The organism is Rahnella inusitata (assembly GCF_003263515.1).
Classification (GTDB): domain Bacteria; phylum Pseudomonadota; class Gammaproteobacteria; order Enterobacterales; family Enterobacteriaceae; genus Rahnella; species Rahnella inusitata.
Genome location: NZ_JYDE01000044.1, coordinates 1 through 56255 on the forward strand (window position 1 = coordinate 1; position 56255 = coordinate 56255).

Sequence of the window (56255 nt, forward strand, 5' to 3'; positions counted from 1 at the left end):
TTTAATGACAAAATCATTGGCTGTACATACTACAACTTATTGATTTGTTTGTTATACCACACCCCGATCCTCCCCTTCGCAGGGGAGGAGATTAACGGACTTTAACGCCGCAGTTCGCCGGCTGCTTCCGGCTGAAACAATAACTCCAGCACCTCGATCCGGCTGTCTTCTCCGTTCGGCATCTTCCATGTGATACTTCCACCCACGCGCAAGCCCAGCAACGCTGCCCCAAGCGGTGCCATCACTGATAACTGCTCGTTACTGTCTTTGAGCGCCGCCGGATACACCAGCGTGCGGATATGTTCTTCGCCCTCTTTACCTTCTGTAAAGCGAACCTTGCTGTTCATCGTGACCACGTCGGCGGGCATGTCTTCTGGCGGCAAAATCTCTGCGCGATCCAACTCTTCATTCAGGGCATCTGCGACCGGGCTGTTGGCATAGGCAGGCTGCGCCAGCAGGGTGTCCAGGCGTTCTGCGTCAAGTTCGCTGATGGTCAGTGTCGGTTTGCTCATAACATTCTCCAGGATTCCTTTTGCATCACCCGCTTCATGCGGATGGGTTGCCAGTAGGCAAAAAATAACACCCCCGCGGGTAAGCGCAGGGGTGTCAGTAATTTGCGGATGTTCTTTGATACTAGGCACTCTTAAGCGGAAATGAAAGGGATGTGATGGAATTATTCCGCAGTGCGAAAATTCCGATAACCAGTGAAATACGCTGCTACAGACGGTAATACTCAGTGATATGACGACTTAACTTATCGTTTTGCGAATTGGATCTGCTCAGCTCATTGTATTTCCACTTCGAACTGGAAAAAGACGGTCTACACAGCAAATCCCCTTGGGGTTAGGGTAAAGACAGACGAAATAAACGGCTGAAATTAGTGAGTCAGGCAAGGAGAGAGGTAACCGCGAGTGAATAACGCAAGCGCATCTGTGAAGGGGGCCGGGCAAATTGAATTGAAAGACGCCGCGGTGACCACAGAGCAAGTTTTAAAAGATATTCAGGCCATGCAAAGTGCAAAAAATATCTATACCACAGATGTTCAGTTGCAAATGTTAACGTCTCACGTTAAAGCCATGGTATTGCGATCTATTACCGGTGAGCCGTTACCTGAAGTCGAAAAAGAATTATTTGATGAGATCTCTGATGACTCCATGAAAATGGCAGAAGAGGTGATCGGCTGGTTCGGAAATTTACCGATCGAAGAAGCCTATTTGCTCTCGGTGCATTTCGAAGTCGCACGCGACAACGAGCCAAAATAAATTTCACATACCGTACAGCGAATTAATTGGAGAGATAAATCATGGGACAAGTATTAGTCGTGATCGGCGACCGTTTAGGTAAAGGGCAGAAAGTCGCAGCAGGCGTAGAAGCGGCAGGCGGAAAAGCCATTGTTGTCCCTGGTATGGCAGCAGATATGAAACTCGGCGACGTGATGAAAGCAGAAGGCGCGACCTTTGGTATTTCTTTCTGCGGCAGTGGCGGCGCGGGTGCGATTACCGCACAAAACAAATATGGATATAAAGCCAAATACGGGATGCGCTCAGTGGATGAAGGTGTCACCGCAATTAACGAAGGCTGTTTGGTATTAGGGTTTGGATTTATGGATAAAGAAGAACTGGGTCAGCGCCTGGTGGAAGCTTATAACAAAAAGTATGGTCAGGCGTAATGAAACAACAATCAACCACGACAGTTCGGGTTGAGGGAAAAGGCGAAAATAAGGCTGCCGCCTTTTCTTCCGCACTGAGTCAGGTTCAGCGAACCGTTCTCAAAGCTTCGGTGAATAATGTCTTGCTGCGCATTGAACCGCAGGACGTCAAGGTAATTAAAGCCGAAGAGTCCGTTAAAAGAGAAAAGTTTCTGTTCTTTTTTCTGGCCAGGGAAAAAAAGAGTTATTACGTGGCGCTAGACATTACCGTCAACCTGACTGTTATTGATACGGAACAGGTAGTTTTTGTCACGAAATAAAAACGTTAGCTATAAATGACAAGGATATACTGATGTTTTTAATTATTTTATTTAAGTCGCTTATTATCGGCGGACTGGTCGGGGTGGGCGTAGGTGCGGGTGCCGCACGTATGTTCCACGCGCCTACCGTGCAAGGAATGGGGGCTTTTCGTACTCTTGGGGAATTAAATTCCTGTGAAGGCGATCCGGCTTCGCATTTTTCATTCGGTCTGGGCTTCTTCTTTAACGCCTGGGCATCTTCTGTTGCGGCGGGGTCTTTCACTCAGGACGTCGACCACCGCATCATCCCTCACTGGGCGACCGCGGCACTGATGTTCAAAAACCGCAACGTCGCTGAAACCATGCATGATCCGCGCAAGATGGCGATTGCGGGCGGCATCATCGGCATGATTGTCGTGGCCTTCCTCAACACCACGGCCTCGGCGGTACCTGCTGCATTACAGGTCACGGCGATCAAAGTGCTGGTCCCTGCGGCAAACTTGCTGGTGAACACCGTCATGCCGGTGATTTTCTGGCTGGCTGCGATTGATGCAGGACGTCGTTCAGGTTTCTGGGCCACCATTTTTGGCGGTCTGGCGCAGATGATCATGGGCAACGCCGTACCGGGGCTGGTGCTGGGTATCCTGATCGGGAAAGGCGTCGAAGAAAGCGGCTGGAACCACGTCACCAAAGTGATGATGGCGGCGATTATCGCGCTGTTCGTTCTCAGCGGCTTCTTCCGTGGTTTCGACGTCAAACTGTTGCAGTCATTCATGCTGGACGTTCCGACATGGCTGAACGGCATCCACAACTCCATCAGCGGCAAGTAAGGGGAAATGACAATGGAAGAACAAGCCAAACGTGGTTTCTGGTACGCCGAATGGTCGTTCCCGATCTTTGTTGGATTGCTGTCCTCCGGCGTATTCGCCGGGACGCACATGTATTACCTGTATGGCATCGGGGCGTTTAACGAAGTGGCATTCGTCTCAATGTTGCGCTCAGGCATGGATACCGGCGTGTATGGCGCAGTGGCGGCCTTCGGTGCCAGCTTCCTGTTCGCCCGCATCATCGAAGGATCCCTGGTCGGGATTTTAGATATCGGCGGTGCTATCCAGACCGGTATCGGCCTTGGCGTTCCGGCGATGTTACTGGGCGCGGGGATCATCTTCCCGGTTGCGAACTTTGCAGCCTCGTTGGTGACCGGCCTGATCCTTGGTTTAGCCGTGGGTTACATCATCATTCTGGCGCGTAAATTCACCATCAATCAGAGCAACTCGACCTACGGGGCGGACGTGATGATGGGCGCGGGTAATGCCTCTGGCCGCTTCCTCGGGCCGTTGATTATCCTGTCCGCGATGGCCGCGTCGATTCCTATCGGTCTGGGCTCGTTGCTGGGCGCGTTAGGTTTTTATCTGTGGCAAAAGCCGATCACCGGCGGTGCCATTCTTGGTGCGATGGTGCTGGGCGCGATTTTCCCGGTTTCCCTATAGGAACGGCAGTAAAAAGCAGTAACCGGGCGTCGGAACGCGCTTCTGAGGCCCGGACTTACGCAGAAGAAAGACGGAGAAGAGAGAATGTATGATCTGATCATCCGACAGGCAAAAAGCACAGACGGCAGCCTGATGGACATCGCCATCCGCGACGGCAAAATCGCCGCCCTTGGCGTCCCGGCGGACGCATCTGCCCGCCACGTTCTCGATCTGCACGGCAAGGTTTACGCCAGCGCGGGCTGGATCGACTCCCACGTTCACTGTTACCCCAAATCACCGATTTATCATGATGAAGCCGATCTGATCGGTGTCGCGAGCGGCGTCACTACCGTGGCCGATGCCGGAAGTACCGGCGCGAATGATGTCGATGATTTCTATCAAATCACCCGTGCGGCGAAAACAAACGTCTACGCGTTTCTGAATATCGCCCGCACCGGCATTGTCACGCAAAACGAACTGGCCGATATGGCGCAGATCGACAAAGCGGCGGTGCGCACGGCAATCGAAAAAAATCCCGGTTTTATCATCGGTATCAAAGCCCGCATGAGCAGCAGTGTGGTCGGCCAGAACGGTATTCAGCCGCTGCTGCGCGCTAAAGAAATTCAGCAGGAAAATGATGATTTACCGCTGATGGTTCACATCGGCAATAACCCGCCGAATCTCGACGAAATCGCAGATTTACTCACCTCCGGCGACATAATCACCCACTGCTACAACGGCAAGCCGAACCGCATTCTGTCGCCGGAAGGCGTGTTGCGCGACTCGGTGAAACGCGCACTGGGCCGTGGCGTGCGGCTGGATGTCGGTCACGGCTCCGCGAGTTTCAGCTTTGAGGTGGCAGAACTGGCCATCAGGCAGGGCATTTTGCCGCACACCATCAGCTCCGATATTTACTGCCGCAACCGCATCAGCGGGCCGGTTCACAGCCTGGCGACGGTGATGTCCAAATTCTTTAGCGTCGGCATGACGTTGCCACAGGTGATTGATTGCGTCACCTCGCACGCCGCCGATGCGCTACGCCTGCCAGCCAAAGGGCGTCTCGACGTCGGTGCCGACGCCGATCTGACCCTGTTTGAGCTGCGCCATGCACCGCAGGTCTTTATCGATTCCGAAGGTCAGTCCGTGAAGGGCGAAAGTTTGCTGGTGCCTCTGGCCGCTGTGGTCGCGGGCGTCACCCTGTTAACCGAAGAAGGGAAATCTGCTCATGTCTTCTGAACACTCGTTATATGAAAAGTATCAGTTAAAACAGGTCATTAATGCTTCCGGCCGCATGACCATTCTCGGCGTGTCGACGCCGCGTGAAGAAGTGGCGGCCGTGGTGAATACCGGCCTGAATCATTTCTTCGAAATGAAAGATCTGGTGAATAAAACCGGCGCATACATCGCCAGACTGCTGAATGTCGAAAGCGCAGTCGTGGTGTCCTGTGCGTCTGCCGGGATCGCGCAGTCGGTCGCGGCGGTGATCGTCAAAGACAACGCGTGGCTGCTGGAAAATCTGCACGCTGCGCCGCTGGAGGTTCCGCACGACATCGTGCTGCCAAAAGGCCACAACGTGAATTTCGGTGCGCCGGTTGCCACCATGGTAACGATGGGCGGCGGCAAGGTTGTCGAAGCCGGATACGCAAATGAATGCTCGGCGGCACAGCTGGCGGCCTGCATCACGCCGCGCACGGCGGCCATCATGTACATCAAATCGCATCACTGTGTGCAGAAAAGCATTCTCTCCGTGGAAGAGGCGGCGGCGGTAGCGCAGGAACATAACCTGCCGCTGATCGTCGATGCGGCTGCAGAAGAAGATCTGACCTGTTACTACGAAATGGGCGCGGATCTGGTGATTTACAGCGGTGCGAAAGCCATCGAAGGGCCGACCAGTGGTCTGGTGCTGGGTAAAAAACAGTACGTCGAATGGGTGAAGCTGCAATCCGGCGGCATTGGCCGCGCGATGAAAGTCGGTAAAGAGGGCATTCTTGGCCTGACGCAGGCGATTGAAAGTTACATCACGTTGCCGAAAACCACCGGCCAGGAAATGGTCGATAAAATGACGCCATTCATTGCCAGCCTGAATGAAATCAACGGCGTCACCGGCCGTGTGGTCTGGGACAGCGCCGGGCGCGACATTGCCCGCACGGAAATTACCTTCGATGAAGCGGTGCTGGGCTGGAAAACCAAAGCCATTGTGGAGGCGATGAAAAACGGCGATATCGCCATTTATTTCCGCGGTTATCGCGCCAACGAAGGCAAGATTGAAGTGGATGTGCGCAGCGTGACGCCGCCGCAGCTCGCCATCGTCGCCAGCCGTTTCAAACATCTTTTCAGTGGAGAGAAAGCATGAAGCTGACCCCTAATTTCTACCGTGACCGCGTCTGCCTGAACGTGCTGGCAGGCTCGAAAGACAACGCCCGCGATATCTATGAGGCGGCGGAAGGTCATGTGCTGGTCGGCGTGCTCTCCAAAAATTATGCCGATGTGGCGAGCGCCGTGGCGGACATGAAGGAATATGCCGCGCTGATTGAAAACGCGTTATCCGTCGGCCTCGGTGCGGGCGATCCGCGTCAGTCTTTAATGGTCAGCCAGATTTCTGCCCAGGTGCAGCCGCAGCACGTCAATCAGGTGTTTACCGGCGTCGGCACCAGCCGTGCGCTGCTGGGCCAGAACGACAGCGTGGTCAACGGTCTGATTTCACCGACCGGCAAAGCGGGTTTTGTGAAGATCAACACCGGGCCACTGAGCTCAAAGGCCAGCGATGCGATTGTGCCGGTGGAAACGGCCATTACGCTGCTCAAAGACATGGGCGGCAGTTCGGTGAAATATTTCCCGATGGGCGGACTGAGCACCCGTGACGAATTCGCGGCGGTCGCGCGTGCCTGTGCGGAACAGGATTTCTGGCTGGAGCCGACCGGCGGTATCGATCTGGAAAACTTCGAGGCGATTATGGAAATCGCGCTGGCGGCGGGGGTGACGAAAATCATCCCGCACATTTACAGCTCAATCATCGACAGTGCGACCGGTAATACCCGTCCTGAAGATGTGAAAACCCTGCTGGCCAGCGTCAAAAAGCTGGTGGGCTGAACGTTCTGACCTTTCCTGCGCGGTAAGCCGTCTGCGCGGTTAAACCCTCTGCGTTCTCCCGGCCACGGGCGGGCGCGGAGTCTCTCGTTTGTCTGACAACCCCGTTTGAGGAAATGTATGAGAAACTGGTTTCTGATTTCAGGTTTAACCTCCGCGATGCTGGCCGTTTCAGCCATGCCGCTCTACGCAGCCGAAAAAACTATGACGCCACACTTTGCTTATGTCGGCACCTACAACCCGAACGGGGAAGGTGTTTACCGCTTTAAATTCGATCCTAAAACCGGGGCGCTGAGCGAGAAGACGCTTGCCAGCCAGCTGCCTAATCAGGCGCAGATGGTGCTCAGCCACGACGGCAAAACGCTGTTCGTCGGCAGTGAAATCGATAATTACAACGGCGGTAAACATGGCGCAATCGCCGCTTACCGTATCGCACCGGAAGACGGCAGCCTGACGCTGATTAATCAGGTGGATTCCGCAGGCGCGGGGCCGGTGTATTTGTCACTGACGCCAAAGGGTGATCATCTGCTGGTCGCCAATTACATCAGCGGCATCGTGGCGGTATTCCCGGTGGCGGCTGACGGCAAACTCAGTGACGCCAGCAACAGCCAGCAAGATTCCGGCCCGGCGGGCGCAGGCAAACCAGCGGCCGCTGCCGAAGGCAGTTTCGCGGTGAGCGATCACAACGGGCCGCACGCCCACATGATCGCCACCGATCCTTCCGGCAAATTCGTGTTCTCTACCGATCTCGGGCTGGACAGGATTTATCAGTGGAAGCTGAACGCAAAAACCGGCGTGCTGGAAGCCAACGATCCGCCGTTTATCAGCGCCTCTTCAGCAGGTGCCGGGCCGCGCCATTTTGTCTTCCATCCCAACGGGAAAGTGGTTTTCCTGATCAACGAAGAAGCTTCGACGCTGACCAGCTACCGCTTTGACGCCACTAACGGCACGCTGACCGAACTGCACAGCCTGTCTTCGTTGCCTGCCGGTTTCAAAGGCACCAACTTTGCAGCAGGTATTGTGTTGAGCAAGGACGGCAAGCATCTGTACGTGGCGAACCGTCTGCACAACAGCATCGCGCAGGTGAGCGTGACCGGCGAGGGCGCAATGAAATGGAGCGATGAAACCTGGACACGGGGTGATTACCCGCGCACGCTGACCTTGTCACCGGACGGCAAATATATTTACGCAATGAATCAACGAAGCGATAACATCACTACATTCAAGGTATCGCCGGACAGCGGTAAACTGACCTTCGTCGACCGCTACGTGGCGGTCGCCAGTCCGTCGCAGCTGGTGATCGCGCCCTGATTGATAAGATACAACGTCAGAACCAAACCCCATTCGTCCAGGCGGATGGGGTATAGCTGCAATAATATGGAACAACAATGGTGAGATTTCCCAATCAACGGCTGGCGCAACTTTTTGATGCGTTACAGACCGAAACCCTCCCTCAGGATGAGCTGGCCAGGCGTCTGGAGGTGTCAACGCGCACCGTGCGTGCGGATATCACCTCGCTCAATGAAATTATTGCCGGTTACGGCGCGACCTTTGTGCACAGCCGTGGCAGCGGTTATCAGCTGCGCATTGACGATCAGGCGCTGTTCTCGTCGTTGCAGCAATCGACACAACGTAAACCGAACCCGACGCCGCGCACCGCTGCCGAACGGGTGAAGACGTTGCTGATCCGCTTTTTGACCTCAGCTTTTTCACTGAAGCTGGAAGATCTGGCCGATGAATGGTTTGTCAGCCGGGGAACCCTGCAAAATGATATGGCTGAGGTGAGGGAGCATCTGACGCGCTACCACCTGAATATCGAAACCAAACCGCGTTACGGCATGAAGCTGTTCGGCGCAGAACTGGCGATCCGCGCCTGTCTGACCGATTTGCTGTTTCAGCTCGATGCCGAAGAGCAGGCCAATCCGCTGCTGAAAGCCGAGAGCCTGGAGCCAGAGGCGCTGGTGCCGCTGACGCGGTTCATGCATCAGCTGCTGACGCAGTCGTCTATTCAGCTGACCGATGCGGGTGAGCAGTATCTGATTCTCTACTGTGCGGTGGCGATCAAGCGCATTACCGGCGGTTATCCGCTGACGGATTTCGACGCGGAAGAGGGCGATCCGGCGGTGAAGCAGGTCTCCCTGCGGCTGGCGGAAGAGCTGAAAAGTCTGGTCGGTAAGGAAATTCCGGCGTCCGAAGAGGCGTATTTACGGGTGAACATCGCCGCGCGTCGCGTGCAGAACATTCTGCCGACCGACATTAACGCCGATGACGATGAATCGCTGGTCGATTACATTCTTTCGTATATCAACGCGCACTATAACTATGATTTGCAGGGCGACAAGCAGCTACGTGCGGATCTGCTCACGCATATCAAGACCATGATTACGCGGGTGAAATATCAGATAAACATCCCTAATCCGCTGCTGAGTAACATCAAACAGCATTATCCGATGGCGTATGACGTCACGCTGGCGGCGGTCTCCAGCTGGGGGAAATATACGCCGTATACGCTGAGCGAAAACGAAATCGGTTTTCTGGTGCTGCACATCGGCGTCGGGCTGGAGCGGCACTACGACATAGGCTATCAGCGCCATCCGCAGGTAATGATGGTGTGCGATACCGGCAATTCCACCATCCGTATGATTCAGGCGCAGATCAGCCGTAAGTATCCGCAGCTGGTGATGAAGCAAATCGTATCCTTGCGCGATTACGAGAAACTGGAGCACATTGACGAAGATTTTATTATCTCGAATGCACGCATCAGCGAGAAGAATAAGCCGGTGGTGGTGCTGTCGCCGTTCCCGACGGAATATCAGATGGAACAGCTCGGTAAGCTGGTGCTGGTGGATCGCACCCGGCCTTATATGCTGGAAAAATTCTTCGACGAAAAACACTTCATGATCATCAACGAACCGATGACGCAGGCGGAGCTGTTTCGCCATGTGTGTTCGCAGCTGGAAGAAGAAGGGTATGTCGATCAGGCATTTTACCCGTCGGTGGTAGAGCGCGAGGAAATTGTCTCTACCATGCTGGGTGAAGGCATTGCATTGCCGCATTCGCTAGGCTTGCTGGCGAAGAAAACCGTGGTGATCACCTTGCTGTCGCAGCAGGGCATCGCCTGGGGCGAAGGGGAAACGGCGCATGTGATTTTCCTGCTGGCGATCAGCAAGGCAGATTACGAAGAGGCGATGGCGATTTACGATTTGTTCGTGACGTTTGTTCGGGAGCGTTCGATGAGCCGTTTGCTGAGCAGTGAGAATTTTGAGAGCTTTAAGGCCATTGCGATCGACTGTTTAAGCCGCATTTAATACGGCTTAAACAGGGGGGTTAATTCTTAGTCTTCATCGAATCCGGAATTAATCAGATTCACTACGGCGCTCAGCGCTTCAGCTTCATCGGGGCCGGTGGCTTCGATTTCGATTTGCTGGCCTTTCGGCGAATCGAGCATCAGCAGGGCGATCACGCTGCTGGCTTCCGCCTCAATGCCTGTGCCGTTGCGCAGCATCACTTCTGATTCAAAACTCTGCACCAGTTCAAACAACTTCATCGCCGGACGGGCGTGCATCCCTAACCGGTTTTTGATTTCTACCGTTTGTTTCACCGTCATGATTTGCGTTTTTCCAGCGTGCGATGGCGGGACTGAACATTCTTCCCACGGGAACGGAAATAGTCGGCCAGTTCTTCCGCGATATACACCGAACGGTGTTTACCGCCAGTACAACCAATGGCGACGGTCAGATAGCTGCGGTTGTTGGTCTCCAGCGCGGGCAGCCATTGTTCGAGATAGCTGCGGGTCTGGTAGATAAAGTTGTGCACTTCGGTATGACGGTCGAGGAAGGCTGCGACGGGCTTATCCAGGCCGGTCATCGGGCGCAGTTTCGGATCCCAATGCGGGTTCGGCAGGAAACGCACGTCGAAGACGTAATCGGCATCAATCGGCAGGCCATGTTTGAAACCAAAGGATTCGAAGACCATCGTCAGTTCGCGTTCACGTTTGCCCAAAAGGCGGGTACGCAGCATTTCTGCCAGCTCGTGAACCGACATTTCAGAGGTGTCGATGATCAGATCGGCGGCGGAACGCAGCGGTTCGAGCAGATCGGCTTCTTCATCGATGGCACTTTCGAGGGACAGATTTTTGCTGGAAAGCGGGTGCAGACGACGGGTGTCGCTGTAACGGCGGATCAGGGTATTGCGGTCGGCGTCGAGGAACAGCAACTGCGGCGAGAAACTCTCGGGCAGTTGTGACATCGCATACTCATAAACTTCCGGTGTTTCTGGCATGTTGCGCACGTCAATGCTGACGGCGGCGGACGTATTGCGCTCGACAAGCGTCTGGGCAAGCTGCGGCAGTAACACCACCGGCAGATTGTCCACACAGTAAAATCCCATGTCTTCTAATGCCCTTAGGGCAACCGACTTCCCGGAACCGGAACGGCCGCTGACTATCATCAGCACCATGGTGTCACTCCCCTGGCATTCAGTGTTCAGAATTCACTTTCCCGGCGTGCGGCCGGGAATCTTAAAATTATTCGTTTTCTGTCATTATCTTGAACAGTTCTTCGTCGCTTTGCGCTCCGCGCAGTCGGCGACACACTGTTTTATCTGCCAATTTCTTGGCCACTAAAGACAAGGTGTGTAAGTGGGTTTTACATTGATCTGCAGGAACCAGCAAGGCAAAAAGCAGATCTACCGGCTGATTGTCGATAGCGTCAAACGCGATCGGTTGTTCGAGCTGAATGAACACGCCGACGGCGCGTAACGTATCTTCTTCCAGCTTGCCGTGCGGGATGGCGATCCCGGCACCGATCCCGGTGCTGCCCATACGCTCACGGGTCAAAATGGCGTCGAAAATCACCTGTGGCGACAAATTCAGTTGTTTGGCCGCCAGCTCGCTGATGATTTCCAGCGCACGTTTTTTGCTGGCGCAATGAACGCCGCTTTTGGTGCATTCGGCATTGAGCACCGACGTTAATTGCATTGCTATATCGTTGATCATGTCATCTTCACTTTTGCGCTGATTCACCCTTAAAGCTATATCGGCTCGTTCCCCGAAGGTCACAAGCCGATGCCTGAAGGTTTGTAGCACAGGGTTGGCTACATGAATGTCAGTGCTGTTTCAGTTTGTCTTTATGTTTGTTCAGCTGACGGGCCAGTTTATCAACCAGGCCGTCAATCGCTGCGTACATATCCTGATGTTCCGAGGTGGCATGCAACTCGCCTCCGTTCACATGCAGTGTCGCTTCCGCGACTTTTTGCACTTTTTCAACGCTTAACACCACATACACCTGATTAATCCTGTCGAAATACTGTTCTAACTTCGCCAGTTTCAACGAGATAAATTCTCTCAGGGGATCGGTGATCTCAATGTGATGTCCGGTAATGTTGAGCTGCATAATGTCTTCCTTCTCTGTTGAGGTCAAACTAACTGTTTACGCTGGTTTGAGGGCGGGATGGACAAAGACTCTCGGTATTTTGCAACGGTACGGCGTGCAACCATGATGCCCTGATCGGAAAGCAGGGTTGCTAACTTACTGTCGCTCAGCGGTTTTACAGGATTCTCCGCTGCAATTAATTTCTTCACCAGCGCCCGGATTGCGGTGGACGATGCCTCGCCGCCGCTGTCAGTACTGACATGGCTGGAGAAGAAATACTTCAGTTCGAAAATGCCGCGCGGGCTGTGCAGGAACTTCTGCGTCGTCACGCGCGAAATCGTCGATTCATGCATTTCAACGGCGCTGGCGATATCGGCCAGCACCATCGGTTTCATGTATTCATCACCCATCTCAAAGAACGCCTGCTGCTGTTCGACAATGCAGCGCGTGACCTTCAGGAGGGTATCGTTACGGCTTTCCAGACTTTTGATCAGCCACTTGGCTTCCTGCAGATTGCTGCGGATAAACTGTCCGTCGCTGTCGCTGCGGGTGGAATTGCCCATCGCGGCGTACTGCTGGTTGATCTTCAGCCGTGGAATGCTGTCTGAGTTCAGTTCGACCGACCAGACGCCGGACACTTTGCGCACCAGTACATCCGGGATCACGTATTCGGATTCGCCGGTATTGATTGACTGTCCCGGACGCGGATCAAGAGACTGGATCAGGAGCATCGCTCCTTTCAGTGTATCTTCTTTTAGACGGGTTGATCGCATAAGTGCACGGAAATCATGGTTCGCCAGCAGATCCAGATGTTCGCTAATGATAAGTCTGGCTTCTGTGATGAAAGGCGTTTCCGGGATGTACTGGGAAAGCTGAATCAGCAGGCAGTCGCGCAGGTCGCGCGCCGCCACACCCACCGGGTCAAAACGCTGAACGCGCTTTAGAACGGCTTCGACTTCATCCATGGTGACGTTTTCATCGCCGATACTTTCGAGGATGTCGTCCAGAGAAATTGTCAGGTAACCGGTGTCATCCACGGCGTCGACAATGGAGGTCGCGATAGCGGCGTCGGTGTCAGAAAACGGCGTCAGCTCGACCTGCCACATCAGGTAATCCTGCAATGTCTGGGTCGTTTCACCCTGATACACCGGCAGTTCGTCGTCGCTGTAATCATTGCCTGTCCCGGACGGCGTGCCCGCGGTGTAAATCTCATCCCAGGTGGCATCGAGCGGCAGTTCTTCGGGCATATCTTTCTGCTCGAGGGCTTCGCGGGTATCCAGACCTTCACTGTCAGGGGTTTCGACTGCATCGATTTCATCGTGCAGGTCAGTTTGTTCCAGCAGAGGGTTGCTCTCCAGCGCGAGTTGGATCTCCTGTTGGAGCTCAAGCGTGGACAATTGCAACAGACGGATCGCCTGTTGTAATTGAGGAGTCATGGCCAGTTGTTGGCTGAATCTGAGTTGCAAACCTTGCTTCATATCTTGGCTTTATATCCGTAGATGAGTTCAAACGGCAACACGTCGGTCAGAACCGGCCCGTTTCATTGTAAAGCGAAACAGGCGCGGTTCAGGCGGCGCAGATCACAGACGGAATTCTTCACCCAGATAAACACGTTTTACTTGTTCATCAGCAAGAATGTCGGTTGGCGTGCCGTGGGCGATCAGTTTGCCCTGACTGACGATATAGGCGCGTTCACACACGTCGAGCGTTTCACGAACGTTGTGGTCGGTAATCAGCACGCCGAGGCCGCTGTCACGCAAGTGCTCAATGATTTTTTTGATGTCGATAACGGAAATCGGGTCAACACCGGCGAAGGGTTCATCCAGCAGGATAAATTTAGGGTTCGCCGCCAGCGCACGGGCAATTTCCACACGACGGCGTTCACCACCGGACAGTGACTGACCGAGGTTATCGCGCAAATGGGAAATATGGAACTCTTCCATCAGCTCGTTGGCGCGATCGTTTCGCTGGTCTTTATTCAGGTCGTCACGGATCTGCAATACCGCCATCAGGTTATCAAACACGCTGAGGCGACGGAAAATGGACGCTTCCTGAGGCAGGTAACCAATGCCGCGACGTGCGCGGGTGTGCAATGGCAAAAGGCTGATGTCCTCGTCGTCGACGATAATGCGGCCCGCATCACGCTGGACGATACCGACCACCATGTAAAACGTGGTGGTTTTACCGGCACCGTTAGGGCCGAGTAATCCGACGATTTCGCCCGAATTAACGTTCAGGCTGACATCTTCAACGACCTTACGGCCTTTGTATGCCTTCGCCAGATTTTCTGCGATTAATTTTGCCATAAATTATCAGTTACTCTTTTTGGTCTGGCCGCCGGCTGCTGCCGGGGTCTTTTCCTGCAACTGCGTCGGGACCAGAACGGTCGTGACACGCTTGCCTTTATCACTGAAGGCTTCCATCTGCTGCTTCTGCACCAGATAGGTAATACGATCGCCTTTCACGTTGCTGTCGAGCTGTTCAAGGTACGCGTTGCCGGTGAGGGTCACCAGATCGGTTTCCACTTCATAACGGACTTTCTGCGCGTGGCCTTTGATAGGTTTGCCGTTGTCTTGTAACTGGTAGAAGGTCACAGGGTTACCGTAGCCTTCAACCACTTCTTTGCCGGATACGCCTTGCGGGCGGATCACGACCACTTTATCGGCTTTGACCTGAATCGAACCCTGATTCACCACCACGTTGCCGGTAAAGGTCGCCGTGTTGGTGTTCACATCCAGCGCCTGATTAGCTGAATCAATGGTGATCGGTTTCGTTGTGTCATCTTTCAGCGCGAACGCCGGAATGCTGACGGCCAGCAAGGAGCCTGTGATCAGAAGATTACGGATTTTATTTTTTACTTTGAATTTCATAAGAGGTCGTTACCTTTTCGATCAGCTCTGCTGTTTTATCACGCAGATTACCACGCATTTTCATGCCGTTAGATGTAAAACCTGTACCGTAAAGCGTCACTTCATCGTCTGAAGCAACGTCTTGTGTCGTCAGGTTAACCCGTGCATTGTCCGTTTTGATTCTTTGCAGCTGCGATGTTTCCGGCGTCAGGCTATCTGCCTGCACATGCCCATAAAGATAGAGCATTTTATCCTGAGTCATCTTGGCTTTATCAGAACGCAGCACCCAGGTTGGAACTTTATTCTTGTCATACATGGTCGCCACCGGGTTGGTAAACCAGGTTACCTGATCGGTGGTGTAGTATTTGACCTGATCGGAGACCAGTTTGTACGTCAGGCTACCCAGCGGGTCATACACCATGGTGACCGTGTGGGAGCTTTGATAGGTCGGATCCTGATCGTTAACCGCCTGCGGTGCGTCATCGGAGTTATCCGACAGCGACCAGCCAATCAGCACCAGAACAATGGCTGTCAGAACCAGAATGATCCAAAGTCTTGTTTTATTCATATCGACAGCCCTTTGGCGTCCTCCAGCTTGCCCTGCGCCAGCAGAATCAAATCACATAATTCGCGAACTGCGCCACGGCCACCGGCAATGCGGGTGACGTAATGTGCCTTTGGCAACAGGATAGGATGTGCGTCCTGAACCGCGACGGACAGACCCACTTCGGCCATCACCGGCCAGTCAATCAGGTCATCACCGATGTAAGCGACGTCCTCTGCCCGAAGCGACAGTGTATCTAACAGTTCGCGGAAGGCCAAAAGCTTATCTGATTGACCCTGATACAAGTGACGTATCCCGAGGGTTTTGGCGCGATCTTCCAATAATTTTGCATTGCGGCCTGTAATAATGGCGACCTCAATGTCAGAAGTCAGCAGGCAACGGATACCATAACCGTCGCGAACGTTGAAACTTTTCAGCTCTTCTCCCTGATTTCCCATGTAGATCAGGCCATCAGACATGACGCCGTCCACATCGCAAATCAGCAGGCGAACCGCTTTCGCCCGTTCAAGCACGTCGGTGCTGACCGGACCGTAGCAGGTATCCACCAGGGCTGTGCTAATACTCATTCAGGGCATTCCTCAATTAAACTACGCCAGCGCGCAGCATGTCGTGCATATGTAACACACCCAACAACTGGTCACCATCAGCAACCATCACACAGGTAATGTGTTTTTCCTGCATTAAATTCAGCGCATCCACTGCCAGCAGGGAAGGACGCACGCGAACGCCGCCGGTGGTCATCACATCTGCAATGGACGCCGTGTTGATATTCACGCCCATGTCGAAAATCCGGCGTAAATCGCCGTCAGTGAAGATACCCTGAATTTTCATCAGGTCGTCGCAGATGACGGTCATCCCCAGATTCTTACGGGTGATTTCAAGCAGGGCATCGCGCAAAGACGCATCGCGGCTGACGTGCGGGATTTCATCACCTGAGTGCATGATATCGCTAACGCGCAGCAGGAGCTTGCGACCCAGTGCTCCGCCGGGATGTGACAGGGCGAAATCTTCCGGCGTAAAACCGCGAGCTTCAAGCAGCGCCACGGCAAGGGCATCGCCCATCACCAATACCGCTGTGGTGCTGCTGGTTGGCGCTAACCCGAGCGGGCACGCCTCTTTCGGCACCCGCACGCAAAGATGCACGTCGGCAGCTTTCCCCATGGTACTTTCGGGATTCGCGGTCATGCAGATAAGCGTAATGGCTAAACGCTTTAACACCGGGATTAGCGAGAGAATCTCATTCGCTTCGCCGGAGTTGGAAATCAGGATCACAATGTCCTGTCTGGACACCATGCCGAGATCGCCATGGCTGGCTTCGCCCGGGTGGACAAAAAACGCCGGGGTGCCAGTACTGGCGAAGGTGGCGGCCATTTTCCGGCCAATATGTCCTGACTTGCCCATACCCATCACTACAACTTTACCGGTGCAGGCGAAAATTTTCTCACACGCACGGGTGAAATCACCGTTGATGTATTGATCTAACTGCTCAAGTCCTTCACGTTCTGTTTTCAGCACTTCACGTCCGACAGCCTGGAAATCAAAGTCGGAGGCGAGGATATCGTTAGCCATAGTCAATTCCTGACAGAGTTCAGAGGCCAATGCCGTCCGGTTGAAGGAACAGCACCGCCATATAGGCGATAAATCCACAAAGTAACAGTGCACCGGCTAAATGACCGATACGGTGTTTTCGCATCAGACAAAGCCCGGTAAGTACTATACTGACCGCCAGCATGACCCAGTAATCGCGATGAAACGCATCCGGGTTGAACGAGCCTGGTGCCACCAGCGCGGGTAATCCCAGCACCAGACAGGTATTAAAGATATTCGCGCCGATGATGTTACCCAGCGCGATGTCGTCTTCACCTTTAAGAGCACCGGCAATAAACGTCGCCAGTTCTGGCAGGCTGGTTCCGATGGCAATCACCGTCAGACCGATCACCAGTTCGCTGACGCCAAAATAACGGGCAATCACGGTACTGTTATCGACAATCATCCCTGACGCCAGCGGCATAATGATAAAGCCCAGCGCCAGCCACAAAAACGCCACGGTGTTACTGCTGTCGGAAGGCAGCTCGGACATCTGCTCATAAGTCAGCGTATCGAGCCCTTCTTTTTCGGCCGCGCGGGCGATTTTTATCACCAGCATCATAAAGACCGCGGCGCTGGCCAGCAGCAAAACGCCATCCAGACGGCTGAGTTCTCCGTCACTTAACAGAAAACCGCAGAGCCCTGTGACCAGTAACAATAGAGGGAGTTCGCGGCGTAATATATCAGAACGCACGGAAAGTGGATGAATCAGGGCTGCACCGCCCAAAATCAGAAGAATATTAATGATATTTGAACCAATTGCGTTTCCGACCGCCAAATCCATTTGATCATTGATGGCGGCAGTGGTGGAAACGACCAGCTCAGGAAGGGAGATCCCGACGCCGACGACGGTCATCCCGATAATAAGCGGAGGCATGCCCATCGAACGTGCTAATACCGCGGCTCCGTACACCAGACGATCGGCGGCATACACAAGAAGTAAGAGGCCGACAATCATCAGTACGATAGCGAGAAGCATGAAACATCCTTTCTTGGGTATAATGCGAGATTCGTTGCCCAGGCGGGCAGGCGATTCCTTCGTCAACATGGTCTGGTGCGATATTTTGTCTGAAAAGGGCGCCAGCAGGTTCCTGTATGTTAGACGATGAAGGCTTTTATCATAAAATGGTTATTCGTTGATTTTGACCGTCTGTGGCGGAAAAGTAAATCGATGGCAACTTTGGTAACGAAACTGGGGTAAGTTTTTGTAAAAATACCAAAGTTATACAACACGGCTTGCGGGCCAGACGTATTCTTAGCGAAAGTAATTTAAGCGGAAGTCGTCTTTTGCAAAGGCATTCCGAAGGGATAAACGAATGAGTCAAAGCGAGTCGAATCTGGTAGAGATCAAGGGCATGAGCTTCGTGCGCGGCGATCGTCCCATTTTCGAAGAGATAAATATGACGGTGCCGCGAGGCAAAATCACCGCCATAATGGGGCCTTCAGGGATCGGTAAAACGACGTTGCTGCGCCTTATCGGCGGTCAGCTGACGCCCGACAGCGGTGAAATCTGGTTCGACGGGGACAATATTCCGACTCTTTCGCGCCGCAAGCTGTATGAGTCCCGCAAGAAAATGAGCATGTTGTTTCAGTCCGGTGCATTGTTTACTGACCTCAATGTGTTCGAGAATGTGGCGTTTCCGCTGCGCGAACACAGTAAATTGCCGGAGGTCTTGCTGCGCAGCACGGTGACCATGAAGCTGGAAGCGGTCGGTTTGCGCGGTGCCGGTGAACTGATGCCTGCTGAATTATCCGGCGGGATGGCAAGACGCGTCGCACTGGCGCGTGCTATTGCCCTTGACCCGGAACTTATCATGTTCGATGAGCCGTTCGTCGGGCAGGACCCCATCACGATGGGCGTGCTGGTTAAACTGATTGATGAACTGAACCATGCGCTTGGCGTCACCTGCATTGTGGTTTCTCACGACGTGCCCGAAGTGCTGAGCATTGCCGATTACGCGTATATCGTTGCTGCACAACATGTCATTGCTGAAGGAACGCCTGAGGAGCTGCAAAACAATCCTGATCCGCGCGTTCGTCAGTTCCTTGACGGTATTGCCGATGGACCGGTGCCTTTCCGTTTCCCGGCCGGTGATTACAAAGCCGAGTTGCTCGGATGATGGAGTGTCCAATTTATGTTAACTAAGGCGCTAGCCTCAGTCGGGCGTCGCGGGATACAAACCTGCGTCTCTTTTGGCCGTGCGGGTCTGATGCTCTTCCGGGCACTGGTCGGCAAGCCTCAATTCGCCAAGCAGTGGCCGTTGCTCATCAAGCAACTCTACAGCGTCGGCGTACTTTCTCTGTTAATCATCCTGGTGTCCGGCCTGTTTATTGGCATGGTGCTGGGGTTACAGGGCTACCTGATTTTAACCACCTACAGTGCTGAAGCCAGTCTGGGCATGATGGTCGCGCTTTCTTTGCTGCGCGAGCTGGGCCCTGTGGTGACTGCCTTACTGTTTGCCGGTCGCGCCGGTTCTGCCTTAACCGCAGAGCTGGGCCTGATGAAAGCGACGGAGCAAATCTCCAGTCTTGAAATGATGGCGATCGATCCGCTGCGCCGCGTTGTGGCACCGCGTTTCTGGGCCGGTCTGATTTCCATGCCTTTGCTGACGGCAATATTTGTCGCGGTAGGGATTTGGGGCGGATCGCTGGTCGGCGTGGACTGGAAAGGTATCGACAGCGGTTTCTTCTGGTCAGCGATGCAAACCGCGGTAGACTGGCGGACTGACTTGCTTAACTGCCTGATTAAAAGCCTTGTTTTCGCGATCACTGTGACCTGGATTGCGCTGTTCAATGGCTATGACGCGATCCCGACGTCCGAAGGGATCAGCCGGGCAACGACACGTACTGTGGTGCATTCGTCACTGGCGGTGCTGGGATTAGATTTTGTGCTGACAGCACTGATGTTTGGAAATTAAAACCATGCAAACGAAAAAGAGTGAAATCTGGGTTGGCGCATTTATGATTATCGCATTGATTGCGGTGGTCTTCCTGTGTCTGAAAGTCGCTGATATCCGCTCCATCGGTTCGGATCCCACTTACCGTATTTCTGCGGACTTTGACAATATTGGTGGCCTTAAAAGCGGCTCACCGGTGAAAGTGGGCGGCGTAGTGATCGGTCGTGTCAGTAGCATCACGTTGGATAAAAATTATTCTCCGCGTGTCGAAATGAATATCGATCAGAAGTACAACCAGATCCCAAGCACCAGTACGCTGGCGATCCGTACTTCCGGTTTACTGGGCGAACAATTCCTGGCACTGAATATTGGTTTTGAAGATCCTGAGATGGGGACGACTATCCTTAAAGAGGGAGGCGTCATTCAGGACACCAAATCAGCGCTGGTGCTTGAAGATCTGATAGGTCAGTTCCTGTACAAGAGCGGTGATGGAAAGGCCGACCCTGATGCGGGCGAGGCACCTGCTGCAAATGCCACACCTGCACCTGATGCTAATACAGCCCCACAACCGGCTGTGCATTAAGCATTTGGCAACGTGGATTCTCCAATAAAGAGGAAGTTAGAATGTTTAAACGTTTAGTAATTGCTGCGCTGCTGGTGGTGATGGCCCCGATGGCCAATGCCGCTGTGGATAAAACCAATCCCTACAGCGTGATGAATGAAGCGGCGAACAAGACTTTCACCCGTCTTAAAAACGAACAGCCAAAAATTAAGCAGGATCCAAACTATCTGCGTCAGGTCGTGCGCGACGAGCTTCTGCCGTATGTGCAAATCAAATACGCCGGTGCGCTGGTGTTAGGCCGCTATTACCAGCAGGCTACCCCGGCACAGCGTGAAGCCTACTTCGCGGCGTTCAGCGATTACCTGCAGCAGGCTTATGGCCAGGCGCTGGCGCTGTATAACGGTCAGAGCTATCAGGTTCAGCCTGAACAGTCTTATGCCGACAAAGACATCATCGCCATCCGCGTGACCATCACCGATCCAAATGGCCGTCCTCCGGTTCGTCTGGATTTCCAGTGGCGTAAAAACAGCCGCACCGGTGAGTGGCAGGCGTATGACATGATTGCCGAAGGCGTCAGTATGATTTCCACCAAGCAAAATGAATGGGCGGATATCCTGCGTCAGAAAGGGATTGATGGTCTGACTGCACGTCTGAAACAGGCTGCGGCACAACCGATTACCCTGGATCAAAAATGAGTGATGGCCTGCGCTGGGAATGCCAGCCGCCGCTGCTGACGTTGCACGGCTGCCTGGATCGCGAAACGCTGTTGCCGGTCTGGGATGCCCGTAAATCGCTGCTGGCCGGCGTCACGCGTCTGGATGTCTCCGGGCTGGAACGCGTGGACTCTTCCGGTCTGGCGCTGCTGGTGCATTTGCGTCAGGAAGCCAGCCAGCAAGGCGTCTCTCTGACCCTTGAAGGGACTACCGACCGGCTGAGAACGCTGATCGCGCTGTATAACCTTCAGGACATTATTCCAGCCGACATCTCCGCTCCGGCGGTCAGTCAGTGAATAAAGAATAGTGAGTGGTTACGGTAAGTTAGCGAACCTGCCGTGAACTGCTAACGTAAAGACCTCAAAGCCCCTGTGCGAAACTCTTCCTCAGGGGCTTTTTCGTGGTTTAAGATTTGCCCCGATCCCTATAAGATACCGGGCTGTTATGATCCTTCAGAAGAATAGATCCCTATGGAAACGAATGAAATTAAAGAAGTGCTGATGAACGCCTTGGCACTGGATGAAGCCCACATTACTGGCGATGGCAGTCATTTTCAGGCCATTGTCGTTGGTGCGATGTTTGATGGCATGAGCCGCGTGAAAAAACAGCAGACCGTTTACGCCCCGCTGATGGAATACATCGCCGACAATCGAATTCACGCACTGTCTATCAAGGCGTATACCCCTGAAGAATGGGCGCGTGACCGTAAACTGAGTGGGTTATAAGACTGTCGGGCTTCCGGCAGCTTCCTCGTCTTTGACTCTTATTTAAACCTCATACAAGAGAGCAGTCATAATGGATAAATTCCGTGTACAGGGTGGGACGCGCTTAAACGGCGAAGTCACTATCTCTGGTGCAAAAAATGCAGCACTTCCTATTTTGTTTGCCGCACTGCTCGCAGAGGAGCCGGTTGAACTTCAGAACGTTCCCCATCTGAAAGACATTGATACCACCATCAAGTTGCTTGGTCAGTTGGGCACTAAAATTGAACGCAACGGTTCTGTGTTCGTGGATGCCAGCGGTGTGAATGAGTTTTGTGCGCCGTACGATCTGGTGAAAACCATGCGTGCTTCAATCTGGGCGCTCGGTCCACTGGTTGCTCGTTTTGGTCGTGGTCAGGTTTCTCTGCCGGGCGGTTGTGCGATTGGCGCACGTCCTGTTGACCTGCACATCTCCGGTCTGGAACAGCTGGGCGCGACGATTGTGCTGGAAGAGGGTTACGTTAAAGCCTCTGTGGATGGTCGCCTGAAAGGTGCGCACATCGTGATGGATAAAGTCAGCGTGGGCGCGACGGTCACTATCATGAGTGCTGCTACGCTTGCCGAAGGCACCACCATCATTGAAAACGCCGCGCGCGAGCCGGAAATTGTCGATACCGCCAACTTCCTCAACACGCTGGGTGCAAAAATCACCGGTGCAGGCACCGATAAAATTACCATCGAAGGCGTAGCTCGTCTGGGTGGCGGTGTATATCGTGTGGTTCCTGACCGTATCGAAACCGGGACTTTCCTGGTGGCTGCGGCTATTTCTGGCGGCAAAGTCACCTGCCGCGAAGCGCGCCCTGATACGCTGGATGCCGTTCTGGCAAAACTGCGTGAAGCGGGCGGCGACGTTGAAGTGGGAGAAGACTGGGTCAGCCTGGATATGCACGGCAAACGTGCTAAAGCGGTCACCTTCCGCACTGCGCCTCACCCTGGTTTCCCGACCGATATGCAGGCGCAGTTCAGCCTGCTGAATCTGGTGGCAGAAGGTACCGGTGTTATCACCGAAACCATCTTCGAAAACCGCTTCATGCATATCCCTGAGCTCATCCGTATGGGTGCTCATGCGGAAATCGAAGGCAGCACGCTTATCTGTCATGGCGTTGAAAAACTGTCTGGCGCACAGGTGATGGCGACCGATTTACGCGCATCGGCCAGCCTGGTTCTGGCGGGTTGTATCGCAGAAGGCGTCACCGTCGTTGATCGTATTTATCATATCGATCGTGGCTATGAGCGTATCGAAGATAAACTGCGTCAGCTGGGTGCGAAAATTGAGCGTTTTAAAGGCGAGTAATTCTTAAGCCTGACGCAATAAAAAAGCCGGAAGGGGAAACCTTTCCGGCTTTTTCGTTTATGCAGTTTAGGGTCAGTGGGCAGGATATTCCTGCACGGTGACCTGCAATGTCAGCTTGTCGCCGTTGCGCATGATTTCCACCGGAATGACGGTGCCGGGGCGCACTTCTGCGACCTGATCCATCGTTTCGATAGCGGAAACTGCCGGTTTGTTATTCACGTTAACAATGACGTCGCTGACCCGCATACCCGCATTAGCCGCCGGGCCGTTAGCGGTCACTTCGTTCACCACGATACCCTGAATGCGATCCAGCCCGCTGTTCGGTCCGTGAAGTGGCGAAACTTCGCGGCCGCTGATCCCGATATAACCACGAATAACGCGGCCGTCGCGGATCAGTTTACCCATCACTTTGGTCGCCAGCGCGGTAGGGATGGCAAAGCCGATACCTTCCGGTGTCGCGCCGTCGTTGCTCTGGTCAAAGGATAGTGTATTGATACCCACCAGCTCGCCGAGCGAATTGACCAGTGCGCCGCCGGAGTTACCCTGGTTTATCGAAGCATCGGTTTGCAGGAAGTTCTGACGGCCGGACGGGCTGAGGCCGATACGGCCTGTGGCGCTGATAATACCCTGTGTCACCGTCTGCCCGAGATTGTACGGGTTGCCGATCGCCATCACGATGTCGCCGACGTGCGGATTACGGTTGGGATTAATCGGGATGACCGGCAAATTCCCGGCGTTAATTTTCAGCACGGCCAGATCTGTCAGGCTGTCGGAGCCGACCAGCAGCGCTTCGAATACCCGGCCATCCTGCAACGCGACAATAATCTGGTCAGCATTGTTGATCACATGTTTGTTGGTGAGAATATAGCCATTGTCATTCATGATCACGCCAGAACCCAGCGTGCGGATCTGTAATTCGTTTTGCGAGCTGTTGCCCATGTTGCGGTTGTATACATTCACTACCGCCGGCGCGGCGCGGCGTACACCCGAGTTATAGCTAACCGGTTCTTCGCTGGTTTGGGTGAAATTGCGTTCGAACAACGGTTCCGTGATCTTTTTACGCAGCATAGGCACCGCCGCCAGCAAAATGCCGGCAACAATCAGACCAATAACAGCGGATCTCAATAGCTTAACAAACATGAGTGTATGGGGTGCGAGATGAAAAGTGACTGAAGAATAGCACGAGTTAATCGGACGCAGCAGCATCTGCGTCCGATTTTCAACCCTTTACGGCATCAGCAGGTACATATTTTGCCCTTTGCGCACAATGCTCAGGGCGATCAGGTCCGGTTTGGTTTCGAGGATTTTGCGGAACGCCGCCAGATTGTCGATCGGCTCACGGTTTACGCCGATGATCACATCGTCTTTCTCCAGACCCACCTGTTCAGCCGGTGTGCCTTTTTTGACGTCATCGACCTTCACGCCTTTCGCCGTTTTTGCATCAACATCACTGAGCGTGACGCCTTGCAAGGCCGGATTGATCTTCTCGATGCTCACTTCCACCGCCGGGCTTTGCGCCAGCGTGACATTAACGGTCATCGGTTTGCCTTCGCGCAGTAAACCAATCTGCATCACCACGCCTGGCCCGGCGGTGCCGACTTTGGCGCGCAACTCTGCAAAGCTGCTGAGGGTTTTGCCCTGCAACGTAATTAATACGTCGCCGGATTTGATTCCCGCTTTGGCCGCCGCCGAGTCTGGCAGCACTTCATTGACGAACGCGCCGCGCTGACTGTCCAGTTTAAACGCCTGTGCCAGTTCCGGCGTCATTTCGCTGCCGCGGATCCCGAGCAGGCCGCGTTTGACTTCGCCAAACTCAATCAGCTGGTGGCTAAGGTTTTTCGCCATGTTTACCGGGATCGCAAAACCAATCCCAATGCTGCCGCCCTGAGACGAGATGATCGCGGTGTTGATCCCGATAAGTTCGCCTTTCAGATTCAGCAGTGCGCCACCTGAGTTGCCACGGTTAATGGAAGCATCGGTCTGGATAAAGTTTTCCAGCCCTTCGAGATTCAGCCCGCTGCGTCCAAGTGCAGAAACAATCCCTGATGTGACGGTCTGCCCCAGTCCGAATGGATTCCCTACCGCGACGGCGAAATCGCCAACTTGCAAGGCATCAGAATCGGCCATCGCGATTTGCGTCAGGTTTTTCGCGTCAATCAGCTGGATCACTGCAATGTCCGACTGGTCATCTTTACCAATCAGTTTAGCTTTGTATTCGCGCCCATCGTTAAGCTGAACGGTAATTTTGTCGGCATTGTTCACCACATGGTTGTTGGTGAGGACATAGCCTTTGGCAGCATCAATGATGACGCCGGAACCCAGCCCTTCGAACGGCTGAGCGCCCTGATTAGGTTCCGGGTCTTGCTGACCAAAGAAAAATTTGAATTCAGGAGGTACGTCCGTGCTTGGCGGCTGTGTGCCAGAAACCTGAACGCCCACCACGGCGGGCAATACTTTTTCAAGCATCGGCGCCAGACTGGGCAGCGGTTGCCCTTGAACGGCCATCGGCAAAGCAGCAGTTGCCATCGGCGCAGAAGCGAAGGTTAATCCGAGGCTAACAGCTAACACACTGAGCAAAAAAGACTTTTTCTTCATCAGGATAACTCTCTCGCTTTCTGTAATGGGCGTCTTTTATCGACAATCGAACGATGATTCACAGCACGGGAAGGGTCAGGTCTGGAGACGGTGCATGCGCAGGGCATGCACCGTGGTTGTCCCGGCGTCGATGAACAGCGATGCCGGGCAATGTTGCGTTGGTTATTTGCGTACAGGACGCTCGCCGCGCAGCAGACCCGATGCACCATCAGAGTAATCGCGTGGCATCTGAACTGGTGCCTGATCGTTATCGGCTTCAGAACCTGTCAGACGGTAGTTGAACGGATTATCCTGCGCAGGCATGTCCGGCAGCAGGTTGTTAGAGCTTTTTGCCATGTGCTGATAAAGCTGACGGTAATCCGTCGCCATGTTATCGAGCAGTTCTGCGCTGCGCGCAAAGTGGCCTGTCAGTTCCTGACGATATTCGTCGAGTTCTGCTTTGCTTTTCTCCAGCTCATTTTTCATCACTTGCTGATCGCGTAATTGACGATTGCCAAAGCGCATCGCCACCGCACCAATCGCGATACCGACCACTAATCCAATGAGTGCATACTCCCAGGTCATAATGACTCCTATTTTGACTTCGTTGTCCCGCAGGGCTTTTTCACGTAACTTTTATGACTTAACTTTTTTACACAATGGTTTTAACGTTATTGTCACACGCATTCGTCATGCAATAGCTCCACTATAACCGTTAACCTTGTCTGTGTGGAATCCTGCCGTCACAATCACCGCAGTCCGGTGCCTTTTTCGCGCACAGACTGAGGGGAAAAGCAGCGAACCGACGGCAAAAAAGCGGCTAAACGACGTGAAAAACATTAAAATTTTTTCTCAGGGACGTTAACTAACATGCAACCCAAATCACCACTTATCCTTTATCAGAACGCTGTTGATGCCGGAGAGTTCCAGCCGGACGCCGTTCAGAAGCAGGCTGTGGCCCAGCTTGATGCCATTTATCAGGCACTCAGTGCCCTCGGTGCACCTGCCGCTCAGCCTGCCAGCCGTGGTGGCCTGTTGGGGCGCCTGTTCGGCAAAGCCCCGGTAAAGACTGCGCAACGTCCGGTTCAGGGTTTATATATGTGGGGCGGAGTAGGGCGAGGCAAGACCTGGCTGATGGATTTGTTTTTCCATAGTCTGCCGGGTGAGCGCAAATTGCGCCTGCACTTCCACCGTTTCATGCTGCGCGTTCATGAAGAACTGACGCAGTTGCAGGGGCAGGAGGATCCGCTCGAAGTGATCGCCGATCGCTTTAAGGCTGAAACCGACGTGCTGTGTTTTGACGAGTTCTTTGTCTCGGATATCACCGATGCCATGCTGCTGGCTACGCTGTTACAGGCGTTGTTTGCCCGTGGTATCACCCTTATCGCCACGTCTAACATTCCGCCGGATCTGCTGTACCGCAACGGGCTGCAACGCGCGCGCTTCCTGCCGGCAATCGATCTGATTAAAGAATACTGCGATGTGCTGAATGTCGATGCAGGCATTGATTACCGTCTGCGTACGCTGACGCAGGCGAATCTTTGGCTATCACCGGCCGGGGAAGAGACCACTGACGCGATGCATTCAATGCTGGGCAAGCTGACCGGCAATCACAGCGGCTCAGCCGAGACAAAACCGGTGCTGGAAGTGAATCACCGCCCGATGCAGGCGATCGCCGCTGTCGACGGCGTGCTGGCGGTAGAGTTTCATACTTTGTGCGAGGAAGCGCGCAGCCAGCTCGACTACATCGCTCTTTCAAAAATCTATCACAGCGTATTACTGCACAATGTGCCGGTGATGGGCGCGGACAGCGAGAATGCAGCGCGACGTTTTCTGGCGCTGGTGGATGAGTTCTATGAACGTCATGTGAAGCTGGTTATCTCTGCTGCGGTGCCGATGTTTGAAATTTATCAGGGCGAGCGGCTGAAGTTCGAATATCAGCGATGCCTTTCGCGCCTGCAGGAGATGCAGAGCGAGGAATACCTGAAACGGCCGCATCTGCCTTGATCTTGTTGACTAAAAGGCAGGCGATAAATCGTATAAAAAAGAAACAGTGCATCGTGCAAGGGTGGCCGTTACACTGACTTCAGGGATTTATGATTTTTCGTCAAAAAGGGTTCGCTCTTTGCGGGAGACTTCTCTATAATCTTGCGACCCCACGTTACTACAAAGTTTTTTTCCCGAAACTTTATAAGTGCCAGCATTGGCTATTCGAAGGGGTAGGTTTGCTGGACGATGGTCGTGTGAACCTCAAATACTTATTTTATAAACAAGTAAGCGTTCGGGTGTTCGCCAACGTGTAACTTTAATTGGGTAAGCTTTTAATGAAAACTTTTACAGCTAAACCGGAAACCGTACAACGTGACTGGTTCGTAGTTGACGCTACCGGCAAGACCTTAGGTCGCCTGGCCACTGAACTGGCCCGCCGTCTGCGTGGCAAACATAAAGCGGAATACACTCCGCACGTTGATACTGGTGATTACATCATCGTTCTGAACGCAGAAAAAGTTGCTGTAACCGGCAACAAGCGTAACGACAAGATCTATTACCATCACACCGGCCACATCGGTGGTATCAAGCAAGCGACCTTTGAAGAGATGATCGCTCGCCGTCCTGAACGCGTGATCGAGCTCGCGGTTAAAGGCATGTTGCCAAAGGGCCCGTTGGGTCGTGCAATGTACCGTAAAATGAAAGTTTACGCGGGTAACGAGCACACTCATGCGGCGCAACAACCGCAAGTTCTTGACATTTAATTCGGGATTATAGGCAATGGCTGAAAATCAATACTACGGCACTGGTCGCCGCAAAAGCTCCGCCGCTCGTGTTTTCATCAAACCGGGTAGTGGTAACATCGTAATCAACCAGCGTAGCCTGGAACAGTACTTTGGTCGTGAAACTGCCCGCATGGTAGTTCGTCAACCTCTGGAACTGGTCGACATGGTTACTAAATTTGACCTGTACATCACTGTTAAAGGTGGTGGTATCTCTGGTCAGGCTGGCGCTATCCGTCACGGTATCACCCGTGCACTGATGGAATATGACGAAAATCTGCGTGGCGAACTGCGTAAAGCAGGCTTCGTTACTCGCGATGCTCGTCAGGTTGAACGTAAGAAAGTCGGTCTGCGTAAAGCACGTCGTCGTCCTCAGTTCTCCAAGCGTTAATTTTCTGCTGCTTATGCAGCACAGTGCTACGGCACGAAAATCAACGTCAAAAACCCGGTGCCACACCGGGTTTTTTTATGCCTGTCATTCCGCCAGGGCTTGCAAAAAACAGGCTGAAATGATTTTCAGATACACAATTCACCACGAATTCATCTCGCCGTCCCCACAGCACGCGTAAAATCTGGTAAACTATCACACACTTTTGTGCCTATTCGCCGAGCAGTTGACGTTGCCGCGCTTCCTGGCTGGGTTCGCCTTGCCAACGGTTGTCTATGAAACTACGGAACAAAAACTGCAGGCTGGCGATAAAATGATTGTTCAGGATAGCAGCCTGACAGTTGGCTATTCGCTGTATAATTCTAGATAACTTGGAGGTTTTCATGGCTGTCGCTGCCAACAAACGTTCGGTAATGACGCTGTTTTCCGGCCCGACCGACATTTTTAGCCATCAGGTACGTATCGTACTGGCCGAAAAAGGTGTCAGTGTCGAGATTGAGCAGGTTGAGATGGATCACCTGCCGCAGGATCTTATTGACCTCAACCCTTATCGCACCGTACCTACGCTGGTCGATCGTGAGCTGACGCTGTTCGAATCCCGCATCATCATGGAATATCTTGATGAGCGTTTCCCGCATCCACCACTGATGCCGGTCTATCCGGTAGCGCGTGGCGAGAGCCGTCTGATGATGCACCGCATCGAAAACGACTGGTACTCTCTGATGCGTCAGATTGAAAACGGCACCGCCGCCGAAGCCGACGCAGCGCGTAAGCAACTGCGCGAAGAACTGCTGGCCATCGCACCGATCTTCTCTTACATGCCTTACTTCAAGAGCGAAGAGTTCAGCCTGGTCGATTGCTATCTGGCTCCGCTGTTATGGCGTTTGCCAGAGATGGGCATTGAGTTGTCCGGCACCGGTTCTAAAGAGCTGAAAGGCTATATGACGCGCGTCTTCGAACGTGATGCATTCCTGGCCTCCCTGACCGAACCCGAGCGCGAAATGCGTTTGCACACACGGGGTTAAGGTATGGAGATGAACGACATGTCTCCGCGCCGGCCTTACCTGTTGCGGGCCTTTTATGAGTGGTTGCTCGATAACCAGCTCACCCCGCACCTGGTGGTTGATGTGACGATGCCCGGCGTCATGGTTCCGATGGAGTTTGCACGTGACGGACAAATTGTTCTGAACGTGGCACCTCGCGCTGTCGGTAACCTTGAACTGGGTAATGACGATGTACGTTTCAACGCCCGTTTTGGCGGTGTGCCGCGTAACGTATTCGTGCCGATCGCTGCCGTACTGGCGATTTACGCCCGTGAAAACGGTGCCGGTACCATGTTTGAGCCTGAGCCTGCTTACGAAGCTGAAGGTGCCTTCGCGGATAACCTGAGCAACGATGAGACCTCAGAGCCGACCATGTCAGTCATTGACGGTGATTTGCCTGATGTGTCTGAAGAAGGCCCGGATGACGAGCCGCCAACGCCGCCACGCGGTGGTCGCCCGGCATTACGCGTCGTGAAGTAATCGTTCGTCAGATTGATTCTGGTTTGCCCTCTGGCCAGACTGAAACCCCGCGTGAAAACGCGGGGTTTTTTTATTGCTCATACCCCACCGGGCTCTCCTTTCGCCAGTGCAGATTTGCTGTGTTATCATTCAAAAAGTCATTCGCAAACGTCCCATTAATAATGGTCTGATCCCGACGCTATGAGCACATTCGACGAACAACCGGCAGAATCCAGTGACACCTTCGGGCTTGCAATGCGCCGCCGTCCGCTCGCGCGCAAGAAGCTTTCAGAGATGGTGGAAGAAGAGCTGGAGCAGATGATCCGCAGGCGCGAGTTTGCTGAAGGTGAACAACTGCCGTCAGAACGTGAGCTGATGACCTTTTTCAATGTTGGCCGTCCCTCCGTGCGTGAAGCACTGGCTGCGCTTAAACGCAAAGGACTGGTGCAGATCAGCAACGGTGAACGCGCCCGCGTTTCCCGTCCTTCGGCGGAAACCATCATCAGTGAACTGTCCGGCGTGGCGACAGACTTTCTGGCGCGTCCTGAAGGTATCGCTCATTTCGAACAACTGAGGATGTTTTTCGAATCCAGCCTGGTGCGTTATGCCGCCGAGTTTGCCACCGATGAGCAGATTCAGCGTCTGGGTCAAGCGCTGGAAATGAATAGCCAGTCGCTTGATGACAACGAGCTTTTCATTCGCTCGGATATCGAGTTTCATCGCGAACTGGCTGAAATTCCGGCCAATCCGATCTTCATGGTCGTTCATGTTGCCTTGCTGGACTGGTTGATAGCGGCGCGTCCTGCCGTACCGAAGGAAGAATTGCATGCGCATAATAATGTCAGCTATCAGCAGCACATCGAAATCTTTAACGCCATCTGTTCGCGTGATCCTGATGCCGCGGATGCTGCGCTTAAAGCCCACCTTAAAAGCGTATTTGCGGCCTATTACGCGGCACCGCGTAAGCAGGGTTTGAAAAAAAAACCGGCCTGAACTGAGATCTTCCCCGCATTCTTTTTGATCATCGCTGATCAACCATAATTATTTCATATGGCAGAGATCACATCCTGAGCCTTCAGTTGTTTTGTGTTTGTTTTTTGGTCTGGTATAACAGGTATAAAGGTATATCGATATGACTGCAAACCAATAACCAAGAGGCGTTTATGAAACAGAATCTGCGGGGCGTGATGCCGGCATTGCTCACTCCTTTTAATCAGCAACAGCAAGTAGATACCGACAGCCTGCGCCGTCTGGTGCGTTTCAATATCGAACAGGGGATCGATGGCCTGTATGTCGGCGGCTCCACGGGCGAAGCTTTTCTTCAAAGCCCGCAGGAACGCGAACAGGTGCTGGAAATCGTGGCGGAAGAAGCAAAAGGGAAGGTGACACTAATCGCCCATGTCGGTGCAATCAGCACCCGTGAAAGTCAGATGCTGGCAGCTGCCGCCTGCCGTTACGGCTTTGATGCCGTCTCCGCAGTCACGCCTTTTTACTACCCTTTCAGCTTCAATGAACATTGCGATCACTACCGTGCCGTGACGGATTCTGCTGAAGGCTTGCCTATGGTGGTCTACAACATTCCCGCTCTGAGCGGCGTGAAACTGTCATTGGAACAGATTGATACGCTAATCACACTGCCCGGCGTTGGTGCGCTCAAACAAACCTCCGGTGATTTGTATGAAATGGAAAAAATCCGCCGTGCGCATCCGGATTTAGTTCTCTATAACGGTTATGACGAAATCTTTGCTTCCGGCCTGCTCGCGGGGGCGGATGGCGGAATTGGCAGCACATACAACGTGATGGGCTGGCGATACATGGCTATCAAACAAGCAGTGCAGGAAGGGGATGTGGGACGCGCAATGCATCTGCAAAGTGAGTGCAACAAGGTCATCGATCTGCTGATTAAAGCGGGTGTCTTCCGCGGGCTGAAAACGATTTTGCATTATATGGATGTCGTTGCCGAGCCGCTGTGTCGCAAACCTTTTGCGCCGGTGGATGAACAATATCTGCCAGCGCTTAAGGCACTGGCCGCGAAGCTTCAGGCAGAACGTACCGCGTTCTGATCCCTGCTCCCTGATGCCGGTTTTTCCGGAATCAACAATACTCTATCAGTCCTAACCAAAGGGCGGGTTAATACTAATCCGTCCCGGGGGTGATTTATGCGTAACAATGCCCGACAGATCTCATGGTTTCGCCTTTTGACTAAACCGCAATGGAAAGCATTTTCGGCCGCATGGATTGGCTACCTTTTGGATGGTTTTGATTTTGTCCTGATCGCATTAGTGCTGACAGAAATTAAAAGCGAGTTCGACCTGACGGGCGTACAGGCGGCGAGTCTGATTTCGGCAGCGTTTATATCCCGCTGGTTCGGTGGATTATTGCTCGGCGCAATGGGCGATCGTTACGGCAGGAAGCTGGCGATGATCACCAGTATCGTGCTGTTCTCTATCGGGACATTGGCCTGCGGATTCGCGCCTGGTTTCACGGTGATGTTTTTCGCCCGTCTGATTATCGGTATAGGCATGGCAGGCGAATACGGTTCGAGTGCCACATACGTCATTGAAAGCTGGCCGAGACATTTGCGCAACAAAGCGAGCGGGTTTCTGATATCCGGGTTCTCGGTGGGCGCTGTGATTGCCGCACAGGTATACAGCGTGGTGGTGCCCGTCTGGGGGTGGCGCGCGTTGTTCTTCATCGGCATCTTACCGATTATTTTCGCTCTCTGGCTGCGTAAAAATATACCGGAAGCAGAAGACTGGAAGGTGAAGTTCGCTCATAAGAAACCGGCCAAAACCATGGTCGATATTCTCTATCGCGGCAAGCATAGAGTCATCAACGTGGGTATGACGATCGTCGCGGCCATCGCGTTGTATTTCTGTTTCGCTGGCAACGTGGGCAGTGCGGTAGTGATTACGATACTGGGCCTCATGTGTGCGACAATTTTCGTCAGCTTTATGGTACAGGGCAGCGGCAAACGCTGGCCGACGGGCGTATCGCTGATGGTTGTCGTCTTCTTTGCCTTTCTGTACTCATGGCCGATTCAGGCGCTATTACCGACATACTTAAAAACCGAACTGGCCTATTCGCCAACGCTGGTGGCTCATGTGCTGTTCTTCAGTGGTTTTGGTGCAGCGGTAGGTTGCTGCGTGGGCGGTTTTCTCGGCGACTGGCTGGGAACGCGTAAAGCCTATGTGTACAGCCTGTTGGCCTCTCAGATATTGATCATTCCTGTATTTGCCATTGGCGGCGGAAATATATGGGTATTGGGATCCCTGTTGTTCCTGCAACAAATGCTGGGGCAGGGCATCTCGGGCATTCTGCCTAAGCTCATCGGGGGGTATTTCGATACTGAACAGCGCGCAGCAGGGCTGGGCTTTACCTATAACGTCGGCGCGCTGGGTGGCGCTCTGGCACCGGTGATTGGGGTGACAATTGCACAGCGTTTGGATCTCGGTACTGCGCTGGCATCACTGTCCTTCGGGCTGACCTTTGTGGTGATCCTGCTTATCGGGCTGGATATGCCCTCACGCATTCAGCGCTGGATCCATCCGGAAGCATTACGCACGCACGATGCGATTGATGGCCAACCTTTCAGCGGTGCAGTGAAAGTGAAGCCGGCAAATACAAAAACCGGGTTGATCAGAAACTGAATTTGCGAGGGTTCCCCCATGACAACGCTGGTGATTGATATCGGTGGCACTAAACTTGCGGCTGCGTTAGCAGACAGCGACTTGCATCTCACCCGGCGTCGGGAAATCCCCACACCCGCCAGCCGGACAGCGGATGCTTTGTATGCTGCACTGGCTGAACTGATTGCACCGCTGGTTTCACAGGCACAACGAGTCGCAGTCGCTTCTACCGGCATCATTAAGCAGGGTGTTCTGACGGCGCTGAATCCGGATAATCTCGGCGGCCTCAGCCATTTTCCGCTGGTGGAGGCGATTTCCCGTATGACCCAACTTCCCTGCATAGCGATAAATGACGCTCAGGCCGCCACCTGGGCCGAGTATCATTCACTTACAACGGATATCCGGGATATGGTTTTTCTCACTGTCTCGACCGGCGTAGGCGGCGGAATTGTCAGTAATGGAAAGTTGCTGACAGGCACCGAAGGGTTGGCGGGACATTTTGGCCATACGCTGGCCGATCCCGAGGGGCCGCGCTGTGGTTGCGGCCGGACGGGGTGCGTGGAGGTGATGGCCTCTGGGCGTGGAATTGCCAGCGCAGCACGAGGCGATTTAGCCGGTAGCACCGCAAAACAGATTTTTGCCCACGCGGCTGTGGGCAATTTGCACGCACAATCACTGATCTTGCGTTCGGCCCGAGTGCTGGCACGTCTGATTGCCGATATCAAAGTGGTGACGGATTGCCAGTGTGTAATTGTTGGCGGAAGTATTGGTCTGGCAGAAGGTTATTTAAGGCAGGTGAAAACCTGTCTTGATGAAGAGCCTGAGGTGTGTCGCGTGCCACTCTCCGGAGCGAAACATCAGCATGACGCGGGTTTGCGGGGAGCGGCTTTGCTGGCGCGGGAAATGACGTTTTAGCTTGATTACGCTTAAAAAAAGGGGCTGTCATCGCTGGCAGCCCCTTTTTTATTTATGACCTGGTAGATCAGACCTCGAGGAAATTCATAATCCCTTCAGCCGCTTTACGACCTTCGGCAATCGCCGTGACCACCAGATCAGAACCGCGAACCGCATCGCCACCGGCGAAGATTTTCGGATTGCTGGTCTGGAAAGCGTTATCGCTGCCTTCCGGTGCCAGGATGCGCCCCTGAGTATCCAGTTCGACGTCGTGTGCAGCCAGCCATTCCATTTTGTGAGGACGGAAACCGAAGGCCATGACCACGGCGTCTGCTTCCATCACATGCTCGGAACCGGCAACAATCTCAGCACGGCGACGGCCATGTGCATCCGGTGCACCCAGTTCGGTACGCGCCATGCGTACGCCGCAGACACGGCCAGAGTCATTCAGTTCAATGCTCAGAGGTTGCAGGTTGAACTTGAATTCCACGCCTTCTTCACGCGCGTTCTTCACTTCGCGGCGCGAGCCCGGCATGTTCTCTTCATCACGACGGTACGCACAGGTCACGTGAGTCGCACCCTGACGGATTGACGTACGTACGCAGTCCATCGCTGTATCACCACCGCCCAGCACCACCACGCGTTTCTTGTCCATAGTGACGTAAGGTTCTTCCTGACTGTCGTCGTAACCCATCAGCTGTTTGGTATTGGCGATGAGGAACGGCAGGGCATCATACACGCCGGGTGCATCTTCGTTCGCCAGACCGCCGCGCATGGACTGATAAGTCCCCACGCCGAGGAAGACAGAATCGTATTCCGCCAGCAGTGCATCAATGGTGATGTCTTTACCGACTTCCGTATTGAGTTGGAACTCGATACCCATCTCCGTGAAGATTTCACGACGCTTGGTCATGACCGATTTTTCCAGCTTGAAGGCCGGAATACCGAAGGTCAGCAGGCCGCCGATTTCCGGATGACGGTCATAGACCACTGCTTTGACGCCGTTACGGGTCAGTACGTCGGCACAGGCCAGGCCAGCCGGCCCTGCGCCGATGATAGCCACACGTTTACCCGTCGGATGAACGTGAGACATATCAGGACGCCAGCCCATTTCGATGGCTTTGTCGCTGATGTAGCGTTCGATGTTACCGATGGTCACCGCGCCAAACTCATCGTTCAGGGTGCAGGAACCTTCGCACAGACGATCCTGCGGGCAGACGCGCCCGCAAACTTCCGGCAGGCTGTTGGTCTGGTGCGCGAGGTCGGCGGCTTCCATGATGCGACCTTCGTTTGCCAGCTTCAGCCAGTTTGGAATGTAGTTGTGTACCGGACATTTCCATTCGCAATAAGGGTTACCACAGGACAGACAGCGGTCTGCCTGCGATGCAGCCTGAGTTGCTGAGAACGGCTCGTAAATTTCCACAAACTCAATTTTACGGATCTTCAGCGCTTTCTTAGGCGGATCAACACGCTGTAAGTCGACAAATTGATAAACGTTTTGACTCATCTTAACCTCTTACTGCGCTTGTACCCGCAGCTCAGCTGCGGAACGGCTACGGTGACCCAACAATGCTTTGACATCACTGGACTTCGGTTTAACCAGGGCAAATTTCGGTGCCCATTCAGGCCAGTTTGCCAAAATCTCTTCACCGCGGGCTGATGCGGTCAACTGTACGTGTTCAATAATCAAACCGCGCAGATGCTCTTCATGGATGGCCAGATCGGCCACTTCCAGCACTTCCACCAGTTCAGGGTTGACGCGTTTACGGAATTCACCATCTTCATCAAGCACGTAAGCGAAGCCGCCGGTCATGCCTGCGCCAAAGTTGACGCCGGTACGACCCAGTACACAGACGATACCGCCGGTCATATATTCACAGCCGTTGTCGCCGATGCCTTCAACCACGGTAATCGCTCCGGAGTTACGCACCGCGAAACGTTCGCCTGCGCGACCCGCCGCAAACATCTTGCCGCCGGTGGCACCGTACAGACAGGTGTTACCGATGATGCTGGCTTCGTGACTGCGGAACGCCGAACCGATAGGTGGGCGAATGGCGATACGGCCACCGGCCATGCCTTTACCCACGTAGTCATTCGCGTCGCCGGTCAGCATTAAGTCCACGCCGCCTGCGTTCCAGACGCCGAAGCTCTGGCCTGCGGTGCCGTTGAAGTTAATACGCACCGGATCTGCCGCCATGCCTTGATCGCCATGTTTCTCTGCAATCGCACCGGACAACATCGCGCCGACAGAACGGTCGGTGTTACGAATATCGAAGTAGAACGCTTTACTCTGCTTGGAATCGATATGCGGCGACGCCTGCTCGAGAATGTCTTTATTCAGCTGGCCTTTGTCGAAGGCCGGGTTACCTTCGGTGCAGTACACCGCTTTGCCTTCATGCGGCGTGGCGGTCGCCAGCATCGCAGAGAGATCCAGACTGTTTTGCTTCGCGGTGAAGCCGTCCAGCTCGGTAAGTAAGTCGGTACGACCGATCAGATCTACCAGCTGGCTGACGCCCAGCTCAGCCATGATTTCACGGGTTTCCTGCGTGATGAACTTGAAGTAGTTCACTACCCGCTCTGGCAGGCCGTGGTAATGGTTGCGGCGCAGTTTGTCATCCTGCGTTGCCACGCCGGTGGCGCAGTTATTCAGGTGGCAGATGCGCAGGTATTTACATCCCAGCGCGACCATCGGGCCGGTACCAAAACCGAAACTCTCTGCGCCCAGAATGGCCGCTTTGATGATGTCTAAGCCGGTTTTCAGACCGCCGTCTACTTGCAGACGAATTTTGTGACGCAGGCCGTTGGCCACCAGTGCCTGCTGTGTTTCCACCAGACCCAGTTCCCACGGACAGCCGGCGTATTTCACCGAAGACAGCGGGCTTGCGCCGGTGCCGCCGTCGTAGCCTGCGATGGTGATCAAATCGGCATAGGCTTTTGCCACACCGACCGCGATGGTGCCGACCCCCGGTTCAGAAACCAGTTTCACCGAAATCATCGCTTTCGGGTTGACCTGTTTCAGATCGAAGATCAGCTGTGCCAGATCTTCGATGGAATAGATGTCATGGTGCGGCGGTGGAGAAATCAGGGTCACGCCCGGCACGGAATAACGCAGTTTCGCAATGTATGGCGTCACTTTGTCACCCGGCAGCTGGCCGCCTTCGCCCGGTTTTGCACCCTGCGCTACTTTGATCTGAATAACGTCAGCATTCACCAGATACGCCGGTGTCACGCCGAAGCGGCCGGAAGCCACCTGCTTGATACGGGACACTTTATTGGTGCCGTAGCGCGCCGGATCTTCGCCGCCTTCGCCGGAGTTTGAACGTCCGCCGATGCTGTTCATCGCTTCGGCCAGAGACTCATGCGCTTCCGGGCTTAATGCACCGATAGACATCGCCGCGGTATCGAAACGGGTGAACAGGCCTTCCGCCGGCTCTACCTGATCCACCGGGATCGGCTGGTCTTTCGGCGTCACTTTCAGCAAGTCGCGCAGTGTGGCGACCGGACGCTCGTTAACCAGTTTGGCGTATTTTTTATAGTCGTCGTAATCACCGCTGTTTACTGCGGTTTGCAGTGTGGTGACCACATCCGGGTTGTAAGAATGATATTCACCGCCGTGGACGAATTTCAGCAATCCGCCCTGATCCAGCGTTTTACGTTTCAGCCACGCGCGTTTGGACAGGTTCAGCAGATCCTGTTCAAAATCAGTGTAACCGGCACCGCCGATACGGCTGACCACGCCGTTAAAGCAGGTGTTGCAGAGATCTTTCGCCAGACCGACGGCTTCAAACAGTTTGGAACAACGGTAAGAGGCGACGGTGGAGATGCCCATTTTGGACATGATCTTGTACAGACCTTTGTTGATGCCGTTACGGTAGTTCAGCATCACTTCACGGTATTTCTTCTCGATAACCTGCGAATCCACCAGCTTGGCCAGCGTTTCGTAGGCCAGGTATGGATAAACGGCAGTTGCACCGAAGCCGATCAGCACGGCGAAATGATGCGGATCGCGGGCGCTGGCAGTTTCAACAATAATGTTGGCGTCGCAGCGCAGGCTTTTCTCAACCAGGCGCAGCTGCAGCGCCCCGACGGCCATCGGTGCAGGCAGCGGCAGGCGGTTAGCGGAAATGTTGCGGTCCGAGAGCACCAGCAGCACCGCGCCGTTACGCACTTTCTCTTCGCCTTCGTCACAGAGTTTCTGGACGAACTGCTCCATATTTTGCTCGGTCGGATCGTAGGTCAGATCAAGCGTCTCAGCGCGATAGTGTTTACTGTCCAGCGTGGTGAGCTGTTTAAAGTCAGACCACAGCAGGATTGGCGATTTGAAGCTCAGACGGTGTGCCTGACCTTCGGCTTCGCAGAACACGTTCATCTCGCGGCCAATGCTGGTCGCCAGAGACATGACGTGCGCTTCACGCAGCGGATCGATTGGCGGGTTGGTCACCTGCGCAAACTGCTGGCGGAAGTAGTCATAAATGATACGCGGTCGGCTGGAGAGTACGGCAAACGGCGTGTCATCGCCCATCGAGCCGACGGCTTCCTGACCATTCTCACCGAGTACACGGATGATTTGATCTAATTCTTCGCTGCTGTAGCCGAACTGTTTCTGGAAGGTTTCAAGCGTAGTGTCGTCCAGCTCGCGGCTGCCGACCTGATCTTCCGGCAGATCTTCGAACGGCACCAGACGCTGAACGTTTTTCTCCATCCACTGTTTATACGGATGACGGCCTTTCAGATCGTTGTCGGTTTCCGCCGAGTGGTGGATCTTCCCGCTGCGGGTGTCGATCACCATCAGTTCGCCCGGTCCGACGCGGCCTTTTTCGACCACTTCGTCCGGCTGATAATCCCAGATCCCCACTTCAGACGCACAGGTGATCAGCTTGTCTTTGGTGATGACGTAGCGGGCAGGACGCAGGCCGTTACGGTCGAGGTTACAGGCGGCGTAGCGGCCATCTGACATCACGATACCGGCCGGGCCGTCCCACGGTTCCATGTGCATGGAGTTAAAGTCGAAGAACGCGCGCAGATCGTCGTCCATATCCGGGTTCTGCTGCCAGGCTGGTGGTACCAGCAAACGCATGGCGCGCAGCAGATCCATACCGCCCGCCAGGAACAGTTCCAGCATGTTATCGAGCGAGCTGGAGTCCGAACCGGTTTCATTGACGAAAGGTGCAGCATCTTGAAGATCGGGGATCAACGGCGTTTTGAATTTGTACGCACGGGCGCGTGCCCACTGGCGGTTACCGGTGATGGTGTTGATTTCGCCGTTGTGGGCCAGATAACGGAAAGGCTGAGCCAGCTGCCAGCGCGGTACGGTGTTGGTCGAGAAACGCTGGTGGAACAGGCAGATCGCCGATTCCAGACGCAGGTCGGCCAGGTCTAAATAGAAGCGTGGCAGATCCGCAGGCATACACAGGCCTTTATAGATAGTGACCACGTTGGAGAAACTGCACACGTAGAAGTCTTTATCCTGAACGCGTTTCTCGATGCGGCGGCGCGCCATATAAAGGCGTCGCTCCATATCACGCGGACGCCAGCCAGCAGGCGCGTTGACAAAAATTTGTTCGATGCGGGGCAGGGAGGAAAGCGCGATTTCACCGAGGACATCCGGATTGGTCGGAACGTCACGCCAGCCCACCACGGACAGCGTCTCGTTTTGCAGCTCTTCTTCAACAATGCGGCGGCTTTCAGCCGCTTCTGTTTCGTCTTTGCTGAGGAATAGCATACCGACGGCATAGTTCTTCGCCAGACGCCAGCTGCGCTCTTCGGCGATCATGCGGAAGAAACGGTCCGGCTTCTGTAAATGCAGGCCACAGCCGTCGCCGGTCTTGCCGTCAGCAAGGATCGCGCCACGGTGTTGCATACGGGCCAGTGCGTGGATTGCCGTACGCACGACCTTATGGCTAGGTTCGCCTTCAATATGGGCGATCAGGCCGAAACCACAGTTGTCCCTCTCTTGGGATTTATCGTACAACATATCGTGAACCCCCCAGGCTCTGCGAGACTCTCACACCAACCGCGAGGGCACTATAGACAGAGATTGCTCGCATTTTCGCGCACTCTTGCGGTGCGTTGAATGCCCGGGCATCTCCGTCAAAGGCCTCTCGTGATGGTGCTCACAAGTGGTGGTTGACTTGTTTTAATGAGGGAGTCTTCAATTACTGCATAAATATGACGAGTTGCTCACCCGTCGAGATTGCTTCCAGCGGACTCCCAACTTAGCGAGAAAGCACTGACAGGTCAAATGGCGAATTAAGTTATATTAAAAGTGATATAAAGAGATTTAATTATATGAAATATATAGAAATTATGGTGTTTTGATTGGCGTATTTTCGGTGGGGTCATGCCTGCAAAGTGTGAGCTGACTCACTATGGGGAAAGCTTCAGATCTCCGCACCATGCTGGCACGGGCGTAATTACCAGTATTTTATACTGCAAAAGACTGTGCTGATGCGGTTTGTCACTGTTTTTAACCGGGTCGTAATAATGTACTAATACGGCTGCGGTAATAAGAATTATTCATACAGTCATCAATGACTTTATTTGCAGTAATAATGAATAGTTATGCCTGCGCGGGCAGCACCTTCAGGGAAAGGTTTACGGGGATAAAGAAGAAAAACGTTAGCCGGAGGGCATTTGGCCGGGCTACGGGCAGAAAATGGCTGGCCGATATTAATAATATCGTGGCGAAAATTAGTCAATAACTCTGCACTTATTTCCCGCATTGCACCACAGCAAGCCCCTGCAAGGTGCAGCTCACAACTTTATGCTCAATATCCGCCCTCAGACTCACCCCGGTGAGGTTTTGCGGTATGATTCACGCGACTTCGTTTTAAGGGAACCGTTATGAAGCAAATCCGGGTTTTAGCGCAGTATTATGTCGATCTGATGGTCAAACTGGGGCTGGTGAGATTCTCACTGCTGTTGGCCTCTGCGCTGGTGGTACTGGCGATGATTGTCCAGATGGCGGTGACCATGCTTCTGCGTGGCCAGGTGGAAAGTATCGACGTGGTTCGGTCCATCTTCTTTGGTTTGCTGATCACGCCCTGGGCCGTGTATTTCCTTTCGGTGGTGGTCGAGCAGCTTGAAGAGTCACGGCAGCGGTTAACGCGTCTGGTTGATAAGCTCGAAGAGATGCGCCATCGCGATCTCGAACTGAATCAGCAACTGAAAGACAATATCACCCAACTGAATCAGGAAATCGCCGACCGTGTGAAAGCGGAAGAAGCACGTCTGGCGGTGGTCGATAAGCTAAAACTTGAAATGCATCACCGCGAGCAGGCGCAGATAGAACTGAGCCAGCAATCGGCATTATTACGCTCCTTCCTCGATGCGTCCCCGGATCTGGTGTATTACCGCAACGAAGATAAAGAATTCTCCGGCTGTAACCGTGCGATGGAATTGCTGACCGGTAAAAGCGAGAAGCAGCTGATCGGCCTGACGCCTGATGATGTATATACCCCGGACATCGCCGAGAAAGTGGTGGAGACCGATGAAAAAGTATTCCGTCACAACGTTTCGCTGACCTACGAACAATGGCTGGTGTATCCGGATGGCCGTAAAGCCTGCTTCGAACTGCGTAAAGTCCCATTTTACGATCGTATCGGTAAGCGCCATGGCCTGATGGGCTTCGGACGCGATATTACCGAGCGTAAGCGCTATCAGGACGCGCTGGAGAACGCCAGCCGTGAAAAGACCACGTTTATTTCCACCATCAGTCACGAGTTGCGTACGCCGCTGAACGGCATTGTCGGGCTTAGCCGCATTCTGCTCGATACCGAACTCGATAAAGAACAGCACAGCTACCTGAAAACCATTCACGTCAGCGCCATCACCCTTGGCAACATCTTCAACGACATTATCGAGATGGACAAAATTGAGCGCCGTAAAGTGCAGCTCGATAACCAACCGGTGGATTTCACTGAGTTCCTGTCCGATCTGGAAAACCTCTCCGGTCTGCTGGTGCAGCCGAAAGGGCTGAAGTTCATCATGGAGCCCGATTTACCCTTGCCGCGCAGCATCACCACCGACGGCACGCGTTTACGCCAGATCCTGTGGAACCTGATCGGTAACGCCGTGAAATTCACCCGCGAAGGCGAAATCGTGCTGAGCGTGCATTACGAAGCTAATGACATGCTGCGTTTCGTTGTGCGTGATTCGGGGATGGGGATTCCGCAGGACGAGCAGGACAAAATCTTCGCCATGTATTATCAGGTGAAAGATCGCAACGGGGGCAAACCGGCGACCGGCACCGGTATCGGTCTTGCCGTGTCGAAGCGTCTGGCGCAGGCGATGGGGGGCGATATCACCGTCAGCAGCGTGCCGGGGCAGGGATCAAGCTTCACCTTAACCGTACGCGCGCCGACGCTGGATGCGCCGGTCGCACAGGCTGATGACGAAGAGGATATGCCGCTGCCAGCGCTGCACGTGCTGCTGGTGGAAGATATCGAGCTGAATGTCGTTGTGGCCCGCTCGGTGCTGGAGAAACTCGGTAACAGCGTGGAAGTGGCAATGAACGGTCATGACGCGCTGGAGATGTTCGGTCCACAGGAATTCGATCTGGTGCTTCTGGATATCCAGCTGCCGGACATGACCGGGCTGGATATCGCCCGCAAACTGCGCACCGATTACGCCGGTCAGCATTTGCCGCCGTTGATCGCGCTGACCGCCAACGTACTGAAAGACAAAAAAGAGTATCTCGACGCCGGAATGGACGATGTGCTGAGCAAGCCGCTGTCCGTTTCTGCGCTGACCGCGATGATCCAGCAGTTCTGGGATCATCAGCCTGATGTTTCCCTTGTGCAGAAGGAGCCCGTAGTGATGAAAGACAGCGAAGCTTTACTCGATACCGCCATGCTGGAGCAGTACATCGATCTGGTTGGCCCGCAGTTGATCTATCAGAGCGCAGACATGTTCGAAAAAATGATGCCGGGTTATCTCGCGGTATTGGATTCCAATATGACGGCGCGCGACCAGAAAGGGATTGCGGAAGAAGGGCATAAAATTAAAGGCGCGGCGGGTTCGGTCGGTCTCAAGCATTTGCAACAACTGGCGCAGCAGATACAGACGCCGACGTTACCGGCATGGTGGGATAACGTGCAGGAATGGATTGATGAGCTGAAGGCTGAGTGGCGAAATGATATACAGGTATTGCGCGAATGGACGGCAAACGCTGAAAAAAAATAACCCCAGCCGAGGCCGGGGTGCGCGAATACTGCGCCAACACCAGGGAAAGAGGTAACCCACGATAGTTGTTAGGGTTTGGATTTCGCAGGTCTTGGAATTCAGCGTTAAGTCTAATACATCCTGTAGCAATCAACATAACAAATATAAGCTGAACTGTTACAACATTCATTAAAAACTGTGATGTAGATTAGTCTTTGTCTATACAAAACATCAAGTCTTTATCGCAGGATTTTTGAGAGATTACAAATGAAGGTTGCTGATGTCTTCACAAAGGCATGCAGTTTTACTTATGTTCATGAAAATAAAGGCACTGATTTGCTGGTTTTTCCAACAGAATTTCAGTGTCGTTAATCACTACAATGATAAACAACAGCGTGCCAAGCCACTGTAATTCATGATTTATAGGCATTCGTTGATCATATATTGATCAAAATGACCAGCAGTTTTCCGTATCCTAAGTGTAATGAAAAAATTTCACTTAGGTTGGAAAGGAAAATGCCGGGCATAAACGCAAATTCGCCCCTGAATTTTGGTTTATTTGCGTTACAGATTTGACTTAGTAGCAATAAATTTCAGAGATAAATTGATGAGAGTTCGTTCAGTTTACATAATCTAATTCATTAGATTTTCTAACCAATTTTTTTTCGATTTGTTACGAGTTACAAACAGAGATCACACGAAAAACAAATGAGGAAAAAGGCATGGGAACCGGTTCCCATGAGGCGGAACTCATTGATGATATGGATCAAAAATATTTTTATTTATTCATTTTATGGGTAAAAATCTTAACAACATAAACAGATTGTTAGCAATTTGAGTCGTTGTTTCGCTAGCCTGAACCGGCAGCTTCTTACGGAGATTGATTAGATGGTCAGATGTGTTGTGGAAAGTGCTGAATGAATAAATCTTCTAAAAGAGGTCTGTTACGTAAGCCACTGTTATGGCTGAAACGTGTGCTGATATTGATACCCTGCTTATGGATAGCAGGTATCGTTATTTTTGCGTTTTTACCGGTGCCATTTTCAGCTGTTATGGTGGAAAGGCAGGTCTCGGCGTGGCTGACCGGCGACTTTGGCTACGTCGCACATTCCGACTGGGTGTCTATGGACGAAATTGCCTCGCCGATGGCGCTGGCCGTCATGGCGGCAGAAGATCAAAAATTCCCGGAGCATTGGGGATTTGATGTGGATGCCATCCAGTCAGTGCTCGATCGTGATAAAGAGGGCGGTAAGATGCGTGGCGCATCGACTCTGTCGCAGCAAACCGCAAAAAACCTCTTCTTGTGGGACGGGCGCAACTGGATCCGTAAAGGGCTGGAAGCCGGGCTGACCGTTGGTATTGAAACAGTCTGGACCAAGCGACGCATCCTGACGGTTTACCTGAACATCGTGGAGTTTGGCGATGGCGTCTTCGGTGTCGAGCAGGCCGCTCAGCACTTCTTCCATAAACCCGCCAGTAAGCTGACCGCATCGCAGGCGGCATTACTGGCAGCAGTGCTGCCTAATCCGCATCTGTTTAAGGTCAACGCGCCGTCGGCGTATGTCATGCGCCGACAGCAGTGGATCCTGCGCCAGATGAGCCAGCTCGGCGGCGAGTCTTTCCTGCGGGAACATAAACTCAACTAGGTTTAGCGAAGTTGAACGCATAAAAAAGGACAGCATGAGTGCTGTCCTTTTTCGTTACTAAGGTTCTGACAACCGTCGGAATTACTTCACATAAGTAAATGCCGTGGTGACGTGTTTCACGCCGCTAACACCTGCTGCAATACCCGCCGCAGATTTACCTTCATCTTGTGTCACCAGACCCAGCAGGAAGACTTCGCCGTTTTCGGTGGTTACTTTCACGTTAGAAGATTTCACTGAATCACTGGTCAGCAACTGCGAGCGGACTTTGGTGGTGATCCAGGTATCTGTCGACGCGGTGCCCATGCTGACTGGCTTGCCGGTACGGATTTCGTTGTACACTTCGGTTGCACCCTCCACACCCACAGCAATCTGTTTGGCGCGTGCGGCCATGTCCGGTGTCGGCGCCTGACCGGTCAGCAGGACTTTGCCCTGATAGGCGGTCGCCACGATACGGGCTTCGTCTTTCAGCTGTTTATCTTTGCTGATGGCATTGGAAACACGGGCTTCCAGCGTGCTGTCGTCTACCTGAGTACCAACGCTACGCGGGTCAGTGGTGGTTTTGGTGGCCACGCCAGCTACGCCAACAACGGCGGCGGCAACGCAACCTTGTAAAAGAAGGGCGCTAAACACTACTGCAAAGAGGGAACTTGCCTTCATTGGATCTCCTTAATCGTCCTGGTGAGGGAACAGCGTGCTATCAATCAGGTCACAGAGGCAATTCACTGTGAGCATATGCATTTCCTGAATACGGGCGCTGCGATGGGATGGGATGCGGATCTCAACGTCATGAGGCCCCAGTAAACCCGCCAGCTCGCCGCCGTCATAACCCGTCAGTGCCACAATCGTCATATCACGGGTTACCGCTGCTTCAACGGCTTTAACAATATCACGGCTGTTGCCGCGCGTAGATATCGCCAACAGGACGTCGCCCGCTTGTCCCAGCGCCCGCACCTGTTTGGCGTAGATTTCGTCATGCAGCCGGTCATTCGCGATGGCGGTCAGCACAATGTTATCTGCACAGAGTGAGATTGCAGGAAGGCTCGGACGTTCAGTTTCAAAACGATTAATCAGACTGGCGGAAAAATGCTGAGCATTGGCCGCAGAAGTGCCGTTACCGCAGCACAGAATTTTATTGCCGTTGAGCAGCGATTGCACCAGCGTCATCGCGGCGCGGGAAATCGCGTCAGGCAAGGCTTCTGCCGCTGCAATCTGGGTTTGGATACTTTCGGTAAAGCAGACTTTGATTCTATCCAGCACGGGTTTTCGTCCAGTCAGTCGTCATAATATTTATTCCGCATTGAAGGCATCACGCAGCCATTCTATCTGGCTGCCGGTGATGGCAAAAACATCAAAACGGCAAGATGATGTGTCAAAGCTTGCGTGACGTGCGGCAAGCCAGAAAGATGCAGCGCGGAGTAAACGCTGCTGTTTTTGACGCGTTACGCTTTCCGCCGCGCCGCCAAAGTTCGCATTGCGCCGGTAGCGAACTTCAACAAACACCCAGGTCTGCTGGTCGCGCATGATCAGGTCAATCTCTCCCGTGCGGCATGCCACATTGGCCGCCACAAAGGTTAACCCTTCGCGCTCAAGATAGCGTCGTGCGAAAGCTTCATACTGATCCCCACACGATCTTGCGCGCAACTTTGACACATTTCCAAACATCAGTACGTCCTTGTACCTGTAAAATTCTGAATTCCCTTCGCGCTCGGGCTGTTTCAGTTATCTCTTAGAATCGAGTCTTAAGAGGAAACGGGCACCAGCGAGCCTTGGCGGTATTGCAGCCACGGCAGTTTACGATGGATCACGCAGTTAGGGTTGGCGCTCAGATCTCCTGTGCTGCCAGACACTTCAAAGCCTGGCAACGTGCGCATTTGGGAGAAGTGATTGGCCAGACTCCAGGCATCAATCCCCATTGCGTAGAGACGCACCAGCGAGTAATCGTTGCCGAATTTTGCGGTGGCCTGCTGCATCAGCGCCGGGTTAGAACCTGCCAGCAAGGGAATATCGCTAAACTGCACGCCTTCCATTTCCAGTCGGTAATCCGGACCTGCACCGGCCTGATAGCTGCGGGAGCTGGCATACACGGACGGACGCGAACGGCCACTACCGCTCATGTCGAGCATCGGTTTGATCAGCGTCAGTTCGTTTTGCGTGGCGACAACGTAGACAGAATCCACTGCACCGCCTGAGCTGCCCTGAACAATCTGAGCGTCAGTCGGCGGTGCCGGAATGGTGATTCCGCCGATGGTCACACCCTGCGCCTGCGCAGGTGCGGCGGCATCACTGGCCATGACCGGCGTACCGGTCAGGCGAATGCCGCTGCCGATTGAGGAGCGTAATTCACCCGCAGAACCGAGACCTTGTTTCAGGACGGTCTGACCACCCAGCTTCTGCCATTCATTAGCAAATGCCTGTGCGATTCGATCGCCAAAGTTGCCACGCGGAACCAGCAGTAACGGCATACGTTTTTGCTGCGACCACATATGGCGTGCGGCATCCTGTGCCTCGTCTTCCGGCGAGAGCGCAAAGTAACAGATATTCGGGGCGTTTTTCTCAGTTTCTGGCTGATTGAGCGCTAAAACGTTCAACGGGGTTTGATCAGAAGACAGCTCGTTCACCTGATCTTTCAGCAACGGACCGACGACAAGCGTTGCGCCATCTTGCTGAGCCTGCGTCAGCAACGCGCTGAGCGGCTGGCCATTGGTGTCGTAGATTTTGACCTGTGCATTGCTGCTGGCAACCGGTGCGGTGGCAGGAGCAGACGTTTGCGGCTGTTCTGTCGGCGTCGCTGTACTTGCGCTCGCATCCGGCGCAGAGGTGCTGACTGCGGCATCAGGATCCGTGGCGGGCTGAGCCTGCGCATTTTGGTCTACCGACGCATTTTGTGGTGCAGGTTGTGAAACCTGGCCGGTCATCGCGGCATTAAAGCCCTGCTGGATGGCATTACCGTACACCTGCGCCGGGCCACTCATCGGCAGGAATAGCGCAATTTTACCGGTGGAAGCCTGCTGGAATGTCAGCACATTATTAAGCTGCACTGGCAGGTTTTTGGCTGCCGGATTGACCGGATAACGGCGCTGCCAGTCTTTGATACCGGCTTTCAGCAGATCAGGATCCTGCTTATTGCTTTGCCAGACGCTGAGTAAATCCAGCCATCCCTGCAACGTATTTTCGTCTGCATTGATAACAATGCTGGAGGCATCCTGCGCAGAAAGCTGGGTCAGCGACATCCAGGTACGGTCGATATTGTCCTGATGCGGCTGGCCCTGCAACAGCGGCTCCTGCGCGATATAGGCACGGATCACGCCGAGGCTGGTGCGGCCCTGACTGGCGTCGATTTGCGCCTGATAGTATCGCGCCTTCTGATCGTTGGTCAGCGAGGTCGGGTCGATGGTGCTTAACGTGGTGGCTGCTGGCGCGAAATCTTTGAGGGCGAGCTGGACTTCGGCCGTCGTCAGTTTTTGTTCCAGCTGTTGCTCGGCACTCAGTTGCTGGGTCATCGCGTTCAACTGGTTATAGGCTTGCGGAGCTTTGCCTTCGCGCACAAGGGCACGCACTGCAAGCAATTGCCAGTCAGCCTTGTTATCATCACCGCTTTGCTGTGCCTGTTGCAGATAATAGTCAGAGCTGCCGGACGCTGCACCCTGGACACTTTCAGTCGGTGCCTGTGGCGACTGACCGCTACAGCTGGCGAGCAGCATCGCTACGATAATGGCAGGGAGCAAACGTCCCGAACGGGTACGAAAAGTCATTGAGGAAGGCATTCAGTTTCCAGTGATGTTTTTTTCAAGATGCTCAATATTAAATCGGCAATCCGGATGAAACAATGAATCAACACGATCAAGCAGATATTTCTGCATCAACGCTGTACATCGTACCCACGCCAATCGGCAATTTAGGGGATATAACCCAACGTGCATTGGCCGTGCTGAGCAGCGTGGATTTGATTGCGGCGGAGGATACCCGCCATACCGGATTATTGCTTCACCATTTTGGTATTAGCGCCAAAATGTATCCGCTTCATGACCACAATGAACAGCAAAAAGCCGAGCATTTATTATCGAAACTTCAGGAAGGTCAAAGCATTGCGCTGGTTTCTGATGCCGGGACGCCGCTGATTAATGACCCCGGCTACCATCTGGTACGTCGCTGTCGTGAAGCCGGTGTGCGCGTGGTGCCCTTGCCGGGTGCCTGTGCGGCGATCGCCGCGTTATCCGCCGCCGGTTTGCCTTCCGATCGCTTCTGTTATGAAGGTTTTCTGCCTGCGAAAACAAAATCGCGAAAAGATACCCTTCAGGCGCTGATTGAAGAGCCACGGACGCTTATCTTCTACGAATCCACCCATCGTCTGCTCGACAGTCTGCAGGATATGGTGGAAGTTTGGGGGCCGGATCGCTACGTGGTTCTTGCCCGTGAGCTGACCAAAACCTGGGAAAATATTCGTGGCGACGGCGTCGGTGCATTACTGGCCTGGGTGCTGGAAGATGAAACCCGCAAGCGCGGTGAAATGGTACTGATCGTCGAAGGCCATAAAGCCGATACCGAGGCGTTACCGGCAGAAGCTTTGCGCACGCTGGCGCTGCTGCAAAAAGAACTTCCGTTGAAAAAAGCCGCCGCGTTGGCCGCCGAAATCCACGGTGTGAAAAAGAATGCGTTGTATAAATACGCGCTTGATGAGCAAGAGGGTGACAAATAGGGCGTAATACCCTATCATCCGCCGCGGAGTTGACCAGACAGTCGCCGCTTCGTTGCCGTCCCTTTCGGGGGAGACAGATGGAGGGGAGGAAAGTCCGGGCTCCATAGGGCAGGGTGCCAGGTAACGCCTGGGAAGCGCGAGCTTACGACAAGTGCAACAGAGAGCAAACCGCCGATGGCCCACGCAAGTGGGATCAGGTAAGGGTGAAAGGGTGCGGTAAGAGCGCACCGCGCGGCTGGCAACAGTTCGTGGCATGGTAAACTCCACCCGGAGCAAGGCCAAATAGGGGTTCACATGGTACGGCCCGTACTGAACCCGGGTAGGCTGCTTGAGCCAGTGAGCGATTGCTGGCCTAGACGAATGACTGTCCACGACAGAACCCGGCTTAACGGTCAACTCCCTCGTCAAAAGAAAGCCCGCGTAGCGTTTGCTACGCGGGCTTTCGCCTTTTTCCCGTCATCATTATTCCAGCCGCAGATGCGTTGGCTGCATTGACTCACCCTAATCACTTACCAAAGTAAGCTCATCGGGATCCGCTCATTCATCGCCTTCCTGCACCCGAATGATGTAGGGGCTTCCAAACCGCTACACCGGCAAATCGATCAGCAATGCCCGCAGCGCGGTGCTGGCGGAGACGGTCAGGCTATTTTCCTGATGAATGAATGCTCCATCGCCGCAGGCCAGTTTTTGGCATTCGCGGCTGGCTGAGCCCTGCGCATCCACCTGTCCGTGAATTGACTGCAAATACGCACGCGGTCCGCGGATCGGAATCGAGATATGTTCGCCCGCCGCTAAATCCAGATGATGGATCCACACGCTTTGCCGCAGTTGCAGGCTGCCCGCTTCGCCATCCGGAGAAGCCAGCAGAAAACTTTTCGTATTTGGCAGCGCCATTTTTTGCGTCACCGGATTTTCATGCTCCGGGCAGGCATCAAGCCACAACTGCATGCGCGTCAGCGGCTGTTTCTCGCTGGTGTTCAGTTCGCTATAGCTGACATTGGCCTGCGTCGAGAGCAACGCGGCTTCACCGGCTTTCACCCGCACACTGTGCCCTTCGCTGTCGCGGTACTCTGCTTCACCCTGCAAGACCAGATTCAGCACGTCCACGCGCGGATAGGTTCGCGGCTGAAAACTGGCGCCTGGCGCCAGCACTTCCTGATTCAGCACACGCAGTGAGGCGTAGCCCATCAGTTTAGGATCGAAGTAGTGACCAAAGGAAAATGTGTAGCGGGCTTGCAGCCAGCCAAAATCAGCGGTGCCGCACTCTTTTGCCGTTCTGCTGGTAATCATGGCGGTCGCCTCAGTTAAAAATTTCAATGGATAAATGGTAAGCGTCTGGACGTGTGATTGTTAGCCAGTTAATCTGGTCGCTATATTCAAATTTCCTGAAAGAGAAAAGAATGGCTAAGGATCGCGCACTCACACTGGAAGCCTTAAGGGTCATGGACGCCATAGACCGGCGCGGCAGTTTTGCCGCCGCTGCCGATGAGCTGGGCCGCGTCCCGTCAGCCCTGAGCTACACCATGCAGAAGTTGGAAGAGGAGCTGGACGTAGTGCTGTTTGACCGTTCAGGTCATCGGACAAAATTCACCAATGTGGGCCGTATGCTGCTCGAACGTGGTCGCGTACTGCTGGAAGCAGCGGATAAACTGACCGTCGATGCCGAAGCGCTGGCGCGTGGCTGGGAAACGCAGATCACCATCGTCTGTGAAGCGCTGTCACCGGCGACTAAACTCTTTCCGCTGGTCGAAAAACTGGCGCTGAAAGCCAATACGCAGGTGTCGTTGATCACCGAAGTGCTGGCCGGTGCCTGGGAACGTCTTGAGCAGGGCCGCGCTGACATCGTCATCGCCCCCGATATGCACTTCCGCTCATCAACGGAAATCAACAGCCGTAAGCTGTATAAGCTGGTCAGCGTCTATGTAGCCGCACCGGATCATCCCATCCATCTGGAAGCGGAACCGCTCTCTGACGTCAGCCGCGTGAAATATCGTGGGATTGCCGTGGCCGATACCGCCCGTGAGCGTCCGGTGCTGACCGTGCAGCTGCTGGACAAACAACAACGTCTGACGGTAAGTACGCTGGAAGAAAAGCGTCAGGCTTTGCTGGCAGGCTTAGGTGTGGCGACGATGCCTTATCCGATGGTGGAAAAAGACATCGCCGAAGGGCGTTTGCGGGTGGTGAGTGCGGAATACAATCACGAAACCGACATCATTATGGCCTGGCGTCGCGACAGTATGGGGGAAGCAAAAGCCTGGTTCCTGCGCGAAATCGTCAAACTGCTGGGCACGCGAGAAGTGAAGTGATTCTTTTCACTCATTAACAAGCCCATATTCCACGCCGTCCTTCCCCTTGTGAAAGGGGAAGGAGCCGGTCAGAAGCGGGTATCGCGACCGTGATCCGATTCTAAATCCTGCGCCGGGCCGGTGGAGATAATGCCGTGGGGATTAATCGTCGCGTGGCTGCGGTAATAGTGGTTGCGGATGTGCGCGAAGTCGGTGGTGTCACGGATACCCGGCATCTGATAGATATCGCGCAGGAAGCCGTAAAGATTCGGGTAATCGCTGATGCGGCGACGGTCGCATTTGAAATGCGTAACGTACACCGGATCAAATCGCACCAGCGTGGTCCACAGACGCAGATCGGCTTCGGTCAGCTGATTGCCGGTCAGATAGCGGTGTTTACCCAGTAAATCCTCCGCGCGTTCCAGCGCAGCAAACACGCCATCCACCGCTTCATCGTAAGCATCCTGAGACGTTGCGAAACCGGCTTTATACACGCCGTTGTTGAGCTGCGGATATACCCATTCATTAATCTCATCGATCGCCGGACGTAACGACTGCGGATAATAATCGCCCGCCCGCGCACCGACGGCGTCAAACGCGCTGTTGAACATGCGGAGGATATCGGCGGATTCGTTGCTGACAATAGTCTGCTGTTTTTTGTCCCACAGGATCGGTACGGTGACGCGTCCGGTGTAGTCCTTCTGCGCGCGCAGATAGACTTCATAGGCAAAATTCAGGTGATACAGATTGTCGCCGGTAGCGGCCGGGAAATCAGTCCCGAAGGTCCAGCCATTTTCCAGCATCAGCGGATGCACGACGGAAACCGGAATAATATCCTCGAGGCCTTTTAGCGTGCGCATCAGCAGAGTCCGGTGCGCCCACGGGCAGGCGAGGGAAACATAAAGATGATAGCGGTCGCGTTCTGCCGCAAAACCGCCTACGCCATGTTCACCGGGAGTGCCGTCGGGCGTTACCCAGTTACGGAATTGCGATACGGAACGTTTGAAGTGTCCGCCGGTAGACTTGGTGTCATACCAGATGTCTTGCCAGATGCCATCTACTAATTGTCCCATGGTCTTCTACCTTGTTTTCAGATGTTTTTTTCAGAAATAAAAAAGGGCGAGGTGATAAATCACATCGCCCTGCAGGTCTTACATATTATCTAATTATTCAAGTATAGCTGGGTATTGCCGGAGCGATGTCCGGCGTTTTCCCTGGTGTCGGGCAATTACCAGTTTTTCTTGATCAGACGGTCGATGCTGAACGCACCAGGGCCTGAAGCAAACAAGACGAAGAAACCACCGGCGATGGACAGGTTTTTCATGAACATCATTTGGTTTACGCCCTGAGCGAAATCAGTGTGGAAGATAAGCGCGGTCAGGATGGTGAAGACGGCGGTAATCAACGCTGTGGTACGGGTGAAGAAACCGAACAAAATCGCCAGGCCGCCGCCAAATTCCAGCAGGATGGTCAGTGGCAGGAAGAAGCTTGGCACGCCCATGGAAGCCATGTAACCGGCGGTTGCGGAGTAGCCATTGATTTTGCCCCAACCTGCAACGATAAACAGAATTGGCATCAGAATACGGGCAACCAGCAGGGCAGTGTCTTGTAACTTAGTCATCTTATTTCTCTCCGAACGTCATGTGCTCAAATTGAGCTTTAAATGTTACCGGCCCGGTCGGAAAATGTTTCCTGCCGTTACCGCATCAGTTGATGACGAGATAATAGGGGGAATGAAGACGCTTTGTTAGCAAGTAAATCTGTCTGATAGCTTCAAAAAAATTGAACGGGCTTAAGATTGTTATTCAAAAAGAAAAGGGCCGGATGAATGTTCATCCGGCCCTCAGACGTGAAAGCATTGATGCTAAGAGCAGAGCGCTTATTTCTGAGCGAACGTTTTACGGAACAGACGTACCGTTCCCCAGATCCCGAAAGCGCGTCGTGACCAGCGGACAATCACGCTGGGATGGCGAATACCGTAGACGGCGACCAGACTGGAGCCGACCACCAGATATTTACGCATATCCACGAGTTTCACCCAGCCGCGGTCGATTTTTGCAGTGGCATCCAGCCAGTCAGCACTGGCATGAGATAACTCATTCCGCTGGCGCTGTATCTTGCGCAAAAGTCTGACTTTCTCGATAGCGCGGTCCGGGGTGCTCATTGCTCGTCATCCTTCTCAAGCAGGGCGCGATCGACGTCAAGTTGCTTACGCGTGAGGCTGAGCAGCGTGGAGCGCTTAGCTTTCGCCAGCGTCATTGCGCCCAGAATCACCGCCAGCAGCAGCAGTACGCCGGTCGTGGTGCCCATAGCCATCAGGCGATAAGCCGGATCGATTGCCCAGAAGAGAACAACCAGCAGGCTCATCAGGCCGAAGGCAGTAAAGATCAGGGTAATACCGGCCATGAGCAGCAATTGGAAAATATTGGCCTTTTCCTCTTCCAGCTCAATAACGGCCAGTCTGACGCGCGTTTCGACAATGCCGACCACCACGGTGGCGACACGTTGAATAATGTCGAAAAGCCCTTTACCCGGTCCTTGTGGTGCAGGTTTTAACGGTTCAGCCATAATTATCGGCGAGCTAACAGAACGCCGATGACTACGCCGACCGCGGCACCAATACCGACGCCCGTCCAGGGTTTTTCATGTACATAATCGTCGGCTTTGCCGGCAATTTCTTTAGTCTGATAGGCAATTTTGTCACCCGTATCGCTCAGACGTGCGCGCGTATCTTTGAGCAGGGATTCTGCTTTACCACGCAGTTTATCGAGTTCAGCTTTCGGCTTATCGGTAGAGGTCTGGAGCACTTCTTCCAGGGTATCCGCCAATGACTTTAATTCAGCCCGCAGTTGTTCTGATGTATTACTCGCCATGTGTAAGTCACTCCATACGTTAACTGATTCGAACTTTTAACATAGCGGATATTCGGGTGATCGCAAATGCGAATTGTCTGTTTCAAAAAGCAAGATCACCCAAAAATCCGCCGTGGGAAGGGGAAAAATCACCTCTGACGGAATGAAATCAGTGGCCCTGGGCCTGTTTCAGTTCCGCTTGTGCTTCCTGCAACTTCTGCTGTTTTTTAACGATTTTGTCATGATCGCCTTTTGCCTGAGCTTCTTTCAGCTCCTGCTCGCGCTCGCTGACTTTTTCACGTTTCTCTTCAACACGTTTTTCATTCTCAGCTTTCAGGCCGGCGTCGGTACAATGCGCCTTATTTTCACGCAGCGCTTTCTCCAGACCATTCACGCGGTTCTGATTTTTGTGCGCGCGGGCTTCGTCGATTTGTTTCTGAATTTCGTGTTGTTTGGTCACACAGCTTTCAGGCTGTGGTGCAGCAAAGCTGGCCGTGGTGAAGAGTAACGCAGGGGTTAAAAGCAGTGCAGATAAGGTCAGTTTCATCGTATAGCTTCCTTTTGATGGTTAAGTGAGTGTGGCACTTAATTCCTTGAATATAGAACGTCGAACAATAGATTTTATGAATAACTATCTTATAAATAATATCACCGCCAAATGGGCGGTGATATCAGACAATTTAACCAAAACAGCCAAAGTGCTTATCCAAACTTCAACCGGTCGCGGTTGAGCTTATCCAGCCAGACCCTCGT

At 53.6% G+C, this 56255-nt stretch carries 59 protein-coding genes and 1 other RNA gene (1 of these 60 running past the window's edge); 31 read left to right on the forward strand and 29 right to left on the reverse strand.

Annotation, left to right across the window (positions count from 1 at the left end):
* Positions 1 to 101: 101 nt before the first annotated feature.
* Positions 102 to 512 (reverse strand): nucleoside diphosphate kinase regulator, encoded by a 411-nt coding sequence (gene rnk / locus TU92_RS21025; protein ID WP_112169163.1) that lies wholly within the window; start codon positions 510 to 512, stop codon positions 102 to 104.
* A gap of 399 nt (positions 513 to 911) precedes the next feature.
* Between rnk and TU92_RS21030 the strand changes: the two genes are divergently transcribed.
* The 10 genes from TU92_RS21030 to TU92_RS21075 all read left to right on the forward strand — a co-directional run bounded on the left by TU92_RS21030 (position 912) and on the right by TU92_RS21075 (position 9811).
* Complete coding sequence (locus TU92_RS21030; RefSeq protein WP_112169165.1) at positions 912 to 1262, forward strand: PRD domain-containing protein; 351 nt, start codon at positions 912 to 914, stop codon at positions 1260 to 1262.
* Positions 1263 to 1303: 41 nt separating this feature from the next.
* Positions 1304 to 1669: an SFCGS family glycine-rich protein gene (locus tag TU92_RS21035; RefSeq protein WP_013577270.1), complete on the forward strand. Its 366-nt coding sequence runs from the start codon at positions 1304 to 1306 to the stop codon at positions 1667 to 1669.
* Entirely contained in the window at positions 1669 to 1968 is a 300-nt protein-coding gene (locus tag TU92_RS21040) for a DUF4312 family protein (protein WP_112169167.1), read from the forward strand. Before TU92_RS21035 ends, TU92_RS21040 begins: the two co-directional genes overlap by 1 nt.
* A 32-nt stretch (positions 1969 to 2000) precedes the next feature.
* A complete protein-coding gene (locus tag TU92_RS21045) occupies positions 2001 to 2777 on the forward strand; it encodes a DUF4311 domain-containing protein (protein ID WP_112169169.1) in 777 nt (258 codons plus the stop codon).
* Between the two features lie 12 nt (positions 2778 to 2789).
* A complete protein-coding gene (locus TU92_RS21050; RefSeq protein ID WP_112169171.1) occupies positions 2790 to 3437 on the forward strand; it encodes a DUF4310 family protein in 648 nt (215 codons plus the stop codon).
* An 84-nt stretch (positions 3438 to 3521) separates the two neighbouring features.
* The gene (locus TU92_RS21055) at positions 3522 to 4652 is read left to right on the forward strand and encodes an amidohydrolase/deacetylase family metallohydrolase (RefSeq protein ID WP_112169173.1); all 1131 of its coding nucleotides are present in this window, start codon (positions 3522 to 3524) and stop codon (positions 4650 to 4652) included.
* Positions 4642 to 5769 carry a DgaE family pyridoxal phosphate-dependent ammonia lyase gene (locus tag TU92_RS21060; RefSeq protein ID WP_112169175.1) on the forward strand — a complete coding sequence of 376 codons (1128 nt, stop codon included), beginning with the start codon at positions 4642 to 4644 and terminating at the stop codon, positions 5767 to 5769. The genes TU92_RS21055 and TU92_RS21060 overlap by 11 nt, the downstream gene beginning before the upstream one ends.
* A complete protein-coding gene (gene dagF, locus TU92_RS21065; protein WP_112169177.1) occupies positions 5766 to 6506 on the forward strand; it encodes a 2-dehydro-3-deoxy-phosphogluconate aldolase in 741 nt (246 codons plus the stop codon). The genes TU92_RS21060 and dagF overlap by 4 nt, the downstream gene beginning before the upstream one ends.
* 117 nt (positions 6507 to 6623) lie before the next feature.
* Positions 6624 to 7814: a lactonase family protein gene (locus TU92_RS21070; protein ID WP_112169179.1), complete on the forward strand. Its 1191-nt coding sequence runs from the start codon at positions 6624 to 6626 to the stop codon at positions 7812 to 7814.
* Positions 7815 to 7891: 77 nt separating this feature from the next.
* On the forward strand, positions 7892 to 9811 hold the full coding sequence (locus tag TU92_RS21075; RefSeq protein ID WP_112169181.1) for a BglG family transcription antiterminator: 1920 nt from the start codon (positions 7892 to 7894) through the stop codon (positions 9809 to 9811).
* 26 nt (positions 9812 to 9837) lie between these two features.
* Here TU92_RS21075 and npr read toward each other — a convergent pair whose 3' ends face one another.
* The 11 genes from npr to TU92_RS21130 form a co-directional block, all read right to left on the reverse strand.
* Positions 9838 to 10110 carry a PTS phosphocarrier protein NPr gene (npr, locus tag TU92_RS21080; protein WP_112169183.1) on the reverse strand — a complete coding sequence of 91 codons (273 nt, stop codon included), beginning with the start codon at positions 10108 to 10110 and terminating at the stop codon, positions 9838 to 9840.
* Positions 10107 to 10961 carry an RNase adapter RapZ gene (gene rapZ, locus TU92_RS21085; RefSeq protein ID WP_112169185.1) on the reverse strand — a complete coding sequence of 285 codons (855 nt, stop codon included), beginning with the start codon at positions 10959 to 10961 and terminating at the stop codon, positions 10107 to 10109. Before rapZ ends, npr begins: the two co-directional genes overlap by 4 nt.
* 67 nt (positions 10962 to 11028) lie before the next feature.
* On the reverse strand, positions 11029 to 11499 hold the full coding sequence (ptsN, locus tag TU92_RS21090) for a PTS IIA-like nitrogen regulatory protein PtsN (RefSeq protein WP_112169343.1): 471 nt from the start codon (positions 11497 to 11499) through the stop codon (positions 11029 to 11031).
* 109 nt (positions 11500 to 11608) lie between these two features.
* On the reverse strand, positions 11609 to 11896 hold the full coding sequence (gene hpf / locus TU92_RS21095; protein WP_112169187.1) for a ribosome hibernation promoting factor: 288 nt from the start codon (positions 11894 to 11896) through the stop codon (positions 11609 to 11611).
* 23 nt (positions 11897 to 11919) lie between these two features.
* Positions 11920 to 13353, reverse strand: coding sequence for an RNA polymerase factor sigma-54 (rpoN, locus tag TU92_RS21100; RefSeq protein WP_112169189.1), 1434 nt, complete (start codon positions 13351 to 13353; stop codon positions 11920 to 11922).
* Positions 13354 to 13455: 102 nt separating this feature from the next.
* Complete coding sequence (gene lptB / locus TU92_RS21105) at positions 13456 to 14181, reverse strand: LPS export ABC transporter ATP-binding protein (RefSeq protein WP_112169191.1); 726 nt, start codon at positions 14179 to 14181, stop codon at positions 13456 to 13458.
* A gap of 6 nt (positions 14182 to 14187) precedes the next feature.
* A complete protein-coding gene (gene lptA / locus TU92_RS21110) occupies positions 14188 to 14745 on the reverse strand; it encodes a lipopolysaccharide ABC transporter substrate-binding protein LptA (protein WP_112169193.1) in 558 nt (185 codons plus the stop codon).
* Complete coding sequence (gene lptC, locus TU92_RS21115; protein WP_112169195.1) at positions 14723 to 15292, reverse strand: LPS export ABC transporter periplasmic protein LptC; 570 nt, start codon at positions 15290 to 15292, stop codon at positions 14723 to 14725. The genes lptA and lptC overlap by 23 nt, the downstream gene beginning before the upstream one ends.
* On the reverse strand, positions 15289 to 15855 hold the full coding sequence (kdsC, locus tag TU92_RS21120) for a 3-deoxy-manno-octulosonate-8-phosphatase KdsC (protein ID WP_112169197.1): 567 nt from the start codon (positions 15853 to 15855) through the stop codon (positions 15289 to 15291). The genes lptC and kdsC overlap by 4 nt, the downstream gene beginning before the upstream one ends.
* A gap of 16 nt (positions 15856 to 15871) precedes the next feature.
* Complete coding sequence (gene kdsD / locus TU92_RS21125) at positions 15872 to 16858, reverse strand: arabinose-5-phosphate isomerase KdsD (protein WP_112169199.1); 987 nt, start codon at positions 16856 to 16858, stop codon at positions 15872 to 15874.
* Between the two features lie 19 nt (positions 16859 to 16877).
* Positions 16878 to 17855, reverse strand: a complete 978-nt coding sequence (locus TU92_RS21130) for a calcium/sodium antiporter (RefSeq protein ID WP_112169201.1) — start codon at positions 17853 to 17855, stop codon at positions 16878 to 16880.
* Positions 17856 to 18192: 337 nt separating this feature from the next.
* Between TU92_RS21130 and mlaF the strand changes: the two genes are divergently transcribed.
* The 7 genes from mlaF (at position 18193) to murA (ending at position 23103) form a co-directional block, all read left to right on the forward strand.
* A complete protein-coding gene (gene mlaF, locus TU92_RS21135) occupies positions 18193 to 18996 on the forward strand; it encodes a phospholipid ABC transporter ATP-binding protein MlaF (protein WP_112169203.1) in 804 nt (267 codons plus the stop codon).
* A gap of 15 nt (positions 18997 to 19011) precedes the next feature.
* On the forward strand, positions 19012 to 19794 hold the full coding sequence (mlaE, locus tag TU92_RS21140; protein WP_112169205.1) for a lipid asymmetry maintenance ABC transporter permease subunit MlaE: 783 nt from the start codon (positions 19012 to 19014) through the stop codon (positions 19792 to 19794).
* A gap of 4 nt (positions 19795 to 19798) precedes the next feature.
* Positions 19799 to 20356 (forward strand): outer membrane lipid asymmetry maintenance protein MlaD, encoded by a 558-nt coding sequence (gene mlaD, locus TU92_RS21145; protein ID WP_112169345.1) that lies wholly within the window; start codon positions 19799 to 19801, stop codon positions 20354 to 20356.
* A gap of 41 nt (positions 20357 to 20397) precedes the next feature.
* Positions 20398 to 21030, forward strand: coding sequence for a phospholipid-binding protein MlaC (mlaC, locus tag TU92_RS21150; RefSeq protein WP_112169207.1), 633 nt, complete (start codon positions 20398 to 20400; stop codon positions 21028 to 21030).
* The gene (gene mlaB / locus TU92_RS21155; protein ID WP_112169209.1) at positions 21027 to 21344 is read left to right on the forward strand and encodes a lipid asymmetry maintenance protein MlaB; all 318 of its coding nucleotides are present in this window, start codon (positions 21027 to 21029) and stop codon (positions 21342 to 21344) included. The genes mlaC and mlaB overlap by 4 nt, the downstream gene beginning before the upstream one ends.
* Positions 21345 to 21518: 174 nt before the next feature.
* Positions 21519 to 21773: a BolA family iron metabolism protein IbaG gene (gene ibaG, locus TU92_RS21160; protein ID WP_112169210.1), complete on the forward strand. Its 255-nt coding sequence runs from the start codon at positions 21519 to 21521 to the stop codon at positions 21771 to 21773.
* A 70-nt stretch (positions 21774 to 21843) separates the two neighbouring features.
* On the forward strand, positions 21844 to 23103 hold the full coding sequence (murA, locus tag TU92_RS21165; RefSeq protein ID WP_112169212.1) for a UDP-N-acetylglucosamine 1-carboxyvinyltransferase: 1260 nt from the start codon (positions 21844 to 21846) through the stop codon (positions 23101 to 23103).
* Positions 23104 to 23175: 72 nt separating this feature from the next.
* Here the strand turns inward: murA and degS are convergent, their stop codons facing one another.
* From degS to zapG, 3 genes are all read right to left on the reverse strand, one after another.
* Positions 23176 to 24243: an outer membrane-stress sensor serine endopeptidase DegS gene (degS, locus tag TU92_RS21170; RefSeq protein WP_112169346.1), complete on the reverse strand. Its 1068-nt coding sequence runs from the start codon at positions 24241 to 24243 to the stop codon at positions 23176 to 23178.
* Positions 24244 to 24330: 87 nt separating this feature from the next.
* On the reverse strand, positions 24331 to 25698 hold the full coding sequence (gene degQ / locus TU92_RS21175) for a serine endoprotease DegQ (protein WP_112169214.1): 1368 nt from the start codon (positions 25696 to 25698) through the stop codon (positions 24331 to 24333).
* 162 nt (positions 25699 to 25860) lie between these two features.
* Positions 25861 to 26262 (reverse strand): Z-ring associated protein ZapG, encoded by a 402-nt coding sequence (gene zapG / locus TU92_RS21180; protein WP_112169216.1) that lies wholly within the window; start codon positions 26260 to 26262, stop codon positions 25861 to 25863.
* A gap of 285 nt (positions 26263 to 26547) precedes the next feature.
* Between zapG and zapE the strand changes: the two genes are divergently transcribed.
* The 9 genes from zapE to nanK all read left to right on the forward strand — a co-directional run bounded on the left by zapE (position 26548) and on the right by nanK (position 34882).
* On the forward strand, positions 26548 to 27684 hold the full coding sequence (gene zapE / locus TU92_RS21185; protein WP_112169218.1) for a cell division protein ZapE: 1137 nt from the start codon (positions 26548 to 26550) through the stop codon (positions 27682 to 27684).
* A gap of 317 nt (positions 27685 to 28001) precedes the next feature.
* A complete protein-coding gene (rplM, locus tag TU92_RS21195; RefSeq protein ID WP_013577239.1) occupies positions 28002 to 28430 on the forward strand; it encodes a 50S ribosomal protein L13 in 429 nt (142 codons plus the stop codon).
* A gap of 16 nt (positions 28431 to 28446) precedes the next feature.
* Entirely contained in the window at positions 28447 to 28839 is a 393-nt protein-coding gene (gene rpsI / locus TU92_RS21200; protein ID WP_056776311.1) for a 30S ribosomal protein S9, read from the forward strand.
* A 380-nt stretch (positions 28840 to 29219) separates the two neighbouring features.
* Positions 29220 to 29861 carry a stringent starvation protein SspA gene (gene sspA / locus TU92_RS21205; RefSeq protein ID WP_112169222.1) on the forward strand — a complete coding sequence of 214 codons (642 nt, stop codon included), beginning with the start codon at positions 29220 to 29222 and terminating at the stop codon, positions 29859 to 29861.
* Positions 29862 to 29864: 3 nt separating this feature from the next.
* Positions 29865 to 30359 (forward strand): ClpXP protease specificity-enhancing factor, encoded by a 495-nt coding sequence (sspB, locus tag TU92_RS21210; RefSeq protein WP_112169224.1) that lies wholly within the window; start codon positions 29865 to 29867, stop codon positions 30357 to 30359.
* 180 nt (positions 30360 to 30539) lie between these two features.
* The gene (locus TU92_RS21215) at positions 30540 to 31331 is read left to right on the forward strand and encodes a transcriptional regulator NanR (protein ID WP_112169226.1); all 792 of its coding nucleotides are present in this window, start codon (positions 30540 to 30542) and stop codon (positions 31329 to 31331) included.
* Between the two features lie 170 nt (positions 31332 to 31501).
* Positions 31502 to 32401, forward strand: a complete 900-nt coding sequence (gene nanA, locus TU92_RS21220; RefSeq protein WP_112169228.1) for an N-acetylneuraminate lyase — start codon at positions 31502 to 31504, stop codon at positions 32399 to 32401.
* 96 nt (positions 32402 to 32497) lie between these two features.
* Positions 32498 to 33988 carry an MFS transporter gene (locus TU92_RS21225; protein WP_112169230.1) on the forward strand — a complete coding sequence of 497 codons (1491 nt, stop codon included), beginning with the start codon at positions 32498 to 32500 and terminating at the stop codon, positions 33986 to 33988.
* Positions 33989 to 34006: 18 nt separating this feature from the next.
* Positions 34007 to 34882 carry an N-acetylmannosamine kinase gene (gene nanK, locus TU92_RS21230; RefSeq protein WP_112169232.1) on the forward strand — a complete coding sequence of 292 codons (876 nt, stop codon included), beginning with the start codon at positions 34007 to 34009 and terminating at the stop codon, positions 34880 to 34882.
* Positions 34883 to 34949: 67 nt separating this feature from the next.
* Here nanK and TU92_RS21235 read toward each other — a convergent pair whose 3' ends face one another.
* Positions 34950 to 36368 carry a glutamate synthase small subunit gene (locus TU92_RS21235; RefSeq protein ID WP_112169234.1) on the reverse strand — a complete coding sequence of 473 codons (1419 nt, stop codon included), beginning with the start codon at positions 36366 to 36368 and terminating at the stop codon, positions 34950 to 34952.
* Between the two features lie 9 nt (positions 36369 to 36377).
* On the reverse strand, positions 36378 to 40835 hold the full coding sequence (gene gltB, locus TU92_RS21240) for a glutamate synthase large subunit (protein WP_112169236.1): 4458 nt from the start codon (positions 40833 to 40835) through the stop codon (positions 36378 to 36380).
* Between the two features lie 869 nt (positions 40836 to 41704).
* Between gltB and arcB the strand changes: the two genes are divergently transcribed.
* Together arcB and mtgA are read left to right on the forward strand one after the other, a co-directional pair.
* Complete coding sequence (gene arcB, locus TU92_RS21245; RefSeq protein ID WP_112169238.1) at positions 41705 to 44044, forward strand: aerobic respiration two-component sensor histidine kinase ArcB; 2340 nt, start codon at positions 41705 to 41707, stop codon at positions 44042 to 44044.
* Positions 44045 to 44940: 896 nt separating this feature from the next.
* The gene (gene mtgA / locus TU92_RS21250) at positions 44941 to 45669 is read left to right on the forward strand and encodes a monofunctional biosynthetic peptidoglycan transglycosylase (RefSeq protein ID WP_112169240.1); all 729 of its coding nucleotides are present in this window, start codon (positions 44941 to 44943) and stop codon (positions 45667 to 45669) included.
* An 81-nt stretch (positions 45670 to 45750) separates the two neighbouring features.
* On the opposite strand, the gene dolP is transcribed toward mtgA, so the two are convergent.
* From dolP to TU92_RS21270, 4 genes are all read right to left on the reverse strand, one after another.
* Positions 45751 to 46326 carry a division/outer membrane stress-associated lipid-binding lipoprotein gene (dolP, locus tag TU92_RS21255; protein WP_112169242.1) on the reverse strand — a complete coding sequence of 192 codons (576 nt, stop codon included), beginning with the start codon at positions 46324 to 46326 and terminating at the stop codon, positions 45751 to 45753.
* 9 nt (positions 46327 to 46335) lie between these two features.
* Positions 46336 to 46926, reverse strand: coding sequence for a DnaA initiator-associating protein DiaA (diaA, locus tag TU92_RS21260; RefSeq protein WP_056776362.1), 591 nt, complete (start codon positions 46924 to 46926; stop codon positions 46336 to 46338).
* Positions 46927 to 46956: 30 nt separating this feature from the next.
* Positions 46957 to 47331, reverse strand: a complete 375-nt coding sequence (locus TU92_RS21265) for a YraN family protein (protein WP_112169244.1) — start codon at positions 47329 to 47331, stop codon at positions 46957 to 46959.
* 77 nt (positions 47332 to 47408) lie between these two features.
* Positions 47409 to 49433: a penicillin-binding protein activator gene (locus tag TU92_RS21270; protein ID WP_112169246.1), complete on the reverse strand. Its 2025-nt coding sequence runs from the start codon at positions 49431 to 49433 to the stop codon at positions 47409 to 47411.
* A gap of 62 nt (positions 49434 to 49495) precedes the next feature.
* Between TU92_RS21270 and rsmI the strand changes: the two genes are divergently transcribed.
* Together rsmI and rnpB are read left to right on the forward strand one after the other, a co-directional pair.
* Positions 49496 to 50365 carry a 16S rRNA (cytidine(1402)-2'-O)-methyltransferase gene (gene rsmI / locus TU92_RS21275; protein WP_112169248.1) on the forward strand — a complete coding sequence of 290 codons (870 nt, stop codon included), beginning with the start codon at positions 49496 to 49498 and terminating at the stop codon, positions 50363 to 50365.
* 25 nt (positions 50366 to 50390) lie between these two features.
* Positions 50391 to 50769, forward strand: an RNA gene (rnpB, locus tag TU92_RS21280) — RNase P RNA component class A.
* Positions 50770 to 50950: 181 nt separating this feature from the next.
* On the opposite strand, the gene TU92_RS21285 is transcribed toward rnpB, so the two are convergent.
* Entirely contained in the window at positions 50951 to 51655 is a 705-nt protein-coding gene (locus tag TU92_RS21285; protein ID WP_112169249.1) for a pirin family protein, read from the reverse strand.
* 110 nt (positions 51656 to 51765) lie between these two features.
* Between TU92_RS21285 and TU92_RS21290 the strand changes: the two genes are divergently transcribed.
* Positions 51766 to 52671 (forward strand): LysR family transcriptional regulator, encoded by a 906-nt coding sequence (locus tag TU92_RS21290; protein ID WP_112169251.1) that lies wholly within the window; start codon positions 51766 to 51768, stop codon positions 52669 to 52671.
* A gap of 68 nt (positions 52672 to 52739) precedes the next feature.
* On the opposite strand, the gene TU92_RS21295 is transcribed toward TU92_RS21290, so the two are convergent.
* From TU92_RS21295 to mzrA, 7 genes are all read right to left on the reverse strand, one after another.
* The gene (locus tag TU92_RS21295) at positions 52740 to 53723 is read right to left on the reverse strand and encodes a glutathione S-transferase family protein (protein ID WP_112169253.1); all 984 of its coding nucleotides are present in this window, start codon (positions 53721 to 53723) and stop codon (positions 52740 to 52742) included.
* 155 nt (positions 53724 to 53878) lie between these two features.
* Complete coding sequence (locus tag TU92_RS21300) at positions 53879 to 54271, reverse strand: DoxX family protein (RefSeq protein ID WP_112169255.1); 393 nt, start codon at positions 54269 to 54271, stop codon at positions 53879 to 53881.
* A gap of 258 nt (positions 54272 to 54529) precedes the next feature.
* Entirely contained in the window at positions 54530 to 54814 is a 285-nt protein-coding gene (locus TU92_RS21305; protein ID WP_112169257.1) for a YqjK-like family protein, read from the reverse strand.
* The gene (locus TU92_RS21310; RefSeq protein ID WP_112169259.1) at positions 54811 to 55218 is read right to left on the reverse strand and encodes a phage holin family protein; all 408 of its coding nucleotides are present in this window, start codon (positions 55216 to 55218) and stop codon (positions 54811 to 54813) included. Before TU92_RS21310 ends, TU92_RS21305 begins: the two co-directional genes overlap by 4 nt.
* Positions 55219 to 55220: 2 nt before the next feature.
* Positions 55221 to 55523, reverse strand: coding sequence for an ElaB/YgaM/YqjD family protein (locus tag TU92_RS21315; RefSeq protein ID WP_101074995.1), 303 nt, complete (start codon positions 55521 to 55523; stop codon positions 55221 to 55223).
* A gap of 148 nt (positions 55524 to 55671) precedes the next feature.
* Positions 55672 to 56049, reverse strand: coding sequence for a DUF1090 domain-containing protein (locus TU92_RS21320; protein WP_112169261.1), 378 nt, complete (start codon positions 56047 to 56049; stop codon positions 55672 to 55674).
* A 155-nt stretch (positions 56050 to 56204) separates the two neighbouring features.
* Positions 56205 to 56255 carry the final stretch of an EnvZ/OmpR regulon moderator MzrA gene (mzrA, locus tag TU92_RS21325; protein ID WP_425272544.1) on the reverse strand. 318 nt of this gene lie beyond the right edge of the window, so the window shows 51 of its 369 coding nt (coding positions 319-369); its start codon lies beyond the right edge, outside the window; the stop codon is at positions 56205 to 56207.

Excerpts from the sequence above, each read along its gene's own strand:
- ptsN (WP_112169343.1), bottom strand. The coding sequence starts at position 11,499 with ATGATCAACGATATAGCAATGCAATTAACGTCGGTGCTCAATGCCGAA.
- kdsD (WP_112169199.1), bottom strand. The coding sequence starts at position 16,858 with ATGGCTAACGATATCCTCGCCTCCGACTTTGATTTCCAGGCTGTCGGA.
- mtgA (WP_112169240.1), top strand. The coding sequence starts at position 44,941 with ATGAATAAATCTTCTAAAAGAGGTCTGTTACGTAAGCCACTGTTATGG.
- TU92_RS21295 (WP_112169253.1), bottom strand. The coding sequence starts at position 53,723 with ATGGGACAATTAGTAGATGGCATCTGGCAAGACATCTGGTATGACACC.
- TU92_RS21300 (WP_112169255.1), bottom strand. The coding sequence starts at position 54,271 with ATGACTAAGTTACAAGACACTGCCCTGCTGGTTGCCCGTATTCTGATG.
- TU92_RS21285 (WP_112169249.1), bottom strand. The coding sequence starts at position 51,655 with ATGATTACCAGCAGAACGGCAAAAGAGTGCGGCACCGCTGATTTTGGC.
- degS (WP_112169346.1), bottom strand. The coding sequence starts at position 24,243 with ATGTTTGTTAAGCTATTGAGATCCGCTGTTATTGGTCTGATTGTTGCC.
- TU92_RS21270 (WP_112169246.1), bottom strand. The coding sequence starts at position 49,433 with ATGCCTTCCTCAATGACTTTTCGTACCCGTTCGGGACGTTTGCTCCCT.
- TU92_RS21045 (WP_112169169.1), top strand. The coding sequence starts at position 2,001 with ATGTTTTTAATTATTTTATTTAAGTCGCTTATTATCGGCGGACTGGTC.
- TU92_RS21225 (WP_112169230.1), top strand. The coding sequence starts at position 32,498 with ATGCGTAACAATGCCCGACAGATCTCATGGTTTCGCCTTTTGACTAAA.
- TU92_RS21040 (WP_112169167.1), top strand. The coding sequence starts at position 1,669 with ATGAAACAACAATCAACCACGACAGTTCGGGTTGAGGGAAAAGGCGAA.
- TU92_RS21315 (WP_101074995.1), bottom strand. The coding sequence starts at position 55,523 with ATGGCGAGTAATACATCAGAACAACTGCGGGCTGAATTAAAGTCATTG.
- TU92_RS21060 (WP_112169175.1), top strand. The coding sequence starts at position 4,642 with ATGTCTTCTGAACACTCGTTATATGAAAAGTATCAGTTAAAACAGGTC.
- ibaG (WP_112169210.1), top strand. The coding sequence starts at position 21,519 with ATGGAAACGAATGAAATTAAAGAAGTGCTGATGAACGCCTTGGCACTG.
- mlaC (WP_112169207.1), top strand. The coding sequence starts at position 20,398 with ATGTTTAAACGTTTAGTAATTGCTGCGCTGCTGGTGGTGATGGCCCCG.
- gltB (WP_112169236.1), bottom strand. The coding sequence starts at position 40,835 with ATGTTGTACGATAAATCCCAAGAGAGGGACAACTGTGGTTTCGGCCTG.
- mlaE (WP_112169205.1), top strand. The coding sequence starts at position 19,012 with ATGTTAACTAAGGCGCTAGCCTCAGTCGGGCGTCGCGGGATACAAACC.
- TU92_RS21290 (WP_112169251.1), top strand. The coding sequence starts at position 51,766 with ATGGCTAAGGATCGCGCACTCACACTGGAAGCCTTAAGGGTCATGGAC.
- TU92_RS21070 (WP_112169179.1), top strand. The coding sequence starts at position 6,624 with ATGAGAAACTGGTTTCTGATTTCAGGTTTAACCTCCGCGATGCTGGCC.
- npr (WP_112169183.1), bottom strand. The coding sequence starts at position 10,110 with ATGACGGTGAAACAAACGGTAGAAATCAAAAACCGGTTAGGGATGCAC.
- sspB (WP_112169224.1), top strand. The coding sequence starts at position 29,865 with ATGGAGATGAACGACATGTCTCCGCGCCGGCCTTACCTGTTGCGGGCC.
- TU92_RS21305 (WP_112169257.1), bottom strand. The coding sequence starts at position 54,814 with ATGAGCACCCCGGACCGCGCTATCGAGAAAGTCAGACTTTTGCGCAAG.
- rplM (WP_013577239.1), top strand. The coding sequence starts at position 28,002 with ATGAAAACTTTTACAGCTAAACCGGAAACCGTACAACGTGACTGGTTC.
- TU92_RS21235 (WP_112169234.1), bottom strand. The coding sequence starts at position 36,368 with ATGAGTCAAAACGTTTATCAATTTGTCGACTTACAGCGTGTTGATCCG.
- lptA (WP_112169193.1), bottom strand. The coding sequence starts at position 14,745 with ATGAAATTCAAAGTAAAAAATAAAATCCGTAATCTTCTGATCACAGGC.
- mlaD (WP_112169345.1), top strand. The coding sequence starts at position 19,799 with ATGCAAACGAAAAAGAGTGAAATCTGGGTTGGCGCATTTATGATTATC.
- nanA (WP_112169228.1), top strand. The coding sequence starts at position 31,502 with ATGAAACAGAATCTGCGGGGCGTGATGCCGGCATTGCTCACTCCTTTT.
- rpoN (WP_112169189.1), bottom strand. The coding sequence starts at position 13,353 with ATGAAGCAAGGTTTGCAACTCAGATTCAGCCAACAACTGGCCATGACT.
- mlaF (WP_112169203.1), top strand. The coding sequence starts at position 18,193 with ATGAGTCAAAGCGAGTCGAATCTGGTAGAGATCAAGGGCATGAGCTTC.
- zapG (WP_112169216.1), bottom strand. The coding sequence starts at position 26,262 with ATGACCTGGGAGTATGCACTCATTGGATTAGTGGTCGGTATCGCGATT.
- rsmI (WP_112169248.1), top strand. The coding sequence starts at position 49,496 with ATGAATCAACACGATCAAGCAGATATTTCTGCATCAACGCTGTACATC.
- zapE (WP_112169218.1), top strand. The coding sequence starts at position 26,548 with ATGCAACCCAAATCACCACTTATCCTTTATCAGAACGCTGTTGATGCC.
- TU92_RS21215 (WP_112169226.1), top strand. The coding sequence starts at position 30,540 with ATGAGCACATTCGACGAACAACCGGCAGAATCCAGTGACACCTTCGGG.
- kdsC (WP_112169197.1), bottom strand. The coding sequence starts at position 15,855 with ATGAGTATTAGCACAGCCCTGGTGGATACCTGCTACGGTCCGGTCAGC.
- TU92_RS21130 (WP_112169201.1), bottom strand. The coding sequence starts at position 17,855 with ATGCTTCTCGCTATCGTACTGATGATTGTCGGCCTCTTACTTCTTGTG.
- degQ (WP_112169214.1), bottom strand. The coding sequence starts at position 25,698 with ATGAAGAAAAAGTCTTTTTTGCTCAGTGTGTTAGCTGTTAGCCTCGGA.
- TU92_RS21265 (WP_112169244.1), bottom strand. The coding sequence starts at position 47,331 with ATGTTTGGAAATGTGTCAAAGTTGCGCGCAAGATCGTGTGGGGATCAG.
- mlaB (WP_112169209.1), top strand. The coding sequence starts at position 21,027 with ATGAGTGATGGCCTGCGCTGGGAATGCCAGCCGCCGCTGCTGACGTTG.
- rapZ (WP_112169185.1), bottom strand. The coding sequence starts at position 10,961 with ATGGTGCTGATGATAGTCAGCGGCCGTTCCGGTTCCGGGAAGTCGGTT.
- TU92_RS21035 (WP_013577270.1), top strand. The coding sequence starts at position 1,304 with ATGGGACAAGTATTAGTCGTGATCGGCGACCGTTTAGGTAAAGGGCAG.
- rpsI (WP_056776311.1), top strand. The coding sequence starts at position 28,447 with ATGGCTGAAAATCAATACTACGGCACTGGTCGCCGCAAAAGCTCCGCC.
- lptC (WP_112169195.1), bottom strand. The coding sequence starts at position 15,292 with ATGAATAAAACAAGACTTTGGATCATTCTGGTTCTGACAGCCATTGTT.
- TU92_RS21055 (WP_112169173.1), top strand. The coding sequence starts at position 3,522 with ATGTATGATCTGATCATCCGACAGGCAAAAAGCACAGACGGCAGCCTG.
- dagF (WP_112169177.1), top strand. The coding sequence starts at position 5,766 with ATGAAGCTGACCCCTAATTTCTACCGTGACCGCGTCTGCCTGAACGTG.
- TU92_RS21075 (WP_112169181.1), top strand. The coding sequence starts at position 7,892 with ATGGTGAGATTTCCCAATCAACGGCTGGCGCAACTTTTTGATGCGTTA.
- arcB (WP_112169238.1), top strand. The coding sequence starts at position 41,705 with ATGAAGCAAATCCGGGTTTTAGCGCAGTATTATGTCGATCTGATGGTC.
- TU92_RS21320 (WP_112169261.1), bottom strand. The coding sequence starts at position 56,049 with ATGAAACTGACCTTATCTGCACTGCTTTTAACCCCTGCGTTACTCTTC.
- lptB (WP_112169191.1), bottom strand. The coding sequence starts at position 14,181 with ATGGCAAAATTAATCGCAGAAAATCTGGCGAAGGCATACAAAGGCCGT.
- TU92_RS21050 (WP_112169171.1), top strand. The coding sequence starts at position 2,790 with ATGGAAGAACAAGCCAAACGTGGTTTCTGGTACGCCGAATGGTCGTTC.
- rnk (WP_112169163.1), bottom strand. The coding sequence starts at position 512 with ATGAGCAAACCGACACTGACCATCAGCGAACTTGACGCAGAACGCCTG.
- hpf (WP_112169187.1), bottom strand. The coding sequence starts at position 11,896 with ATGCAGCTCAACATTACCGGACATCACATTGAGATCACCGATCCCCTG.
- dolP (WP_112169242.1), bottom strand. The coding sequence starts at position 46,326 with ATGAAGGCAAGTTCCCTCTTTGCAGTAGTGTTTAGCGCCCTTCTTTTA.
- murA (WP_112169212.1), top strand. The coding sequence starts at position 21,844 with ATGGATAAATTCCGTGTACAGGGTGGGACGCGCTTAAACGGCGAAGTC.
- sspA (WP_112169222.1), top strand. The coding sequence starts at position 29,220 with ATGGCTGTCGCTGCCAACAAACGTTCGGTAATGACGCTGTTTTCCGGC.
- nanK (WP_112169232.1), top strand. The coding sequence starts at position 34,007 with ATGACAACGCTGGTGATTGATATCGGTGGCACTAAACTTGCGGCTGCG.
- TU92_RS21310 (WP_112169259.1), bottom strand. The coding sequence starts at position 55,218 with ATGGCTGAACCGTTAAAACCTGCACCACAAGGACCGGGTAAAGGGCTT.